Source organism: Mammaliicoccus sp. D-M19 (assembly GCF_022386695.1).
In the GTDB taxonomy this organism is placed as follows: domain Bacteria; phylum Bacillota; class Bacilli; order Staphylococcales; family Staphylococcaceae; genus Mammaliicoccus; species Mammaliicoccus sciuri.
This window is the reverse complement of the sequence record NZ_JAJNHW010000002.1, coordinates 115,344-173,014: the sequence shown is the minus strand read 5'-3', so window position 1 is coordinate 173,014 and position 57,671 is coordinate 115,344. Positions and strand designations below refer to the sequence as shown.

Below are 57,671 nucleotides of genomic sequence, written 5' to 3'. Positions count from 1 at the left end.
TTATTTTTCGTATAATTTAGCAGCTTCAACGATTTCTTTGTAGAATGCGTCAAATTCATTTAAGTCCATTTGTTGTCCAGCGTCACTTAACGCTACTGATGGATCAGGATGTACTTCTGCCATTACACCGTCAGCTCCAACTGCTAATGCAGCTTTAGCACATGGTAGCATGATGTCTTTACGACCAGTACTATGTGTAACGTCTACCATAACTGGTAGATGTGTACCTTGCTTTAAAATTGGAACTGCTGAAATATCCAATGTGTTTCTTGTAGCTTTTTCATATGTTCTAATACCACGTTCACATAAGATAATATTATTGTTACCTTGTGAATGAATATATTCTGCAGCGTAAATGAATTCTTCGATAGTTGCAGAAAGACCACGTTTTAATAAGATAGGTTTGTTTGTTTTACCTGCTTCTTTTAATAACTCAAAGTTTTGCATGTTTCTTGCACCAATTTGGAATACATCTAAGTATTCATCAGCCATTTCAAAGTGTGCAGGATTTACAATTTCACTTACGATATTTAAACCGTATTTATCTTTAGTATTTTTAAGAATTTTTAATCCTTCTTCACCTAAACCTTGGAAGTCATAAGGAGAAGTACGTGGTTTAAATGCGCCACCTCTAATGAATTTTTCGCCTCTATCAGCTAATTCTTTCGCAACAGTATCAACTTGTTCTTGTGATTCTACAGAACATGGCCCGAATACGAATGATTTTTTATTATTACCAATAATTGCACCATTGTCAAATTGTACAATAGTATCTTCTGGTTTTAATTTACGAGAAACATATAAATGTTTTTCATTTTCAGATTTTTGTAAGTCAGTAGAAGCTTTAAAGATCTCTTTAAATAATTGCTTAATAGTATTGTCGTTATATGGTCCTTGGTTATTATCAATTAAATGATTTAACATTTCTTTTTCACGTTGTGGATCATATACTTGAGTACCTTGTTTACGTTTTTCTTCACCAATTTTTTTAGCTAAAGTACCACGCTCTTGTAATAAAGCTAAAATTTCATCATTAATACCTTCAATTCTTTTTCTTAAATTCTCTAATTCATTTGACATCCTTTTCACCTCATGTAAACAATTTAACTCACATACTTTAAAGCGATAAAATATATAAGTAATTAGATGTTAGTATAACAATTAAAATGATCTGATTCAACCCCAACATCTCAAAAATATTAAAGTTTATTACTAATCAGACTAATAAAGTATATTTTAATTTATAATGGTGTTCATTACAATATAAAAAACTACCGAAAAGTTATGTTATAACTTTTCGGTAGTACAAATAATATGCGTTATACATCACTTATTTATTATTTTTTATCGAAAGTTTTTTTCTCTACAACTGTTTTTGGACCTTTTAAGTCTTCATTTTCTACTTCAGATTTAATCGCACCTTTTTGTGCTTTTAATTCTTCATCGCCTACATCGTCAGCTGTTACAACGCCTTTGTTAGCTTTCTTTTCAGCTTGTTTAGATTTTACTTCTTCTGCTTTTTTCTTAGTTTCTGTTTTCTTTTCTGAAGCTTTTGTTTTAACTTCTTCTTTTTTATCTGTAGCTTTAGCTTTTACTTCTTCCGCTTTTTGACTAGCTTCTTCTTTTTTATCAGCAGCTTTAGATTTCACTTCTTCTGCTTTTTCGCTCGCTTGTGCTTTTTTATCTTCAACTTTAGTTTTGACTTCTTCTTTCTTTTCTTCAGCTTGTGTTTTGATTTCTTCAGCTTTAGATTGAGCTTGAACTTTTAAGTCGTCAGTTTTAGTTTTAACGTCATCGATAATTTTGTTTGATTTCTCACTTAAATCATCTTGTAGTTCTTTCCCTGATTTAGGTGCTAGTAATAAACCAACAATTCCGCCTACTACTGTACCTAATACTACACCAAATACAAAATCTCTACCGTTTGTATTTTTTTCATATTCAGCTTCATATGTTTCTAGACCATGTGTATATAAATCTCTATTGTATTTGTTTTCCATTTTATTTTCCCCCTAATTTTATTAAAGAAATCAGGCTGTGGCATTTTTTATATGCCTCAGCCTGAAAAGATTGTTATTTGCTTCCATGCACTTTATTTTTTCAAGCCTGCACCAATTTTATCTTCATCTAAGTTGTCACCTGATGTTGTTTTTTCATTGTAGTCTTTCGGCACTTGCGCTTCAAAATCTTTAGAAGCATTTACATTATTTTTGTACGATACATTACTTCTACGATCTCTTCTTAATTGCCATTTATCTGCAACTTCCATTGCAACATTTGACCATTGAATAACTTGAGAAATCTTATCTTCATTTTGTGAGATATTGTGTGTAATAGAGTTTGTAACTCTATCTACTGAATTATTAAGTGTTTGTACAGAATCTCCAACACCTTTAACCGCATCTACTACTGAGTTTAAGCGTAATGATTTATCTTGAATATCTTCAGTTAAACGATTAGCTTTATGAAGTAAATCTGTAGATTCACGAGTGATACCTTGTATTTGGCCTTGAATGCCATCTAAAGTTTCATTAATTCCTTTAACTGTTTTTAATAATTGCATTAAAAATAGTGCTAAGACAACACAAATAATTAAAAATGCAACCGCAGCAATTATGCCTGCTATTGGTAAAATCCAATCCATACTGAACGCCTCCTAATAATTATAAAACTATTCTTTATTCGATTTACTAATATTTAATACCCTCACTATTAAAGTATAAACATATTATATTAAATGTGATAGTGAAGTAACATAGGCTTTTTGAACTTTTTGAATATCTCCAGCACCCATAAATAGTATAACACCATTATCATGCTTTTGTAGCTGAGAAACAGATTCTTCACTAATTAAATCCGCATTAGGAATTAATGCTTTTAAATCATGTATTGTCAGCTCACCTTGTTGTTCTCGAATAGAACCAAAGATGTCACATAAATATACTTTATCAGCAAGGTTTAAACTTTCAGCAAATTCGTTTAAGAAAGTTTCTGTTCTTGAAAATGTATGTGGCTGAAATACTGCAACCACTTCATTTTCAGGATATTTTTTTCTAGCTGATTCAATTGTAGCATTTATTTCTCTCGGATGGTGTGCATAGTCATCGATTAAGATTTGATTATCGTAAAAACTTTCACTAAATCTTCTTTTTACACCACCAAAAGTTAATAATGCTTCTTTAATATTTTCAATATCAAGTTTTTCTAAATGGCAAATTGCAATAACAGCTAATGCATTTAGAACGTGGTGATCACCATACATAGGTGTTGTAAATGTACCTATGAGTTCGTTTTTAGATTTGAAGTATACATCAAATGTTGTACCTTTAGAAGACGTTTGAATATTTTCAGCATAGACATCATTGTCGTGTTCGAAACCATAAAAGTAAATTGGAACATCCGCTTTAATTTTTCTAAGTTCAGCGTCATGTCCCCAAGCAACGATTGCTTTTTTTACATTACTAGCCATCTCTTGGAATGCATTTGTTACGTCTTGTAAATCTTTAAAATAGTCTGGATGATCAAAATCAATATTTGTCATAATCGCATAATCTGGATAATAACTTAAAAAGTGTCTTCTATATTCACAAGCTTCAAAAGCAAAGTATGAGCTATCAGGTAATCCCATACCTGTTCCATCACCTATTAAGAATGATGTCTTTTGATCACCATTCATGACATGTGATAATAATCCAGTTGTCGATGTTTTACCGTGTGCACCTGTAACAGCGACTGATGTATATTGAGACATAAATTCACCTAGGAATATATGATATCTTTTTACTTCAAGTCCCATGTCGTAAGCTTTTGCTATTTCAGGGTGTGTATCTGGAAAGGCATTACCTGCTATAACAGTCATGCCTTCTTGAATATTTTCTACATCAAAAGGTAATATTTTAATGCCTTTATTTTTTAATGCTATTTCAGTAAATACTGTATTCTCTATATCAGAACCTTGTACTTTATGTCCCATGTCGTGCATGATTTGTGCAAGTGAACTCATACCTGCACCTTTTATGCCGACAAAATGAAATAATGTCATTTCATGTCACTCCTTCTATTTCTTAAATGTTAGTTTCTCTTTCTTCTATCATATCTTTAGTAATAAGTACATCTCTTGGTTTAGAGCCGTTAGGTCCTGATATATAACCTCTCTCTTCAAGATTATCAATCATTCTCGCTGCTCTATTATATCCAATTTGGAAATGTCTTTGTATAAGTGAAGTTGAAATATGACCTTCGTTTAACATAAATTCACAAACTTCATCAAATAGTGCATCAGCAGGTTGTTCATTTACCTTTTTCAACAATGTTTCTTCTTTGAATAGATAATTAGGTTTCATTTGACTACTAACATTTTCTACTGTTTCATCAATTTCATCATCTGATACAAATGCACCTTGAACTCTTATCGGTTTATTCATACCGTTACCAAGATATAACATATCACCATTACCAAGTAATTTCTCTGCTCCACCAACATCAAGAATTGTTCTAGAGTCAATAGAAGACGATACCATGAATGATATTCTTGTTGGTACGTTTGCTTTAATTAAACCTGTAATCACATTGACGGATGGTCGTTGTGTCGCAAGAATCATATGTATACCACATGCTCTAGCTTTTTGTGCAATTCTAGCAATAGATTGTTCAACTTCTTGAGGTGACATCATCATTAAATCAGCTAACTCATCTATAACTATAATGATTTTTGCCATTCTTTGCTCGTAATTTGCTTTCTTATTAAATGCAGTAATATTTCTAACATGTAATTCAGCAAAACGCTTATATCTACGTTCCATCTCTTCAACTGCCCATTTTAAACTAGCAGTTGCTGCTTTAACATCCGTAATAACTGGCGCAACTAAATGCGGCAAATTATTATATGGTGCAAGCTCTACCATTTTCGGATCAATCAGTAATAGTTTCAGCTCATCTGGATGATTTTTATAAAGTAAACTTGTTAAGATAGCATTAATACATACTGACTTACCAGAACCTGTTGCACCAGCAATGAGCGCATGAGGTGTCTTAGCAATATCCATTAATAGCGGTTCGTTATTAATTTTAAAGCCCATTGCTACAGTCAGTTTACTTTCTGCTTGTTGAAAAGGTTTAGACGTGATCATTTGGCCTAATGGAATCTTTTTAGGACTTTGATTAGGCACTTCGATACCTACTAAACTTGTACCTGGAATAGGCGCTTCAATACGAATATCTTTAGCAGCTAATGCCATCTTAATGTCATCTTGCAACGCAGTAATTCTAGATACTTTAACACCTTTTTCAACAGATAATTCAAACCTTGTAACAGTTGGCCCTTGTATCATATTGACAACATGTGCAGGCACATTAAAATGATAAAAAGCTTCATCTAGTTCTTTTTTCTTTTCCTCTAACCATTCACTATTATCTTCTTCCTCAACTAGATCATCTAATATAGATACTGGTGGAAGTACATAAGATGGTCCTTTACGTTTAACAGCTTGGTTAGACTCATTTTGTTCAGTGTTGCTTTCATTTTCTGTTTCTTGAAAGTTAGATGTTTGCGTCTTGTTGATATTTGATGAATTCTTAAATGCTTGATGTTTGCGTTTATCTGAAGGTGTCATCATCACGTTAAATGGTGAAGACTTTCTAACAGACTTAGGTTTCAAGATAGGTTCGTGAGAAGTTGTTTCTTTAGGTTCTTCAGGTTGTTGAATCGTGTCTTCAGCTTCTATTGGATTATTATTTGATTCTTCTTCTGCAATAACATTATCCGCTTCTTGTTTTTCTGTATCACTTTCCACTTCAAAATGATCAGACTCGAATAAGCTTTCATTATTATCTTCTTCATTTTCATCAAATGTTAATACATCTTCAGCATTATCGATTGTTTCTATTTCTTCATCTTCAGAATCTTCTACTTCTTCAAAATGTATATCATCTTCGACAAATTGATCAGATTGTGTAATCGATGCATCATCATCTTCTTCAAGAGAATCATGCGTCTCTATTATTTCTGATGGTTCGATAACTTCTTCATTTGAAACTTCATTATCTTCTTCAAAATGTTGTATTGCTTCAGCTTCAGTAATATTTTCGGCTCCACTAATGTCTTCTACTACATTGCTCGATTCTACTTCTTCAACCTCTGAAGCTTCCTCTTCAATTGAATCATGAGTTGAATTGTCTTCTTCATGTTCAGTCTCAACTTCTTCAATGATATCATCAACATTGTCTTGTTTAATGTCATCTTCTGTATCATCAAAATCTAAGTCTATCTCTTTAAATTCATATGTAGTTAAATCATTGACGTCTGGCTGTAACGCATTAGAATTAACCGTCTCTTCTTGAGAGTCGCTTGATTCATCTTGGGGTATGTCATTTTGTAATTCATCTTCCACGTCTTGATAATCTTTTGGATCTTTTTTAATATATGAAGCTTGTTGTTTTAAGTAATAGTCTTGGTTTTTAATTTGTGACTTTGTTTCTTCTGAATCAAGACTGTTAAGTTCTTGTTCTCTTTTTTCTCTTAAAGCTTTTTCAAATTGTTTTTTCTTTTGAAGTTTCTTCTCGCGTTCTTTTCTAATTTCAGAAACAATTTGTGAAGCATAAATATTTTCAATGTTAATCGTATTATCCGTCTTTGAATAAGTAGGGACTTCTTGTACGATTTCACTACTTTGTTTACGTTTATTTTCTTTTTCAGTATCATTATCTGATTTAGTTGAATGATCTTTCAAACCACTATTAGGAACTTCTTTTTGTTTTCTCATACCGAATATTGCTGAAGGCACTTCAGAAGCTTTAAATTTTGGTTGATGTAATGCATTCAATCTTTCTTCAAATTGATAGTCATCATTATAACGTTTACTGTTGTCGTAGCGTTGAGAAGATTGTTTACTTTTCGTATTGTAATGATGTGTTACATCCTGATCATAACTTCTTGACTTCTTAGCAGGTTCATATGCATCCACATTACGATTTCTTCTACGTCTTCTTCTATTTGTTGGAAAAGAAGCTGAGCTTTCATCATAAAATCTACTATCATGATATTTCTCTTCTCGTTGACTTGTTTCATTATCATGTTGATGGTGCTCTTCATTAGATTGTTCTTCATATTCCATTTGTATTGGAAATCTAAATTTGCCTTTAGGTCTTCTATAAATTTCTTCATTAGTTGAATCGTCATCAGGATGATGATCAAAAGACACTTGATCGCTTTTTTGCTTTTCATTTTTTTGTTCATTTTTCGATTGCCCGAATATATCATCAAACCAACTCATAGGTTCACTACCTTTCGTCTTCAAAGAATGGTGTTCCTACAGTATAACTATCATCTAGTACCATTATACCTTTTTCTTTTGGAGCACCTTCTAAATCAAGTTCTTTCATTGAACAAATCATACCACTAGAAGGAACACCACGTAATTCTGCATCTTTAATAATCATTCCACTAGGCATTACGGCTCCTACTTTAGCAACAACAACTTTTTGTTCTTGATCAATATTTGGAGCACCACATACAATTTGTAATTTTTCATTACCAACATCAACTTTACATACTGATAGTTTATCTGCATCAGGATGTTTTGATTTTTCAGATACGTATCCTACTACAAACTTAGGAGATAAATCAACGTCTAATTTATAATTAATATTACTTTTCTCTAGTAAGTCTTGAATACTATTAATGTGTTTCTCTTCAACTTTAATATTGCCATTGCCTTCTATTTGAACATATTTAGAAGCATTGAATATATTAAATCCAACAATTTTATCTTCACTTTTAATAATTGTTAAATCATTTTGATAATCATATTCTAATTCTTCAAATAAAGGTTCTAAAGTAACCATTAATACATCGCCAACACCATTTTTATTATAAAATAAATTCATTTCTCCTACTCCTTACAATCTTTTTTGATTATTTTTCATTTTTTTAAATATTTCTCTATTTTTTTCTAATCGCTCAATAACTTCTTGGTTTCTCTTACGAGAGTGATTTTTACCTAAAATAAATATTGGTTCCAAAGGTTTATCAGGTGTATAAGAGAATGATAATGATGTTATTGGCACTAAGCCATTTTGGAAGAATTGCATCGTCATTTGCGCTACAATATCATACCCAATTTCATTTTTAATATCACAAATCACCAGTACATCTTGGTGAGGTGTAGCTAATAACATTTCCCCTTCAATATTTTGATAAACATCTTTTAGGAATGTCTGATTGAGAATACGTGAAGCATCATATCCGTCATTCGTATTAATGAAATAGAATGTATTGCCTTGAACTTCATCAGACTTGTAAGTTGTTTTTCTCTTTTTAATATTGAATAACGCTTGCTCTTTAATTTGTTCTTTCGTTAAATTAAGTTCACTGAGCATAGACTCATCTATTAGTCTATAAGTATTACCTAAATCAAGCGCATAATATATATTTGTTTCAGCTGTATGTTCATCAATGACAAAAGGTGTACCTTCTTTCGTTTCTTTATGAAAACTAGTAGACCTTATGACAGGCAAGATTTCAATTTTATTAATTTCTTTATTGGATTCATCTTGCATTGCATTTATTGTTTCAGTGACGTAATAAACGATTTCGTCTATTGTTTTATTACCGTTATTTTTATATTTAGCAATAATCGGAGCTAATTTAACTGAAAGCCCTTTTTGATTATCTGTACGTTCAATTCTTAAACTTTCATTTTCCCTATCAAACTTAAAATTTGCATCTAAAGTTTTCAATCGGTCTTTTAATAAATCTCTCATTTGAAAGACATTCATACTTAACACTCCTATTTTTATACCTCCATATAGTTTACAACAAATCGCAGTTATGTAACAGTGATAAACATATTTAAATGAAGTTAAATAAAATAAAAAAGCAGGTAATTCGAAAATAAAAGAAACTTTTTTCGACCTGCTTTTTTTATATAATTTTAATTATTTAATCCATCAATAAATGCACTAATTTGTGGAATTGTTTTTCTTTCTTTACCAACGTATCTACCAAGTTCTTGACCGTTGTTATAAGCAATAAAACTTGGAATACCCATAACATCAACTTCTTGACATAAATCAATAAATTCATCACGATCAACTGATACGAATTGATATTGATTGTATTTCTCTTCAAGTCCAGGTAAATCAGGATCTATAAAATGACAATCCGGACACCAAGATGCTGTGAACATAAATATTGTGGGTTCGTTAATCAACGATTTGTATTCTTCGATTGACGTTAATTGTTTCATTTCTTTGCACTTCCTATCATTAATGTTTGTTGACCATCTTTAATTATATGATACTTCTTCAATAAATGATAAACAAATAAACTGATTACTGCAGGTAATAAGAAATGGAAGAAAGCAATTTGTAAGTATACTTCTGTCGTACTACCCATTGTTTTAATCGTCATAATTTGCCCTACAAGTCCACTTGAACCCATTCCAGCACCAGCAGCATTATTTTCCATTGGCCAAAAGACTGTCATAATTGGTGCTACAACAATACTTGCTACGACTGGTGGTATTAATATAAAGGGTTGCTTTAAATAATTTGGAATTTGAAGTTTACTTGTACCAATACCATGTGCAATAACGCCTGAAATACCATTATCCTTATAGCTTGTTACTGCAAATCCGATCATATGACAACATCCACCTATTGTAGCTGCTGCTGCCGCTGTTCCACTTAAGCCGAGCATTAACGCTAAAGCCGCACTTGAGATTGGACTACTTAGTGTAAGACCAACAATAAGACTAACGAATATCCCCATTAATAAAGGTTGTTGATCAGTACTTAATTGTATCCAATTTCCTAATGCTTTCATAAATGCATCGATAAATGGCGCTATAAACTTTGCAATAGCTGCACCTATAAATAACGTTAAAATCGGTGATAAAATAATATCTATTTTAGTTTTGCCTGAATATAATCTTCCGAGTTCACTCGCAAATACTGAAGATAAATAACTTCCTACAGCGCCACCTTGTTCATATCCATACATGCCTGTTACTGCAGTTGTAAATATAATGAGTGGTGATGCGCCTAAACCATAACTAACTGCTACCCCTACCCCAGCACCTGTTAAAGTTTGAGCTAACTTGCCTATTTCTATCATAATTGATGTATCAAAATATGTATTTAATGATTGGCCTAAAGTTTCAATAATAAGTCCAACAATTAATGTACTAAACAAACCTAAAGCCATATAACTTAAACCATCTATAATTGTTCGATTAAAAAAAGATTTTACGCGTTCCATTTATTCACACTCCTTAAATGGATTATACAATAAAAAATACACATGTCATTATTTAAATTAAAATAATAACATGTGTATTTAGAAACTTTATACTTCTATAACATTTAGAAATTTCTTCAATGCGTCTGTCTTCGGTTGAGTAAACATCTCTTCCGGTTTACCTTCTTCACCAATTAAACCATCATGAATAAAAATCATTCTATCAGAAACTTCTCTTGCAAATCTCATTTCATGTGTAACAATGACCATCGTCATACCTTCATTAGCTAAATCTTTAATAACTTTTAATACATCATTCACTAACTCTGGGTCTAATGCTGATGTCGGTTCGTCAAACAACATGACTTTAGGATTCATTGCCAATGCTCTAGCAATCGCCACACGTTGTTGTTGACCACCAGATAAAGCATGAGGTCTTTGATCTTTAACACTTTCTAATCCTACTTTTTCTAAAAGTTGAAGTGCTTCGTCATATGCTTTTTGCTTATTTACTTTTTTAACAGTAATTAAACCTTCCATAACATTTTCAATTGCTGTTTTATGTGGAAACAAGTTGTAATTTTGAAACACCATACCTGATTGTTTACGTACTTTAATTTGTGACTTCTTATTATCTGCTGTGTACGTTTCGCCATTAACAACTACAGTACCTTCAGTCGGAATTTCCAATGCATTCATCATTCTCAATAAAGTTGTCTTACCCGAACCTGATCTTCCAATTAAAGTAATCACTTCACCTTTATCTACTGAAAGATTAATCCCTTTGATGACTTCTTTATCATTAAATGATTTTTTAATATTTTGAAGTTCAATCATGAACGATACCCTCTTTCAATATAAGATTCATAGTAAGATTGAACGATTGATATGATAAAACATACGATCCAATATAATATCGCTACTAGTAAATAAATCGTTAAGAATTCATATGTTGTAGATGCTACTTCTTGCGCTTTTCTAAACATTTCTGCTACTAAAATAAACCCAAGTAAAGACGTATCTTTAATTAAGCTTAAGAATGTATTACCTAATGCAGGTACTGAAACTCTAATTGCTTGAGGTAATATAATTCTTTGTACAGTTTGTTTATAATTCATACCAATCGAGTAGGCAGCTTCAGTTTGACCTTTCGGAATAGACATAATTCCACCTCTTAAAATCTCAGATGCGTATGCACCTACATTAAGAGAAAGGCCAATTATCGCAGCTATGACAGGTGACAAAGTCAATTGATTGTCTGCATTTCCTGTTGCCAATCTACCAATCTCAGGGATTCCGTAAAAGATAATGAATAATTGAACAATCATAGGTGTACCACGAATGATTGAAACATAAAAACGTGCAATCCCTTTTAGAACTTTACTACTTGATATACGCATTAATGCTGTAACTAATGCCAAGATTAAACCAAGCACAAAAGTAACTAAAGTAATAGGAATAGAATATTTAACTAGACCCTCTAACATCGGTAGAAATGCTTGTTTGGCAGCATTTAATGCATGAAGTTGCTCATCATTTAGGCTCTGAAACATTAGCGCCAAACCATTTCTTACTTATTTTTTCTAATTCGCCATTATCTTTTAAAGTTTTTAGACCTTTATTAAAATCTTTAATCACTTTGTCATCTTCTTTTTTACTAAATGTAAATGCAGATTGACTTTGTTCTGCATCACCTTGAATTGCTTTTATTTTAGCGTTAGGTTTTTGCTTTTTATAATCTAAATATGAAATATTATCATTAAAAGTACCTTCAACACGATTTGATTGTAATAAATCCATCGCTTGGTTGAAGCCGTCTACTTTAGTAATATCTGCACCTTTAGACTTTGCAAGTTTACCATAGTTAGATGTTAAAGTTTGTGCTAATTTTTTACCTTTAACGTCGTCGAATGATTTGATGTCTTTATTATTCTCATTTACTACTAATACACCATTTGAATAAGTGTATGGATCTGAGAATTTATATTTTGCTTTTCTTTCATCGTTGATACCAACTTGGTTAGCAATCATGTCAAAACGTCCTGAATCTAACCCAGCAAACATTGAATCCCATTGTGTTTCTTTAAATTCAACTTTGTATCCCATTTCTTTAGCAACTGCTTTTGTTACTTCTACATCATATCCAGTTAACTTATCATTTTTGTCATGAAAGCTAAATGGAGAATACGTACCTTCTGTACCTACTACAATTGTTTTATCATCTTTCTTACTACTTTCTTTCTTGTCGTTGCTGTTTCCACATGCAGCTAACACAACAATTAATGCAATAATTAAAAATATACCCTTTTTCATATATACATCCCTCTATTCTTAGTATCCAAATCGGAATAAACATATTTTAGACCGAATTACAACTACTGTCAATTACTAAAATCTGGACTATTTAAATTTCAAATATTCAATCTTTTCTGAACTTAAATTTAACACGATTTCATTAAGTAATAATTTTGCACTTTCATAATCTCTTGCATCGTAAATAGCTTTACTTGTATGGATATATCTAGCACAAACACCTATTACCGCAGTTGGGATACCTGTTAGAGCTTTATGAATTTCTCCACCATCAGTACCACCTGGTGATTGGAAGTATTGATGATTAATTTCTTTTTCTTCAACCATTTCAATTAAATAATCTCTCATTCTTTCAGATAAAATCATCGTACGATCTAATATTCTAATTAATACACCTTTTCCTAAAGCACCAGATAAGCCGACATGTCCTTTCATATCATTTGCAGGTGAACAATCCACAACTAATGCTAAATCTGGTTTGATTAAATTCACACTTGCTGAAGCACCTCTTAAACCAACTTCTTCCTGAACATTTGCACCTACATATAAATCGACATCAAGCTCTTCATCTTTAACGGCTTCCAATAACTCTAATCCAACTAAACAGCCATATCTATTGTCCCATGCTTTAGCGAGTATTCTATTCTCTGTAAGTTGTTCAAAATTCGTACTTGGAACAATTGTATCACCAATTTTAATGCCCATTTCTTTTAATTGATCAATGCTTTCTGCACCAACATCTAAAAGCATATCTTCAATAGATACACCTGACTCTTTACCAGTTCTAAAATGTTTAGGGATACTGCCAACTACGCCGTTATAGTATTTACCGTCACGAGTTTTTAACTGTAGTGTTTGTGATAACCATACATCTGATGACACACCGCCAAGTGGTGTGAACTTTAACATACCCTCTTTTGTCATTTCAGTAACCATAAAGCCAATTTCATCCATATGAGCTGCTACTAATACTTTAGGAGCATTTTCTTTTTTAGATTTTTTCACACCATAAATACTGCCCATATTATCACCGATAATTTCATCAACAAATGGTGCCATTTTTTCTTTTAAATATTCACGTACTTCATTTTCAAATCCAGGTACAGCATGTAATTCTGTTAATACTTTCATTCTATTAAGTGTTTCTTGTCTAATTTGTGTCATTGTAAATCTCCTTATTGAAATATTTATCTATCATTCAGTCTTTGTGTTAAACTTAACTTAAATAGAAGGAGGCATGGTCATGCAGAACAATAAGTTACGCTTTTTCATTTTATTATTGTCCGTTTTTACTGGTATAGGTATTGTTGCTTCTATCGTATATGCTAAGCAATATAAGCCATATAGTTGTGAAGAAATCCTTAAACAAGTCAAAGCACAATTTAATAATGTTGAAGCCTCTTATATATTACATATCCCAAAGACCTACCAAAAATTCGGCATTGAAACTAAAGTTGTACATGGTGGTATTACCGTTAATAATGATGGTAAACAAGTTCACTATGAATTTATCGCCGATGCCTTTAATGGCCAAGTTATTGATATATTTGAAATTTAATAAGCTTAAAAAGATGAGTCTGAGTGATTAATTTAAACCTCAGACTCTTTTTTTAACTGAAAATTATTCAACTTCACCGTGATCTAGTGCATCGAATGATTTTTTAATAGATTCTAAACCACTTCTTAATTTTTCTTCGCTACAAGCTAAATTCATTCTGAAATGATGACTTTCTCCGAGCTCGTAGGAATGGCCGATCCCTGTTGCAAGTTTCCCTACAGATTGCAATGCTTTTTGAACATCACTTTCTATGTAACCACTTTTAGAAAAGTCTACCCAAGCTAAATATGTCGATTCAGGTTTGATAAACGATAACTGATCAGACATTTCACTTTTAATAAATTCATCTAAGATAGTCATATTCTTTTCAATATGATTATTTAATTGATCTACCCATTCACCTGCTTCATTATAGGCTACTTTAACTGCTTCAACAGCCAATGTGTTTGCAGCTGACAATCCATAATATGTTGCCAATTTACGATTGAATTGTAATGTGAAATAACGATGTTTTGTAATCATATAACTACTTGCTAAACTTGCTAAATTAAATGTTTTACCTAAACCAGTGACAACAAGAATTGGAGAATCTAAAGTCATTTCATTTGTCATTGAATAGAATCCATTTTCACTTCTCACAAAATCCATATGAATTTCATCAGAAACAATAAAGACACCATGTCTTTCACACACATCTTTCATAAATGCACATTCTTCTTTCGTCCAAACTTTACCTGTTGGATTATGAGGGCTACACAGTACTAACACTTTAACATCATCACGTACTGCCATTTCTTCAAATTGTTCTTTATCTAACTCATAACCGTTATCCGTTGCAACTAATGGAGATTCGACGGCCACTCTTTTATTACCTTCAATTAAATTTAAAAAGGCATTATATGAAGGTGTATGTATTAACACACCTTCACCTTCTTTCGTAAACTCACGTATAACTTCAGTTACAGTAAACAAAATACTCGGAACATAATATATATCATTCTTTTGGATATTTACAGAAAATCTCGTTTTGTACCAATTTTTAATCGCACTTAAGTATGCTTCTTGTTTCCACACTAAATACCCGAAATGTGCTTGATCTAATTTGTTTTTCAAATGGTTGATAATAAAATCAGGTGTCTTAATATCCATATCTGCAATCCAAAATGGTTCTAAGTTCTCATAATCATAAACTTTACGTTGTCCATCATATGCTACTGTTGCTGTTCCCCTTCTATCAATCACTTCATCAAAATTATATTTCAATTAAATCATCCCTTCTCATTTCTTCTTTAATTCCCTTCGTTTGTTCATCAAGTTTGAGCGCAAAATAATTGGCATCATGATAGAACACGAACCAATAATCTTCTTTAATATATCTTTGTAAAAGTCTCTCCTTAGCATTTATGGAATCCATTGGATAATCATCATAGGCTGTAACCCATAAAGGATTAAGATGAGCTAATGTAGGCAAGATATCAGCCATATGCACAGCTTTCATATCATTACTTTCAATTTCAATGACACTATGACCAGCACTATGACCACCAGTATGTATCATTTTAATACCTGGAACGATTTCCATCGAATCCACAAATGTTACAACTTGATGTTCAATACCTTTATAATTTTGTTCCCAATATGTAGCGCTACTTCTTATATTTGGGGCTCTCAATTCATTCCATTCAATTTGTGATGTATAAATTGTTGCATTTTTAAATACTGATTGACCATCTGTAGTTGTCAGGCCACAAGCATGATCAAAATGCATATGAGACATTAAAACTATATCAATATCATCAATGGTCAAATTAAATTGCTTTAATGAGTTACTTATATCACTTTCATAAGTTGTACCATAGTTTCTTTTTTGTTTGTCTGTTAATTTATCATTACCTATCCCAGCATCAATTATTATATTGTGTTCATCTGTTTGAACGAATATTGGATGTGTTACGAGAGGTATTTGATTAAGTTCATTAGGTGGGTATTTTTTACTCCACAACGCTTTTGGGACCACACCAAACATTGCACCACCATCCATTTGAGTAATACCACCTTGTAATGGATATAATTTAAATTCACCTATATTTAACAAGAAATTCCCCTCCAATCATTTATTATTATTTTATCACTAATTAGAGTAATGAACATCTTTGATGATTACTACAACACATTAGTTAAAAAAGACGTAAAAAAAGAAGTTAGAATCAAAAGCGATTCCAACTTCCTTATTTAAAGCTTGCTTCCATACGATAGATTCTAAAGCCTCTACTAGAGAATTTATCTTCATATTCAGTACGGATATTATCTTCAGGCTCATCTTCATGTAAATTCAAATTAATATAATTAAATGACATACCATATTGAGACATACTTTCTAAACTATACTCAAATAACCCTTGATTATCTGTTTTGAAATGTATTTGCCCATCTTTATTCAAAATGTGTTGATAAATTTCTAAAAAGCTAGAAAAAGTTAATCTTCTTTTAGCATGTCTTGTCTTAGGCCATGGATCAGAAAAATTCAAATAAATTCTTGAAACTTCATTCTCAACAAAATACTCTGTTAATAATTTAGCATCTTGATTAATCAATTTAATATTGTTTAATTCCATTTCTTTAACTTTTTCAAGAACACGGACCATAACATTTTTATCTTTTTCAATTGCTACGTAATTGATATTAGGATTCTGTTTAGCAGTCTCAGTAATAAATCTACCCATACCAGTTCCGACTTCAATATGAATGGGTTGATCTTTATCAAACCATTCTGCCATCTTATATTGATGATTAAGATCTACATCTACTATATTGGGATGATCCTTTAAGAAATCATCAGCCCAAGGTTTATTTCTCATTCTCATTCAAAGTTACTCCTTATATAAATACATTTCTTGTCATCACTTCATTTAAGAAGTGTAACCAATCATTCATATCTTTATAACGTTTTTTCTCTTCATACCACTCTACCATTGCGATAGCTTGAATTAATGTATACCACTTCATACGTTTCTTTAAATCGTGCGTATCATTAATGCCATACATACTTAGCCAATCTGACCAATCTTTCTCATCAACATAAGTATATAATATCATTCCGATATCAATAGCAGGATCAGCAATCATTGCACCTTCCCAATCTACTAAGAAAAGTTCGTCTTGATCAGATAAAAGCCAATTATTGTGATTTACATCTCCATGTATGACTGTATAGAATCTACTGTCTAATGTTGGCATGTTATCTTCTAGATATAACAATGCCTTTCTCACAGTGCGATTAGACAATACATGTCGTGACAATGAGCTGTTAATTTTATTAAATAAAATCTCTGGATGCATAGGTTTCATTTCCATACGTTTAAGCATATTTAATAATTGTTTAGAAGAATGTATTTTTTTCAGAAGTTTGGCAACACGGTTAGAATTCATTTCATCTTGGACTAACTCTCTACCATTTTTCCAATGTTGTGCAGTCACAACTTCTCCTGTTTCGATTCTTTTAGTCCAAACTAATTTTGGAACGATACCTTCAGCAGATAACGCTGTTAAGAAAGGACTTGAATTACGTTTTAGGAAGAGCTTGCGGCCATCTTGTTCTGCCATATATGCTTCACCAGATGCACCACCTGCTGAGTCTAATGTCCAACCTAACTGATAAAAATGTTCCAACCTATCCACCTCACTTTCAATTAAAGAAAAAGAAAAAGACTCAAGAATATTGTTTTTCAAGAGTCATATTTTAATCTTAAAAATTTTTGTTTTATTTTTGTAATTTTAGTGCGCTTGATATAAATTTTATTATCTTTCGGTTAAGATTTCAACCTCATAAATGAAAACTTTGGAGTATTTTGAACCTATTCATATACAATAAGTCTTATAAATTCAGTATCCACTTGAATTACTTAAGATATTAAAATTACACTAAAAAATTTTTATGATTTTGACTCTATATAATTATTAAATGCATTTTGTAATTGCTTCGTAATTTGTCCGACTTTTCCGTCACCTATTTTTTGATCATTTACTTGCACAACTGGCATTACTTCAATAGATGTACTTGAAATAATCACTTCATCAGCATCATTTAAGAAATCTAATGTAAATGATTCTTCAATAAATGGAATATTTAAATCGTCAGCTAATTCTTTTATAACACGTCTAGTAATACCATTAAGAATTAAATTATTTGCAGGATGTGTATAAATTTTGCCACCTTTTATCGCATAAACATTGCTTGAACTACCTTCAGTAACTGTTTCACCTCTATGCATGATCGCTTCAGCTGCATCATTTTGTGTAGCTTTCTCTTTTGCTAACACGTTACCTAATAAGTTCAAACTCTTAATATCACATCTTAACCATCTGATATCTTCAACTGTTATAGTTTTAACGCCATTTTCTAATTCGTCGTATGGTCTGTCATAGCTTTTAGAAAAAGCTGAGAATACAGGCTTTGTACTAGCATCAGGAAACGGGTGATTTCGAGGCGCAACACCACGTGTCACTTGAATATACACGCCACCATTTACAACATTATTCTTTGCTGCTAATTCTTTCGTCACTTCTGTTAAACCTTCAACAGAGTATGCGTCTAAATTAAGTCCAATTTCTTTGGCACTTCTAAATAATCTTTCATAGTGCTCTTTAGATGTGAATACCTTGCCTTCATATATACGTATGTATTCATATATGCCATCACCAAAGTTATAACCTCTATCAGAATAGCTAATCTTACCTTCAGATTCATCAACAAACTCATCATTTATATAAATATAATTCATTCATCATCACCCTTTACACAGACATTGTATATAGCTTCTAAATAAATTGCAGTTGCATTAAATAATTGTTTTTTCGTGATATATTCATTTTTTTGGTGCATTAAATCTTCAGATTCTTTAAACATGGCACCAAATGCCACACCTTTATCTAAGTTTCTAGCATATGTCCCCCCACCGATTGTAAATGGCTCGGACTGATCACCTGTTTGATTGCGATATGCTGATAATAGCTTTTCGATAAATGGATCGTTTTTATCTACATAATGCGGAACTTGGTGTTTATCCATTTCAATTTCGAAGCCTTTTTCTTTCACTTCTTCAGAAAAACGAGACATTGATTGGTCGAAATTAAAGCCTTCGGGATATCTTAAATTAATACCAAATTGACCACCATCTACATCTGTATAACTCATAATACCTGTATTAGTCGTCACTTCCCCCATTTCTTCCGTAGCAAACTTCATACCCATTTTTTCACCTTTTGGAGAATCAACTAAATATTCATTTGCAAATTTCACATATGAGCTCGCGTATTTATCTAAATTTAATTCATTTAAGAATTGAATAAGATATAAGCCAGCATTCACTCCTAATGTAGGATCCATACCATGAGCTGATTTACCGTGAACAACGATGTTTAAGAAACCTTCATCAATTGTCGTTTCGCCTTCAATCTCATGTTCATTTAAAAATGATTCGAATTTCTGAACAACATTCGTCATTTGTTCTTTTATAAGTAATTTAGCTTGAGCAGTATCTGGTACCATATTGAATCTTTCACCTGAGAAGAATGCTTTGAGCTCTACTTCAGGCTCATCATTATCTTCCACATATCCAGATTGAGTGATGTTGAATGTTACAATCCCTTTTTCTCCATGAATTAAAGGGAATTCTGCATCTGGTGCAAAACCTACAGAAGGCATTTCTTCTGTTTCAAAATAACGATCTGTACATTTCCAATCAGATTCTTCGTCAGTACCTACAATAATATGTATTCTTTTTTTCCATTCGACTTTCATATCTTCAAGTATCTTAACGGCATAGTATGCTGCAATTGTTGGTCCTTTGTCATCAAGTGTACCTCTTGCAATGATTGCATCTTCAGTTTCTACAGGTTCAAACGGATTAGAATCCCATCCAGCACCTGCTGGCACAACATCAACATGGCAAAGTATACCTAATAAATCATCACCTTTACCCGCTTCAATTCTACCTGCAATATTATCTATATCAACATGAGAAAATCCATCTCTTTCTCCTAACTTGTACATATAATTTAACGCTTCTTTTGGACCTGGTCCAACTGGCGCATCGTATGTACTTGCTGCATCATCTCTAACACTTTCGATGCTTAATAGCCCCTTTAAATCATTTATAATATCTTGTTCATATTCTTTAATTTTATTTCTCCACATCGAAAATCATCTCTTTCTTAACTTGAATAGTTATCTATATAATACATGATATTTTTGTAAATATGAAATAGAATTACCGATAAATTTTTAATTTTTTATACATAAAGTTATTTCCTTTTACGTACGACTAAAGTCTTATATAAAAATATTTTTTTGAATCTTATTATTTCCCGACAAGATGAAAGTTGTTAACAAAAAAACTAGGACAAATAAGTTGCCCTAGTTTTAGTCAATATTGAACATAAGGAGAAAATTATTTCTTCAAATCTTCTTCTTTAACAACTCTTAAATTGTTGTTTGCAGTTCCGCCTTCATCGTCAAATTTAGCTTCTCTTTGTTCAGTTGGATCTTCATCTTCTTTTTTTAGACGAGATTTAGCATTTGATGCATAACCTTTTGGATCTTCTTTTGCTTTTTGGAATTCATTTTTCGCTTTTTCTTTAGCTGACTCTTTATAAGAAGTTGGATCTTCTTTATATTTAGAGTACTCGTCTTGTGCTTTACCTTTTAGTTCGTTTGCTTTTTGCTTAGCATTTTCTTTGTAATTCTCTGGATCTTCTTTATATTTCCCGTATTCATTTTTTAATTTATCTCTATTTTCTTTTTTAGATAAGACAACTGCTGCTGCAGTTCCACCTAATACTACTAACGTTCTAAATAATCCTGCTTTTTTAGCCATTTGTATCCACCTCTATTTAATTAATAGTTATTATAATACCCCGAGAAAATCTTTCTAAACATTTTAAACAGATAAATTTAAAAGTTTAAAATCTTCTTCTAACAAATGCCTATACTCACCAAGTTCTAAACGTTCATCAAGTTCTAAATCAGCTATTTGAACACGTTTTAAATACGTTACTTCACAACCAATCGCATGAAACATTCTCTTAACTTGGTGGAATTTACCTTCATAAATCGTAACATAAGCTATAGACTCTTCTCCATTTTCTACAATTTCTAATTCACTTGGAGAAGATGTAAAGTCACCTAAATCTATGCCTGCTTTAAAAATATCTATTGCATCATCTGAAATGTGACCAGACACTTCAACATAATACTTTTTAGCGACTTTTTGTTTTGGACTCATAAGTTGATGCGAGAATTTACCATCGTTTGTTAGAAGTAATAAACCTTCTGTATCTTTATCTAAACGACCAACCGGAAATAAATCTAAGTGCATATATTCTGGGACAATATCAATGACTGTTTCATGTTCATCATCTTCTGTCGCTGAAACAAATCCAGCTGGCTTATTCATCATTAAATATACAACTGGTTCATAGTCTATCGGGATATCATCAAATGTTATAACATCATCTTCTGGATTAATATGCATTTCAGGTTTCTTAACGATCTCATCATTAACGGAAACAAGATTTTTCTTTAGAAACTTTTTAACTTCTTTTCTTGTTCCGATACCTGAATTTGCTAAAAATTTATCTAATCTCATCATTTACACCCACTTAATTTTGCGTCTAATTTTAGCAGTCAAATCACCTAAAAATTCATCCGCTAGACGTGAACGCATTGTTAAATAACCATATACAATTACACCTACACATCCACCGACAATTAGCGTAATCAGCGCACCTAATTTTGATGTTGGATCAATGATTAGTGACACAATAAAGAAACTTAACTCAACGAATAATACCATGATTATAGTATAGAAAGTAATTCTTAACGTATGGTAAATTGTGATATTAAATTTAAAGTCTGCATATTTATATAGGACGACACAATTTAATATAACAGCTACTAGTAATGCGATTGCCGTACCAATGACAGCACCTAATGTATGAAATACCATAATTAGTGGTAAGTTTATAACTGCTTTGATAACTAATGAAGCAATAACGATCCAAACTGTTAAAGCTTGTTTATCAATACCTTGTAACATTGAAGCTGTTACTGATAATAATGCAATTAAAATACTAACTGGTGCATACCAGAATAATATTTCTGTACCCATTGGATTATAACTATAGAACACATTATATAAAGGCTGTGCTAATACCATAATGCCAAGTGATGCTGGAACTGTTAAATATAGCAATACGCCTAATGATTTTCTAATTTGATGATGCATTGCATCAATTCTACCTGAATTATATGTGTTCGTAATAAATGGAACTAAACTCACTGCAAATCCTGCTGCAAGAGATGTTGGAATCATAACAATTTTATTAGTTGTCATGCTCAGCATTGTGAAATAAATATCTTGTAATTCACTACCTACACCTGCCATCGCTAATCCAGTATTATGTGTAAATTGGTCGATTAAGTTTATAATCGGGAAACATAAACTTACAATTACAAATGGTATACTGTATTTAATGATTTCTTTATATATTTTGATATACGAAACATCAATATCACTTGTATCTTGTTCAACTTCTGCTTTTATTAAATGTCTTCTCTTCATCCAAAAATAAAGTAAAGTCAATAATGCAATAATTGCACCGATACCTGCAGCAAATGTTGCAACTTGGTTGGCCATTAACACAGAACCGTCCATTACATTTAATACAATATAACTTCCGCCAAGTATAAATGCGATACGCGCTACTTGTTCAGTTACTTCAGATACAGCTGTTGGACCCATTGAATTAAATCCTTGGAAAATACCTCTCCATGTTGCAAGTAATGGAATAAATAATACAACAAAACTAATTGTTCTAATAACAGTTGTAATATCTTCTATACTCCAACCACCTTCTATGCCACCTTTATTCGCTAATGTTAATTGAGCAATAGTTGGTGATAAGAAATAAAGTAATAAAAATCCGATAAATCCTGATACTGTCATAACTAAAAAGCTTGACCGGTACAATTTTCTACTTACATTATAAGCACCTAATGCGTTATATTTAGATACATATTTCGCAGCTGCTAAAGGAACGCCCGCAGTTGCTATTGTTATCATGATTGTGTATGGTTGATAAGCATATGTAAATGGAGCAAGATTTTTTTCATCGCCTATAATAGCGTAAAAAGGTATTAAATAAAGAATACCAATTACTTTTGTTATTAAAATACTTGCAGTAAGCAGGAAGGTTCCCCTTACTAGCGCTTTACTTTCTGACATAATTTCATCCCTATCTAATTTACTTTTAAATTTAATAATAACAGGTTTATTTCTATTCTACTACTTTTTTAAAGACACATTATTCGTTAAAATATTATTACATCGATTTATGGAGGTAACTTATGTATCATACAATAATTATCGGCGCTGGACCTAGTGGTTTAATGGCCGCATATAGTGCAAGTTCAAATGGTAAAAACGTCTTGCTACTCGAAAAGAAAAAAGGCTTAGGACGAAAGCTCCGCATATCTGGTGGCGGTAGATGTAATGTTACGAACCGCTTACCTTATGAAGAAATTATAAAAAACATTCCTGGTAATGGAAAATTCTTATATAGTCCATTTTCAACATTCGACAATGAATCAATTATACAATTTTTTGAATCTAGATCTGTACAATTAAAAGAAGAAGATCACGGTCGAATGTTCCCTGTTTCTAATCGCGCTCAAGATGTTGTTGATGCACTAGTTGATTCCATTAAACAAAATGGTGTAGAAATACGCCAAGAAACTACAGTATCATCTATTGAAAGTGAAAATCAACAAATAACAGGCGTCACTCTACAAGATGGTACATTTATTCCTTCAAAGGCTGTTATCATCGCATCAGGTGGTTGCAGTGTGCCACATACTGGATCGACAGGAGATGGGTATAAATTCGCTGAGAATTTAGGACATTCTATAACAGAACTATTTCCAACAGAAGTACCGATCAAATCAAGTGAACCATTCATTAAAAACAAAACACTACAAGGATTAAGTTTACAAAATGTTGGACTATCCGTACTCAAAAAAAATGGTAAACCTAGAATCACACATCAAATGGACATGTTATTTACACATTTTGGTATTTCAGGACCTGCAGCATTAAGATGTAGTCAATTTGTGTATAAAGAACAAAAATCTCAAAAGAAAACAGACATACAAATGTCTATAGATGCCTTTCCAGAAATCAAAACACATGACTTAGAACAACAAATTGTAAAAAAACTAAAAGACGAACCTAATAAAGCGATTAAAAATGCACTAAAAGGACTAGTCCAAGAAAGATATTTACATTTTATCTTACAACAGTCAAGTATTGATTTAGATGTGACATACCATCACCTATCTCAACAAGCCATCCGAACATTCGTGGAAAACCTTAAATCATTTACATTCACAGTAAATGGTACACTCCCACTTGATAAAGCTTTTGTAACAGGTGGCGGTGTTAATATTAAAGAAATCGAACCCAATACAATGGCATCCAAAATATGTGCTGGGCTTTACTTCTCAGGTGAAGTACTAGATATCCATGGGTATACAGGTGGCTATAATATTACGAGCGCTCTTGTCACTGGGTATGTAGCAGGCTATAATGCCGCACAATTTAATGATTAAAATTCTATAGAATGTATATAGTTTAGTGTTTGGTATGTGGTGTACTTATTTACAAAACTGCTTGGATTTGTTACTAACGGCCTCCTTATTTACAAAACTGCTTGGAATTGTTACTAAAGGCGGCCTTATTTACAAAACTGCTTGGATCTGTTACTAACAGGGGCCTTATTTACAAAACTGCTTGGATTTGTTACTAACAGCGTCCTTATTTACAAAACTCCTTAGAATTGTTACTAACGGCGCTCTTATTTACAAAACTGCTTAGAATTGTTACTAACAGGGGCCTTATTTACAAAACTGCTTGGAATTGTCACTAACAGCGCCATTATTTACAAAACTCCTTAGAATTGTTACTAACGACGCCATTATTTACAAAACTCCTTAGAATTGTTACTAACGACGCCATTATTTACAAAACTGCTTGGATTTGTTACTAACGGAGGGCTTATTTACAAAACTACTTGGAATTGTTACTAACTTTAACCTATATTATATTCACACATTATTTAAGGCTGAGACATTTTAAATGTCTCAGCCTTATCTATTTCTTCATTAAACTCTTTTGTTTTCTAAACCATCGTCGCCCCACTCATTCATGCCGCCTTCTACGTTTACTGCATCAATGTCGTGGTCATTTAAATAATCAACTACTCGAGCACTTCTAACGCCACCTGCACAAACAATATAATATGTTTGGTCTTTAGAGAAATGATTTAATTCATTTGGAATTTCTCCCATTGGAATATGCTTAGCGCCAGGGATTACACCTAATGCTACTTCATGATCTTCTCTCACATCAACTATATTAATTGGATTATTAGATGTAATTTTGTTTGCTAATTCTGTTACTGTAATTTCTTTCATAACTAGAACACTCCTAATTGATTAATTTGCTACGATATTAACTAACTTTTGTGGAACTGCAATCACTTTACGGATTGTTTTACCTTCAATCGCTTCTTTGATTTTTTCATTATCCATTGCTACTGCTTCCATTTCATTTTTAGTTAAATCTTTAGAAATTTTGATTTTGTCTTTTAGTTTACCGTTAACTTGGATAACAATTTCTATTTCGTTATCTACTAGTAGTGACTCATCAAATGTTGGCCATTCTTCATAAGATAAAGAATCGTTATGACCAAGTTTTTGCCATAATTCTTCAGAAATGTGTGGCGCAATTGGTGATAACATTTTTACAAAACCTTCAGCATATGCTTTGCTGATTTGATCTTGTTTATAACAATCATTGATGAATACCATCATTTGACTGATTGCAGTATTGAAGTTTAGTGTATCGAAGTCTTCAGTTACTTTTTTAACTGTTTGGTTATAGACTTTATCTAGGTCTGGTGTTTCGCTTTCAACGACCTTATCCGTAATGTTCCCTTCTTCTGTAACAAATAAACGCCATACTCTATCTAAGAAACGACGTGAACCGTCTAGTCCATTTTCACTCCATGCAATTGCAGCATCTAAAGGTCCCATGAACATTTCATATAGACGTAATGTGTCAGCACCATGAGAACGTACAATATCATCAGGGTTAACGACATTACCTTTTGATTTACTCATTTTTTCATTACCTTCACCAAGAATCATACCTTGGTTAAATAATTTTTGGAAAGGCTCTTTAGTTGGAACTACACCGATATCGTATAACACTTTATGCCAGAATCTTGAATATAATAGATGAAGCACTGCATGTTCTACACCACCGATATATAAATCAACTGGTAACCAGTGTTTAAGTTTTTCAGGATCAGCTAATTGTTCATCGTTATGTGGGTCAATATATCTTAAATAATACCAACAGCTACCTGCCCATTGTGGCATCGTATTCGTTTCACGACGCCCTTTCATACCTGTCTTAGGATCTACAACATTAATAAATTCATCAATATTAGCTAATGGTGATTCTCCTGTACCTGATGGTTTAACTTGATCTGTTTCAGGTAGAATTAGTGGAAGTTCTTCTTCAGGAACTGTTGTCATTGTACCGTCTTCCCAATGTATAACTGGAATTGGTTCACCCCAATAACGTTGTCTACTAAATAACCAATCTCTTAATTTATAGCTTACTTTTTTATGACCGATACCTTTTTCTTCAAGTAATTCAATCGCTTTAGGTACTGCTTCTTCTTTTGTTAATCCATTTAATGCATCTGAATCAATCATTTTACCATCATCATCATATACAGTGATGATATCTAAATTGAATTTCTCTGCAAACTCAGCATCTCTTTCATCATGTGCTGGAACTGCCATAACAGCACCTGTTCCATAACTAATTAACACATAATCTGCAACCCAAATCGGCATTTTTTTGCCAGTGAATGGGTTTGTCGTAAATGCTCCAGTGAATACACCACTTTTATCTTTTGCTAAATCTGTTCTTTCTAAGTCAGATTTACGAGAAGCTGCTAATTTATATGCTTCAACCGCTTCTTTTTCACCTTCAGTCGTAATTAAATCTACTAAAGGATGTTCTGGTGATAGTACAGCAAAAGTTGCACCGTAAATCGTATCAGGACGAGTTGTGAATACTTCAAATGATAAATCTGTATTATCAATATTAAATTTTAATTCAGCACCTTCAGATCTACCAATCCAGTTTCTTTGCATATCTTTAATAGATTCTGGCCAATCTAATTCATCTAAATCTTCTAATAGACGATCCGCATATTCAGTGATTTTTAATACCCATTGTCTCATAGGTTTGCGAACAACTGGATGTCCTCCACGTTCTGAAACACCATCAACAATTTCTTCATTAGATAACACTGTACCTAGCGCTGGGCACCAGTTTACAGCTACTTCATCAACATATGCTAATCCTTTATTATATAATTGAATGAAAATCCATTGTGTCCATTTATAGTAATCTGGGTCAGTTGTATTCACTTCTCTATCCCAGTCATATGAGAAACCTAGCTCTTGAATTTGTCTTTTAAAAGTCGCTATATTTTTAGCTGTAAATTCTTTAGGATCATTCCCTGTATCAATAGCATACTGCTCAGCTGGTAAACCAAATGCATCCCATCCCATTGGGTGAAGTACATTATACCCTTGCATTCTTTTATATCTTGAGACGATATCTGTAGCAGTATAACCTTCAGGATGTCCTACATGTAAACCAGCGCCAGATGGATATGGAAACATATCTAAAGCGTAAAATTTCTTTTGTCCAAGATTATCGTTAGCTTTAAATGTTTTGTTAGCTGCCCAAAAATCTTGCCATTTCTTTTCGATTTGTTGATGATTATAATTCATTTGTCCGTTCCTCCTATAAAATAAAAAAAAGCCATCCCAACCATCATAACAGTTGGGACGACTTGAATAAATATGCCGCGGTACCACCCAGAATTCACAATTAAGTGCGCTTCATTTATATGGTTTAAGATTGCTTTTAATAAATAATGAATCGTTCATAAGTTCACTTAATGGATATCATCAGTTCTCAGCACCACTGACTCTCTTAAGATTCGCATTAAAGCTACTTTTCTTATATACATCCTAATATTATGCAATTTCAATATATTTTGCAAGTCTTATTTGTTAATATCATGTATCTTGCTTTGAAATACCTCTATCATAAATGTATAAGAAGTAATAACCTATTAAAATAAGTAATATCATACTGTAAAACATCATTTTCATATCAAACATATCAACTATTACGCCACCTACAACTGGCCCAAATGCTTTTCCTATTGTTGAAGATGCGTTTACAATACCTTGATATGCACCCATTCTGCCTTTAGGTGCTAATTTATTTGCAATTGCAGGTACTGCTGGCCATACAAACATTTCTCCAAATGTTAAAATAACCATCCCTACAACAAACATTGTAAATTGTTCAGCAAAGCTTGTAATCACATAACTTAAAATAAAAATCGTTAGCCCTATAAACATTTGTAATTTCAATTTCTCTTTGAATCTATTGATAAACGGTGCAATTAAAGGTTGTCCTGCTAAAATCAATATACCATTTATTGTCCAAAGGAAACTATATTGTTTCAAGGATATACCAACTGATTGTGTATAAGTCGCAATTGTCGTTTGCCACTGAACATAACCAATCCAACATAAACTAAACATAACACATAGAAGTATAAGTGCAGTAAATTTACTTTTATCTTTAACTTGCATAGCACTCGTGATGCCTTCATCATTTTTCAAATGAATATCTAAATCTATGTTGTAATATTTTAAAGCAATTATGATAAATACGACATATAGTAGTAAGTTCGCCATAAAAATATAATTAAAGCTAAAGTCCGCTACAAACCCACCTGCTGCAGCCCCAATAGAAACACCTAAGTTTTGAGCAAGATAAATTGCATTAAATGTTGTGCGTCCTCCGTTTGGCCAACTTGCAGCAGCCATTGCATAAATAGCTGGCACAATCACGCCTCCACCGAAACCAAGTATCACAAGCCAAAACGGATACCATGGCCAATCATTTAAAAAGTTTAACCCGATTAAACTTAAAATATTTAAAATAGAGGCAAAAATAATAGAACGAAACCCACCAATTTTGTCGAATAAACTTCCGCCTAATAAATTCCCGATTACACTCCCGAATGCATTAATCATTAAAACGATACCAGCTGTACTTAAACTCTTACCTAATTCTTCATTCATATATATTGTATTAAGTGGCCATAAGAAACTTGATCCTGTAATATTGATCGCCATTCCTATGATGAGCATTTTAACAATTTTCGGCATTCTCAAGGATTTCAACCTCCTCTCAAATTTTGTCAATTTTAATAGTCTAAACCTTTTTCTGCAAAAGTTCAATATTATATGTTAAAATGCTTTAGATAAGTTTGTAGAACAGGATGTGAAATATAATGACAGAACAATTCCGTTATGCATTTGATAACAAAAGATATCATACATGGAATTATCATTTAAGAAATAAATTTGGTGAGAAGATTTTTAAAATAGCATTAGATGGTGGATTTGATTGTCCAAACCGTGACGGCACAGTAGCACATGGGGGTTGTACATTTTGTTCAGCAGCCGGGAGTGGAGACTTTGCAGGTAACCGTGCAGAACCAATCCATGTACAATTTAAAGAAATTAAAGACAAAATGCATGAAAAATGGTCCGAAGGAAAATATATCGCTTATTTTCAAGCTTTTACAAATACGCATGCGCCAGTTGAAGTATTAAGAGAAAAATACGAAGCTGCTTTATCAGAAGAAAATGTAGTTGGACTATCAATTGCAACAAGACCAGACTGCCTACCAGATGATGTTGTAGAATACTTAGCAGAATTAAATGAAAGAACATATTTATGGGTAGAACTTGGATTACAAACCGTTCACCAAGAAACTTCAGATTTAATTAACCGTGCACATGATATGAAATGCTATTACGAAGGTATTGCTAAATTAAGAAAACACAATATCAATATATGTACACATATCATTAATGGTTTACCTGGTGAAGATTACAATATGATGATGGAAACAGCAAAAGAAGTCGCACAAATGGACGTTCAAGGGATTAAAATTCATTTGTTACACCTACTTAAAGGTACACCAATGGTTAAACAATACGAAAAAGGTATGCTTGAATTCATGACTCAAGATAATTATACGCAACTCGTTTGTGACCAATTAGAAATTTTACCAGAAGAAATGATCATTCATCGTATTACAGGTGATGGCCCTATCGATTTAATGGTTGGACCTATGTGGAGTGTAAATAAATGGGAAGTCCTTAATGCTATAGACAATGAACTTAAAGAACGTGGCACAATGCAAGGATCTAAATTCAAGAAAGCAGAACAAGTTCAAAAATGATTGTTCAAGGAATCTTACCATTCGCAAGAGATTTAATAGCAACACATATAACGGATAAAAGTATCGTAGTTGATGCAACATGTGGGAATGGCAACGATACACTTTTCCTTGCTAATCAAGTTCCAAACGGCGAAGTATACGCGTTTGATATACAAGAAGAAGCCATTAATAATACTAAAATCAAAACAGAAGCATATAGTAATATTCATTATTATCAAACAGGTCACGAAAATGCAGCACCTATAATAAAAGAACGTCATGAGCAAATAGACGCATCAATATTTAATTTAGGCTATTTACCAAAAGGCGATAAACATATTACAACGAATGCACCGACAACAATTAAAGCAATTGAAAGTCTATTCGAAATGACAAGTAAAAATGGCATCATCGTATTAGTCGTATATCCAGGACACCCAGAAGGACAGATAGAATCTAACGAAGTCATCAATCATGTTAGTTCAATAGATCAACAATCAGCACACGTGCTCCACTATCAATTTATAAATCAAAAAAACAATCCACCATATATAATAGCAATTGAAAAAAGATAAAAATGAGTGAAATGACAGAACGCAAACCTTGGGAATGGGTTTGCGTTTTTTATGTGATATTGGAGGTTTTTGGATATATCCGGTGGTTAAGCCACGACTTGGTCAATTTCTTGGCTTTACTCTCTACTTAAGCCACGACTTGGTCAATCTCTTGGCTTTACTCTCTACTTAAGCCACGACTTGGTTCATTTCTTGGCTTTACTCTCTACTTAAGCCACGACTTGGTCAATCTCTTGGCTTTATTCAATACTTAAGCCATGACTTGGATCATCTCTTGGCTTTATTCAGCACTTAAGCCATGACTTGGTTCATTTCTTGGCTTTACTCTCTACTTAAGCCATGACTTGGATCATCTCTTGGCTTTATTCAATACTTAAGCCATGACTTGGTTCATCTCTTGGCTTTATTCAATACTTAAGTCACGACTCGTGTGTTTACTTCACCTTTAACTCACATCTTTCACAATCTCGAGTGTTTATTCCCTCTTTAACTCACATCTTTCACAATCTAATGACAAAACGCAAACCTACTCAACAGGTTTGCGTTTTAATTAAATATTACAAGTATTAACGATTGACTCAAATTGTTTTTCAAAATGTTCTTTTCTATTTTTGATTTCTTCACAAGCGAAATCGATAATTGCATCTTTCTTGTCTTCGAAGTCTTTATTCACTTCAACAATTACAGTTCTTTCATCATTCTCTGGGCGCACTTTATTAATCCATCCTTTTTTCACAAGGTTATTGTATAATCTTGTTCGTTTGTATGGCTTAATATCTATATAACCATCCAACTCTTTCAAACTCATCGATCCGTTATTCCATAACATGATTAATGTAAGAAACTCTTCTTTTTCTATATCAAACTTTTCTTCAATTTTATAAAAAATAATATTTATATTTTTTTGGATATCATCTAATAAAATTAAGTCACTTACGTTATTTACTTTTTCTGTCATAAACTCGCCTCCAACGCTCTCTATATGGGTTATATACCCGATATAGTATCGTTTAAGCTTGTTTGCATTATATTTTATAAATTATTCAGTTTCATCATCAATAAGTAATCCTACGTAGTGAATGCGATTATTCATAAATGATATGATATATTTCATTACATTTTCGCGTTCTGGTTCATTATGTACTTCATGATTAAGTCCGTGCCAAGCTTTAAAATATAATTCGTTAGTATTGATTGTTTTACCGATTTGACGAATTGATTCTGTATCTACTATTTTATCTTCTGTACCTAGCATAAGTAATGTAGGAATTGGAGATATGTGGTGAATATTTTCCATTGTTGCTTTCATTGTTTCTAAGATAGTCTTGTACCAGTGGTAACTCACTTTATTTAACATTAAAGCATCTTTATTCGTATCATCTATTACTTCTTTGTTTCTTGTTAAGCTTTCTACTTTAATGCCCGTATCAAACTTAGCATCTTTCGCAACTGTACCGAAACTTGAAGCTAAGAAATTACGTCTTGTTGAAATATTTTGTTGAAAAGCAACTAATGGTGAAATCAATAGTACGCCTTCAACTTTTAAATCTACTTTTTCTAATAAATTAAGAAGAATAAGGCCACCTAAACCAACACCTAACGTAAATACTGGTAAGTGATATTCTTCTGCAATAGATATCCATTCAAGTACTTGTTCATGGTATTCTTCAAATTTATCAACATGTCCTCTATGTACACGGGAAGTTTGTCCTTGTCCTTTTAAGTCACCCATAATAACATGGTAACCTTCTCGTCGTAGCTTAGTGATTACGTATGCGTATCTTCCTGTATGTTCTAGCATATTATGTACAATTACTACAATTCCTTTAGCTTCTTTCTCAGTTTCCCATTTCCACATAATATATTACTCCTTTTACCTATATAGCTACTTTTTTGTTAAACTTAGTATAACAAAATTTTTCAAAAGAATGGAGAATCTTGAATGATTAAATCTTTTAAAGGTCAAAAACCACAAATCGATCAAAGCTGTTATATTGCTGAAAATGCAACTTTAATTGGTGATATTACAATCGGTCCTAAAAGCTCAGTATGGTTCAACTCAGTTATTAGAGGTGATGTTGCCCCTACAATTATAGGTGAAGGTGTTAATATCCAAGATTTGTGTTGTTTACACCAAAGCCCTAATCAACCACTTATAATAGAAAATTTTGTAACAATTGGTCATAAAGTGACATTACATTCTAGTATTATTCGCAAGCACGCGTTAATCGGAATGGATTCAACAATTCTTGACGGTGCAGAAATTGGAGAATATGCATTTATCGGTGCTGGATCACTCGTTCCACCAGGAAAGAAAATCCCACCACATACGTTAGCATTTGGTCGTCCTGCAAAAGTCATTAGAGAACTGACAGAAGATGACTATAATGAATTAAAAAGAATCAATGCATCTTATATTGAAAAAGCTGAGATTTATAAAGCAGATCAATAAATAATAAAAAGGATTGAGACGCAATGTCCCAATCCTTTTTTGTTACGCTATTTTAAATTTGCTATGCATAAACGGTAATTTTACAACGATATAAGCGATAATAATTTCATAAAACATTGAGAAGAACTTCTCAAAGAAGAAGACAACATTCTGAACTAATATTGTGCCTATATCTGCCCCACTAAAGTGGTAGTTAACGAGTAAGAAATTATCAATAATATTTAAAGCAATGATTGTAACAAAAACTGTCCATGACTTTTTAGTAATCATCGCCACTAAAATTGCTATAATACCAATCACAATTGGCTCAAAAATAAACAATTGCACGAAACTATCTAAAGGTTTCCCAAACATATAAAATGCCATATCCCTAAACATCCCGATTTCTCCTTTACAGTCATTTCTAATACATTAATTGTATCACGATAAACCAGCTATAATTATTAAGATATTTTAAAGATTCATTGCTTTCCTTAACATAAAATTAACATTAATAGCCATTAAATCTTTACATTGAATTAGCAATCAATTCATATTGTCGTGTTACTTTAAAGATGTAACATAAGACGCCTTTAAAGGAGCATGATAAAATGCATTTCTTTAAAAAAATAATTATTTCTTTGTTTATATTCACATTTCTACCACATGCAATTAGCATAGCAGCAGAACCCATTTCACCAAACTATGAGCAAGTCAATCAATCCACCCCCTAAACCATAATAAGCAATATTAAAAAAATTTAAATAATAATGAATTAAAAAAGAAACTGATTTTCCCAATCAGTTTCTTTTTTACAATATAAATACCTTTTTTATCCATTTATGTATATAATAGTATTAATAATATCTTAGAAAAGAATTATTGGAGGGATTTAATATGCTGCATTACTACAAACTTTTTTGGTTAAATGCATTTAATATTCACGGTCGATCTAGACGTAAAGAATTTTGGTATCCAATACTTGCTACAATCATTATCACTATGCTAGGTAATCTATTAATTACAGTACTACCTATTCCTGCGCTTATTACAGTTATTGTTTCTAGCATATTTAATATTGCAACATTTATTGCTTCTATTTCAGTAACTAGTAGAAGATTCCATGATTTAAATATGACAATGATATTTCCTACTATTACATATGCACTTACTTTTATTTTAGATATTTTATATAGTTTATTTAAAGATTCAGTTACAAGTACTTCTATGACTGTACTATATGCCGTCTTATTGATTATTTGTTTATTTTTAAATCTTGCAATTCTGCTTATGGCATGTAGTGAGGGAAATAAAGCTCCAAACAAATATGGAAAAAGTCCTAAATACGTTTAAGATTTAATTGTTCAAACGCATTATACAAATCCAATTAAACTACATTAATATACGTGTATATATTTTCTTATTTCGGACAAAATATTGTCAATATTATGGAACGCCTTGCGGGGGCGTTCTTTTTCGTGTCATAATTCACAATTAGTATAATTTTACATTATATTAAAAATGTAAACGCTTAACTAAATTTGTATTTCCATGATAAAATAAATTAAATGAATATATATATTTAAGGAGGACTTGCTATGCCTGTCGTAAAAGATTTTTTTATTGCATTATCTAACAACAAATTCATGAATGAATCAGCTAAGAAAATGGGTCCTGCACTAGGTGCAAACAAGGTCGTAGCGGGCGTTGATATTGATTCAACAATCGATACAGTTGAAAGATTAAATATGAAGGGAATTTCATGTACGTTAGATAATTTAGGGGAATTCGTAACATCACGTCAAGAAGCTTTAGAAGCTCAACAAAATATTGTTGAAATTATGCGAAGAAACTACAATGCTAATATTGATGCGCATGTTTCGATTAAGCTTACACAATTAGGTCTCAATATTGATAGAGAGTTTGCTTATCAAAATACGAGAGAAATTTTGTTAAAAGCTCATGAATACGGAAATACATTTGTGAACATAGATGCTGAAAAATATGAAGATTTAGTTGGTATTACGGAAATAGTTGATAAACTTAAGGGTGAATTCAAAAATGTAGGGACTGTTATTCAAGCATACTTATTTGATGCTATGAATATTATGGATAAATACGATGATGTGCGATTACGATTAGTTAAAGGTGCATATAAGGAAGCACCTCATATTGCTTATCAAACTAAAGAAGAAATTGACAAAAATTATATAGCATTGATTGAAAAAAGATTATTAACTGCTAAAGCATTCACTTCAATTGCAACACACGATCATAATGTTATTAATCATGTTAAACAATTTGTTAAAGATCATAACATCTCAAGAGATTCATTTGAATTCCAAATGTTATATGGTTTTAGAACAGATTATGCATATCAAATCGCTAATGAAGGCTATAATTTCTGTATGTACGTGCCATTTGGGGAAGATTGGTTCGGTTACTTCATGAGAAGATTAGCAGAAAGACCACAAAATATTAATTTAATGTTATTAGATATCTTTAGTGAAAAGAATAAAGGAAAAATTGCTATCGGAGCTAGTGTAATAGCTGGCTTAACCTTATTAAGTATAGGCGGAATCGCTAAAGCGAAGAAAAAATAATACATAAGAAGCCAGAACGCTTGTCCTGGCTTCTTTGTTTTTATATTTGTGTTTCAATATTTTTAAGTAAGTTTGCCATTTCAATTGCAGCTAAGGCAGCATCTCCACCTTTATTACCTGCTTTTGTTCCTGCTCTTTCAATCGCTTGTTCAATTGTTTCTGTTGTTACGATTCCAAATATTACAGGTACATCTGTTTCATCATTTACTTTAGAAATACCTTTTGCAACTTCATTACATACATAATCATAATGTGTAGTCGCCCCTCTAATTACACAGCCTAATGTTACGACCGCATCGTATTTCCCTGACTTCGCTAATTTTTTAGCTACTAAAGGAATTTCATACGCGCCTGGTACATATGCTACATGAACATTTTCTTCATCCACGTTATGTCTAATTAAAGTATCTTTAGCACCATCTAATAAACGACCTGTTATAAAATCGTTAAATCTACTCACGACGATTGCTACTTTTAATTGTGATCCATCCATTTTACCTTCAAATTTCATTTTAAAAACTCCATTCTATTTTATATTAAATGACCCATTTCATGCTTTTTAGTATTGATATATGATTCATTTGTTTCATTCGGTTCAATGACAACTGGAACTCTATTAGAAACACGTATACCTAAAACTTGTAATTGATTAAATTTATCTGGATTATTACTGATGAGTTGAATTTCTTCTATATTAAAGTATTTCAAAATCTGACTCGCTTCAGTATAATCTCTTAAATCCGCTTCGAAGCCTAAAGCTTCATTAGCTGTAATCGTGTCATAACCTTGTTCAATAAGTTCATATGCTTTAAGTTTATTGATCAGTCCTATTCCTCTACCTTCTTGAGGTAAGTACAAAATCATGCCACCATGTTCTTGAATGTATTTCATTGAATATTCAAGCTGTTCTCCACAATCGCATCTAGCACTATGGAAAATATCACCTGTCACACATTCAGAATGAATACGTACATTCATACCATCTTTAATTTCTCCTGAACTAATGACAATATATTCTTTATCATCTAATTGCGATGTAAAGCCGTACATATCAAATTCACCATATGAAGTTGGCAACTTAACTTTAGATTCAAGATGAATAATTTGATCATGACGTTTTCTATACTTTACAAGTTCATCAATCGTTATCATTAACAAACCATGTTTACGTTTAAATTGATATAAATCATCTCTACGAGCCATCGTGCCATCATCATTCATAATTTCACAAATAGCACCAGCTGGTTTCGCTCCAGAAAGTTTCGCTAAATCAACACAAGCTTCTGTATGACCTATTCTTTCAAGAACACCATTGTCTTTAGCTATTAATGGAAATACATGACCTGGTTGAACGAATGCTGTTGGTGACGTTTCATTAATTAATGCTTTAATCGTATCCGCTCTTTCAAAAGCACTTATACCTGTCGTACTTGATGCATGATCAATACTTACAGTAAATGCAGTCTTATATTTATCACCCGTTTCAGTCATCAATTTCAAACCAAATTGTTGGGCAATTTCGCTGCTTATCGGTGCACAGATTAAACCTCTTGCATGTGTAGCCATAAAATTAATCGTTTCAGCTGTTAAATACTCAGAAATTGCGACAAGGTCACCTTCATTTTCTCTATCTTCATCATCTACTACAATAATCGGTTTACCACTTTTAAGTTCTTGTATGGCATCTTCTACGTTATCAAACATGTTATAGCCTCCTAAAATCCTAGATTAAGTAATTTCTCTTCGGATAAATTTGAATGATTTTGTCCTGTTGCTTTCTGCACATATTTAAATAACAAATCCGTTTCAATATGTACACTGTCACCTTGTTTCTTATTAACAAAGATTGTTCGATCTCTCGTTTCAGGAATTAAATGAATTTCAAATTTTTGAGGATATAATTTAAAAATTGTCAAACTAACACCATCAACTGTGATAGATCCTTTATCAATCATTTGATTTAATAAATGCGCTTCTGTAGATATTTCAATAATCCATTCATCTTGTCTCTTTGAAATATGTTTAATAATGCCTTGACCATCTACATGCCCACTTACAAAATGACCACCAAATCTTCCATTTGCTAACATCGCTCTTTCAAGATTTACTTTGTCATTCATTTTCAAATGTTCTAAATAAGTTACTGAGATTGTTCCAGTAATCACTTCCACTTTAAAACAAGAACTTGCTTTCTCAGTAACGGTCAGACAAACACCATTAACAGCAACGGAATCACCTAAAGATAAATCATCCATTATTTCAGTGGCTTCAATTGTTAATGTTTTAACGCCTTGGTTTGTGCTTGTATTCTTGATTACACCAACTGTTTCAATGAGTCCTGTGAACATCTTGTCACTTCTTTCTTAATGTTATTTTAAGATCTCCACCAATGATTTCTGTTGATATAATTTGAAATAATTTACTATTGGATAAAGGAACGATATCTTGCGTTTGATAATATTGATATTTTCCTTGACCACCAATCATCTTCGGGGCTTGATAAATAATTAATTGGTCTACTAAGTCTTGTTCAATAAACTGACTTACAAGTTTAGGACCTGCTTCAACCATCACTTGAGCATATCCATCTTCATATAAATCTTTTATAATCGTTTTTAAATTTGATAAATCACTGTTCTTAACTTTAATATGCTGGTTCTCATACGTGTGAAATGATTCCGAACTCGTTACAACAATAACAGGATTATCTTCATCTTTGAATATTTCATAATCACCACCAAAGTGTGATTGCTCTGTTAAAACAATTCTAGTTGGATTACTTAAATTGGGATTACGAGTAGTTAATAATGGATTATCTTCACGAACTGTCATCCCACCTGTAATAATTGCATCATGTTGTGAGCGCAATTTTAATACATCTTGTTTAACTTCTTTAGATGTAATCCATTTACTTTCTTTGTAATCTGTCGCAACTTTACCATCTAGACTCGTAGAAATTTTCAAAGTAATAAATGGTAATTTCGTTTGTTGTTGATGAAAAAATGCCTCATATAAGTCTTCTGCTCTTTTAGAAGGCTCATGTTTTACATCTATTCCAGCTTCGTACAACATTTCATGACCACTATTTTTAAGAGAACCATCTTTGACTGCATATACAACTGATTGAATACCGTTATCGATAATCGCTTCGGCACAAGGTGGTGTTAAACCATAATGTGAACAAGGTTCTAAAGAAACATATATTGTTGCACCTTGAGCTTCTTCACCTGCCATTTTTAAAGCTTGTATTTCAGCATGTGCTTCACCCTTTTTTAAATGTGCACCAAAACCTATGATTTTATGATCTTTAACAATAACTGCACCAACAGAAGGATTCGTACCCGTCTGTCCTTGTACACGTTCAGCTAAATCAATTGCAAAATCTAAATATTGATTCATTTCTTTACCTCCTAAAAATAAAAACCACCGAAAATCACTTTTCGGTGGTTGGGAGTAAAAATGTATCACGAAATAAGCCTTTTATGAAAAAAGACTTTAACATTTTAAGTATAACGAAATAAGCGTATAGCATACGCTGTCGTCTATTCTTTCTCCCATCCAGACTATACTGTCGGCTTCAGAATGTTACTGAATCAGCCATAAATGAAAATTCACTTATGGGTCGCGGGCTATTATACCGCCGGTTGGGAATTTCACCCTGCCCCGAAAGAATATATTATTAAATTATATATCAGTAATCACTGATGACATCATTCTATACCATTTCACTAAGAATTACAAATGAAGAAGTTAAATTTATATAGTTAGTATTTGTGTGATGGTTTTAAAATGCTGATAACGACGGGCGTTGTGAACACTTTTGACTAAACTTGTTCATAACGAGGGCACTTAGTTACAAAACTCGCCTGAAATGTTACTAAGGATATCCATAGTTACAAAACTCGGCCGAAGTGTTACTATGGACGACCTTAATTACAAAACTACTCAGAAGTGTTAATACTGTATTCTTATTTGTACTTTCAGACAGAACTGCTTCTAACGACATCAGTATTTGCACTTGTTTCCAAACTTGCTAATAACGACCCCAGTATTTGCACTTTGTACCAAAACTGCTTTTAACGCCCCATCACCCTCACACATAAAAATTAGCTTGAGACATTAAACACTGTCTCAAGCTTACATTTCAACTTCCTTTATACTATTTCTTTTTAGATTTCGCCTTTTTAACTTTTTTTCTTTCTTCTAATTCAACGTATAAATCATTTACGGCTCTTACGGATTGATCGACTAATAATGAAACGCCATTTACATCAAAATTAACACCACTTGTTAATTGTCCAATCACTTTTAAATTTGGCATTGTACCGAATTTAGGACTAATAACTTCATTTGAATATGGCATCACTAGAATACCTCCAAATGGATGTGCAGCTATAATTTGCTTGTTCTCTAATCCTTTAATAAAATGCTCTTCTTCTGTCAATTCTGATAAATGTTTTTTAGGACCAGTCGCATTAATAACATAATGATAACTTGTTTCTTCTTGTTCGCCTTCATATTTAATTCTAAATTTACCGTAATATTTTCGTACATTTTCTAATCCTTCTTTAACGACAATGTCTCCATTTTCAATCCATTCGATTAATTGCTTAGCTGATGATTGAGGCATAGGATTCGCATTACGTTTAAAGTGATGTCCATACTTTTCTAAAAATGTCGTTTTATCATCGATTGTCATGGCATTCCATACAGGAATCATATGATGTTTTACTTCTTCAACAAATGATTGAAAATGCCCTACTTCATCTTCATGTCTTAAATCATATTTCATATTCGCTACATTATCTTTTTTAAATCGATAAAGCATTTTTTTCAAGTTAATATTTTGATATTCACATTCTTTCGCAAAGAGGTTTTCTATTTCTTTTAATGGTGCGATACCTTTATGCGTCTTTTTTAACTTTTCTATTGAATCTTTCGTAATATACTTCAAATTGATTTCATGTTTAATACCTCTAACTGTCGGAAATTGAGCATGTCTTGAAGCTACAGTTATTGGAAGTTGTTTATGATTTTCCATTACAAATCTAATGACATCTATTGAACTAAGTCCTGTTCCAATTATCGCAATATCATCATTTTCTTTAACATCACGTAATGCTTTAATTGTTGGATATGGTGATTCAATATACCCTTTTAATCCAGATAAATTGTACGGATCTTTATAAGGTAAAGTACCAATAGTCAAAAAGACATAGTCATACTTTTGGCATACCGCTTCATCATCTTCTATATAGCAGACATCTATTTTATATTGTCCTCTTTCATCTTTAATTTCTTCGACATAGCAACTATCAACTTTATGCTTATGTACGAATATATTATCGTGTTTATTTAATAAGTCATTTAAAATAGACTTCATATAATGGCCAAATACTAATCTTGGTAAATATTTCGCTTTACCATAGTCAAAATCATCATTTTTCTTATACCATTTCTTAAAATCTTTCGTATCATCTGGACTTAAAGACATTTGATTAGCTGGTAAGTTAATGAGTAATCGATCACTATCATTTTGAAATGGCTTACCCATACCCATATCTTCGACACTATCAAATATATCAACCGTAATTTTTTTGAATTTTTTATGTTTTGCTAATTGGTTTAATGTACTAACACCAGCAGTTCCCATTCCTATTATTGCTACTTTCAAATTGTACCCCTCCAAATCTCTCAATGCATAATATGCAAAAATCATTCAATTTTATAAATCTATTATACATGTGGAAAACATAACATGTCTTTATATATAACATTAGTCTCATTCACACTTTTTTTATTTATTCCTTTTTTTAAATAACAATAAACATAAATTACACGATTTGGGCGATTTTCATAATTATGCAACTATTGTGTTATAATAATAAACGTCATTATTATAAATTTCAAAAAAAGGAGAAGTATTATGTTATCAATCCAAGACTTAACTAAAGTTTATCGTGGCGGAAAAAAAGCCGTAGACAGCATCAATATGAAAATTGAATCTGGTGAATTTATCGCTTTTATCGGTACGAGTGGTAGCGGGAAGACAACTGCTTTAAGAATGATTAACCGCATGATAGAGCCAACTAGCGGGACAATTACGCTTGACGGGAAAGATTTAAGCAAGATGAATCCAGTTAATTTAAGAAGAAATATAGGTTATGTCATTCAACAAATTGGTTTAATGCCACATATGACGATACGTGAAAATATCGTTTTAGTACCTAAATTACTTAAATGGACTAAAGAAGAAAAAGAGAAAAAAGCTAAAGAACTTATCAAATTAGTAGACTTACCAGAATCATATTTAGATTTATACCCATCTCAATTATCTGGTGGACAACAACAACGTATTGGTGTTGTAAGAGCACTTGCAGCAGACCAAGATATCATTTTAATGGACGAACCATTTGGTGCTTTAGACCCTATTACAAGAGATACATTGCAAGACCTTGTAAAGACACTTCAACAAAAACTTGGTAAAACCATTATATTTGTAACGCACGATATGGATGAAGCGATTAAATTGGCAGATAGAATTTGTATTATGTCTCAAGGTGAAATCATTCAATTTGATTCACCAAACAATATTTTAAAAAATCCAGCTAATGATTTTGTACGCGAGTTTATCGGTCAAAACAGACTTATTCAAGATAGACCTAACATACGTGTTGTTGATGATGCAATGAAAGATCCAATTGCCATCACTTCTGAGAAGACAATAGACGAAGCTGTTTCGATTATGAGAGAGAGACGTGTAGATACGCTATTTATTACAAATGTAAAAGGTAAACTTGTCGGATATATAGATATTGAAGATTTAAACGAAGGATATCGTAAAAAATCAGACATTATCGATATTATGCATCGAGATATTTATACAGTTAAGACAGGTACGATGCTTCAAGACTCTGTTCGTACAATTTTAAAACGAAATGTGAGATTAATCCCTGTTGTTGATGAACAATATTACATAAAAGGTGTTATAACAAGAGCAAGCTTAGTAGATATTGTTTACGATTCTATATGGGGACAAACCGAGGAAACAGAAGCAACTGAAAAAAGTGATATCAAATAAGGAGTGAAAAATAGTGATTGAATTCTTACAAGTTAACGGAAACGAACTACTTCAGAAGACACTGGAACACTTCTATATTTCATTATTAGCTTTACTTTTAGCAATGATCGTAGCGATACCACTTGGCATTTTATTAACACGAACTAAAAAGTTAGCCAAAGTCGTATTATCTATTGCAAGTGTTCTACAAACCGTTCCGTCATTAGCAGTATTAGCACTTATGATTCCTTTCTTAGGTGTTGGTAAATTACCTGCCATTTTAGCATTATTTATTTATATCTTATTACCGATTTTAAACAACACATATATCGGCATTAATAATGTTGATAAAAATGTTAAAGCAGCTGGACTAAGTATGGGTATGACAAAATTCCAAGAAATGTTCATGATTGAATTACCACTTGCAATATCAGTCATTATGAGTGGCGTTCGTTTATCAAGTGTTTATGCAATCAGTTGGGCAACATTAGCAAGTTTCATTGGTGCTGGTGGTTTAGGTGACTTTATCTTTAATGGTTTGAACTTATACCAACCTGATTTAATTATTGGCGGTGCCATAAGTGTTACATTAATCGCGCTTATTATGGACTTTGTACTTTCTAAAGTTGAACTATGGGTTACACCTAAAGGGTTAAAAGTTTCAAGATAAGGAGGAAATATAAACATGAATAGATATTTTAAATTGTTATTGCCTATCATGGCTTTATCTGTCATTTTATCTGGATGTTCATTACCTTTTCTTGGCGCTTCAGGTGATGAAAACTCAATAAAAATAGGTATGCAAAATACAAGTGAATCACAAATTATGGGACATATTGATAAATTGATGATAGAACATGAAGCTAAAAAAGATAACGTAAAAGAAAATAATATACAGCTTATCAATAATTTAGGATCATCAACTGTTACATTTAATGCTCAAAATAGTGGAGATGTTAACATTTCAAGTGCTAGATATACGGGAACTGATTTAACAGGTGCATTGGGTAAAGATCCTATCACTGATCCTAAAAAAGCTTTAAAAGTAGTGAGAGATGCATTCGATAAAGATTATGACCAAAAATGGTATGGTTCATATGGTTTTGAAAACACTTATGCCATGATGGTTACGAAAGAAACAGCTAAGAAATACAATCTGAAAAAAGTTTCAGACATGAAAAAAGTATCAAATAAATTAGAAGCTGGCGTTGACTCATCTTGGATGAAACGTCCTGGAGATGGATACCCAGCATTTAAAGAAAAATATGGTTTCGATTTTAAACGTACTCGTCCAATGCAAATTGGCCTTGTATATGATGCGTTAAACACAGGTAAAATGGACGTTGTATTAGGTTATACAACAGACGGAAGAATTGCGAGCTATGATTTAGTTGTGCTTGAAGATGACTTGAATTTCTTCCCTCCTTACGATGCAAGTCCATTAGTTACAAAATCTTTAATTAAAGAAAAACCTTACGTTGATCGCGCAATGAATAAATTAAGAGGAAAAATCTCTACAGAACAAATGCAAAAATTAAACTACGAAGCAGATAATAACCTTAAAGAACCTGCTGTAGTAGCTGAGGAATTCCTTAAAAAGCACAATTATTTTGACGATGAAAAGGATGGTGAGAAATAGTGGTTGATAATCATGTATGGTCACAATTAGTCGATTATTACGCAACAAATGGTGGATATATATTTCAACTTTTCCTAACTCATTTACTTATTTCTGTTTATGGTGTGTTATTTGCGGTTATAATAGGTATACCAGTAGGCATTTTCATTGCTAGATATTCTAAATTATCTGGCTTTGTCATTTCGCTAGCTAATATTATTCAAACAATCCCAGCACTTGCCCTACTTGCGATATTAATGCTTGTGATGGGACTTGGTTCAAACACTGTTGTAATGACAGTATTCTTATACGCGTTGTTACCGATTATCAAAAATACGTATACGGGTATTAATAACGTAAGTTCAAGTATTAAAGATGCTGGTAAAGGTATGGGTATGACATCACGTCAAATCTTAACGATGGTTGAACTTCCCCTTTCGTTATCAGTAATGATTGGTGGTATAAGAATCGCATTCGTTATTGCAATTGGTGTTACTGCAATCGGATCATTTATTGGATCGTCTACACTTGGTGATATCATTATTAGAGGTACAAACGCTACTGATGGTACATCACTTATTTTAGCCGGTGCAATCCCTACCGCTTTACTAGCAGTACTAAGTGATTTAATATTAGGCTTTATTGAAAAGAAATTAGACCCAACAAAGAGAAAGCAAAAAGGTCCACAACCTCAAACACTTTCGGAGTGATATTAAATGAAATTTATATTAAAAGTAATTGTATCAACTATTGTTATTTTAATACTTTCACCTAAGAAAAAACTTAAATAATTTACATTAATAACTTATGTAATTATATAATTTTTTGCTATTATGAATTGCATAGTGTTAGTATAGTTAAAACAAAGGAGGAAGTAATATGAAATATAGAATACTTGGAAGTTTATTTTTATCATCAACACTTATTTTAGCAGCATGTGGGAATGGATCAGACAGTTCAGATTCTGATACAAAATCAGAAAAGAAAGATGACACTAAAAGTTCTAGTCAAGTCGTAAAAGACTTACAAAGCAATGCTAAAGATGTTAAAAGCTATCACACTGATAACAAAATCGAAGTTTCTGCTAAAGGCGAAGATAGTCAAACTGTAGAAGTTGGCATGGATGTTGATGAAAAAGAAACAGCAAAATTAGATATGGACCAAGCTGGTCAGAAAATGTCAATTTATGTACAAGGCGATAAAATGATTGCTAAAGTAGATGACCAATGGGTAGACTTATCTTCTCAAGTAGAAAATATGAATATCGATAGTTCTCTAGATCAATTAAATTATGAAAAATACGCTAAAACTTTAAGTGCTTTTAAAGATGCGAAAGCTAAGAAAGTTGACGATGGATATGAACTTACATATGACATCAAAAACAAAGAAGATTTCACTAAATTAGCAAACGCCTCAGGTAACAAAGATCAACTAGAGCAATTTGAATCACAAGTTGATAAAGTTAAAGGTAACGCTATATTGAAAGTAAATAAAGATAATCAAATTGATTCATACAAATTAAATGCTAAATTAACTAAAGATGACGAAACTGCTGATATGAAGACAAACGTCACTTATAATAAGTTAAACGAAATTGATGAAATTAAGATTCCAGATGAAGCAAAAGACGCTAAAAAGATAGAAGACTTACAAGGCGGATCATCTAGCTCATCAAGCAGTAGTTCATCTAACAGTTCAGATAAAGCATCATAATTAGTAAAGACTCGAGGTAAATGCCTCGAGTCTTTTTTGATTTGGACAGGTGCCTTGTGAACACTTCTCGCCAAACTTGTTCATAACGGGGGTGTTAGTTACAAAAGTCAGCCGAAGTGTTACTATGGATGGCCTTAATTACAAAACTCGACTGAAATGTAACTATGGACGGCTATAATTACAAAACTCAGCCGAAATGTTACTATGGAAAGCCTTAATTACAAAACTCGACTGAAGTGTTACTAACACACTCAGTATTTACACTTCTCACCAAATCTGCTTATAACGACACCAGTATTTGCACTTCTTGCCAAAACTGCTTTTAACGACACCAGTATTTACACTTCTCACCAAATCTGCTTATAACGACACCAGTATTTGCACTTCTTACTAAAACTGCTTATAACAGTCTTCCATTACGACTACTTCTATACTCATTTCACAAAAAAGACTCGAAACATGTGTCTCGAGTCTTCTTAATCACTATTTTTCTTCTTGTTTATCTAATTTTTCATCTAATGCTTTGATTGAAAGTGACTTATCTGTATCTTGGTATTTATATACGATATAGTACTTTCCTTCTGTTTTAAGTTCATTATAGAAATCTGCTATTATACGTGCATTACTTTGTGCCCATTTGATATCTGTTGCGTATTGATGTATGCCAGGTTTCTCTGGGTTCCATCTCATACTATATAATGTATTTTGTTCTGGGTTTGATAAATAATGATCATGTATAAATTTCGCGCCACCTGATATGGCTTTTTGAGGTGTATCCCAGCCTCTTTTTTTAGCGTAATTTGCGCCTGTTCCGATAGGATCACTGTCTAAAGCACCGACACCATAAAAGTTATAATACTTTTTACCATCTGATTCTTCTTTAGATTTAGTTACTTTCCCTTTGTCGGTTAACATGACACCATTTGCTAATTCACTTTTGTTATTACCTGTTTCTAAAATAGCGTGAGAAATTAAATACACTTCATTGACATGCTCTTTCTTAGCAGCATTTAAAAATTCTGTTGTATAATTTTCTAATACTTCTTGTTTTCTTAACATATGATGAATTCGTTTTTCTTCAATTCCTTGATACTCTGATAAGTTCAAGAATTGATATACTTGTTTTTTATCATTTAAGATTTTTTCTACATCCATCACTTCATAAATTTCGCTTCGTGTTGCATTTTTCCAATTGCCTGACTCTGTTGCTACTTGCATTTTCGTATCATTTTTATATTGTTTATTTACTGCTTTACTTAAAGTTAATGGGACTTCTACATTATCTTCTTGTTTATCTACTTCATAAAATTTTAAATGATCTGAAATCAAATAATAAAACAGGCCAACAATAACTAACAAGACTATTGATAATATGACTAAATTTTTAATGGTTTCTAGCCTGGCATTTTTCATCGTTTCACCTCTAAATTTGTAAACCACCATCAATTATAATTTATTACCTAATTTTTACAATTGTATTAAAGTTTACTCTTTATATTCTATAGGATAAGGACTTATTATTCAAAAATAAGAATGTTACGTTTTAATTACTATTATATTTCAACAAAAAAAGCAAACATGCTTTGAAAGTATGTTTGCTTATTTATAAGTTGAATAATTCATAAATATAAATGACATTGCCGCTGATCTATTCTTATAGTTATAGTGGCTTAAATTGATTGTACCCTCTTCTTCGCCATTTCTATAATTCATAAATCTGTTTACGTTGTTAATCATTACAAAATCTGCGTTATCTCTTATCGTATTCAAGTCATTATTTCTTGCAAAAAAGTGTTCTAAATTTAGATGTTCGTAATCCATATGATGAGCCTCCTAATCTTTGCCCCAATAAAACATATGTCCATATATATATCCAAATATACACGTTTGAAGTGAAAATGTAAATCATTTCAATCTATGTTTTTATAAGTTATTTTTAAAGATAAAGTCTTTATTTTTTAAAATAATCTCATGAATTGTGGTATATTTTAAAGTTTGCTCTATTTTATGGTATATTGTTAATTTTTAATGTACTTCTTAATTATTTACAATACGTTTATCCGGAAATAACCGTGTGCATGCTCACCAAAGAGGACAACATGAAACAACACAAATTTGAACATTACTATAACCAATATAAAAATATGATTCATTATTTACTACAACGATATCAAATCAAATATGGTTACGAAGATTATTATCAACTATTATTAATTAAACTATGGACTGAAATAGAGCGTTATGATTTTTCAAAGACCGCTTCACTAGATAAATATTTATATACTAAATTAAAATATTACCTCATTGACTGTATAAGAAAACAAAGTAAAGATTCATATCGTATATTACCCACTTCAAATCATGAAATGTTAGATCAAAGCTTCATTCAAACTCATCAATTTGAAACGTTTAGTATGTTAGAAATTTTATCACAAGATGAACTCATGTGGTTAAAACTAACATTACAAGGTTTCTCAACCCAAGAAATTGCGATATATTTAAATAAAAGTGAATCCTCCATTAAGTATTATCGTAAAAATGCGCGACGTAAATTGAAATCACATTTTTTAATTTAATTACAAATATTTCTTCAAAAATTACAATATTTTTTCGCAAAATTCAAGTAACATGTTATATAGGAGGTGCGACATATGACTTTGATCAATCCTAATATGACATTACTGAAATACTCTGATGATTCAGCTTATAGATTCCAAATTGAATATTTAAATCAATCAACTGTTTATACCAATCACTCTATCCCCTATCTTATTAATGACGCACTAAAAATTGAAGGGGCAAGTTTAAAATCAAGAGAACATTACGCTAAATATGTCTTAAACATTTCTAAACTTCTTCCCATTCTCATCTATGCCTCTGAAGATTTCGTATTATTTCCAACAAGCGCAAAATCTAACTATAATTATATGCTCATTAACAGCAAACACATTGTTCATATCGACGCATACAAACATTACACTAAATTGTTATTAATTAATCAGCAAACTAAAGTCATATATCATGAATATCCTATAATCAGTAGGAAACTCGGTGAATCATTAAGACTCATTCAGTTTCAAAAGCATCATCTTTACAGTCAAAATCCTTCTGTAAATATTAAAAAAGTCGTTACGCACTAATTGCGTAACGGCTTTATTTGTCATTCTATATTAACTTGCTACTTACACCTGATAACAATGCTTGGTATGCACTATTAAAGAATGTCAGCAGTACTTCATCTCTTCTAATGATACTTTCTAAATCTTCTTCATAGATTAAAAAGCTTCCATCTTTACCATTATATTCAGCATATGATGGCTCTACTTGTTTCAAGTTGATTTTATCTTGTTTAAAAGGATTAATCTTTATAATATAATAAGGAGACTCTCTATATTTATCTCCAAAGTAATAACAAAGTGATACAGTATACTCATCATTACCTTCTACATAAAAAATAGATGTTACATCAAATTTATCCCAAAACAAACCTGTTTTGACATCTTTAATATTTCTCGAATGTAAAAATTGATAATGATCATATTGAGCTTGCTGCATTAATCTTAATGCATGATATGCAGTCTTTGGATTAAAGATTCTTTCTTTATCGTCTTTATCTAGCGTTTTTTCATATGGAATATTATATGGATTCGTATTGATTGTGATATCAATGCCGTTATCATGCAATGTATCAAATATAAATTGATAATATTCTTGAATCGTACGTCCTGATTTGACGATCATAGTTTCTTCTTTTTCATCAATTTTAACGACTATTAACTGATCAATTAAATCTAAGTTAATTTCAAATGTATGATTGTCCTTTTTTAATTCGCCTGTAGATAACCCAACTTGATTAACTGTTAACATGACGTGCTTATATAACGGTTCAGGTGTATTCACAGCTAAACAACATTTCCCCATAATTTGAACAATATATCTTATTGTTGCACGTGTATCACGCCATTCATCAAAATATAACAAGCTCATCTACAACACCCCCTAGTCAGTAATCTATGAAAATTCTTTAAATCTTCTAGCAATTAGCAAACGCCTTGTAAAGAATGCATTTACCCATTTGATACCTTTATAACCTATATAAAATAGTACAATACCTAAGACAAGATATAAGGCTTGTAATGTTATTGCTTCACCAATTGGTTTTGTAAAATATAAAGTAAATGTCCCCAATATCAACAAAGCAGCTGTTATTAAAATGCCTGCCATTAAGACATTTCCAAATAATAAGCCACCTAACGTAATCACTTTATACAAACTACTTGGTGGTGTTGCTTTATCAATAATTTCTTTTTCAACAAATTCATTCACAAATTTACTTGGTTTACCATATTCATCGATTAAATTTTTATCTGCATGATGGTTTAATTTTTCATGTGCTAAATTTTTTTCTTTTTTATTTATAAACCAAAGCTTTTTATAAACAATGGATTTATATTGTTCGTTATTCATTACACACCTCTAAAATTCATTAATATTTTAATTATAACATTAATCAAACTATACGTTGATTATTTTTCAAAATTGCTATATTGAAGGAGTGACAATGATGTTTAATTTTACTCTCAACCATATTTCATACGAAAATAAATGGATTTATCATAATGAAGACGCATCGATTATATATGTCACAAACGGTTATATCAATATTTTTTATCATACATCGAATTACGTAATGACATTGAATAAAGGATTTTTGTGCATTGTACCATTTGATGAATATAGTTTTATTTATGCAATTAATGGTCAAATATGTATACTTAATATTAATAAATTAATGGTATATACATTAGCTTCAAATATCTATGATTATTTCTTACTCAAAAATTTCTTTCCCATTATTCAAACATACAAATTTGATAAAGTAAGTGATCACTTAAACATTCTTAACATACTTGCACCATATCATAAAGAACATTTAACGACGACCATTTCAAAGAGTATCATTACGTTATTAGATGATATTAAACAGCCACCCTATTCTAAAATTCCTATTAACGATTCTTATGTAAGTCATCACCATCACAATCAATATGGGCAATGTCATTTGTTTGAAGCTACTGTTGCACTTATATTCAATACAAATCAATCTATTTCAGACATAGCTATAGAATATGGTTTTTATGACCAAGCTCACTTTACAAAGGTCTTTAAAAATCACCGAAACATGACGCCGCTTCATTTTAGAAAAAGATACAATGTATATTCACATTATAAATAGCGATTGATAATTTCTCCTGCCTCTAAATTCTTCGCTAAAATATTTAATGAATCAAAATTCAAATCTTCTGTAATTTCATGCGTTATAACGATTACATCCATTCCAGCTTCTATTGCAGCTTGTGCACCATTCGTCGTATCTTCAATTGCTAAACACTTATCTGGTTCTACATTAAGATCATGTGCTGCTTGAATATATAATTCTGGATTGGGTTTAACAAACGCAACATCTTCACGCCCTTTTATAACATCGACATATTGATCCAATTCTAATCTTTGTACGTTAGGCATAATATGCGCTTTATAACTACTAGTTGCTATACCCATTTTTTTCTGGTTTTCACGACCATAATCTATTAATTCTTTGACCACTGGTTTTATAGGTAAAGATTTCGTACCTTCATAATGATCTTCAAACATCTCTTCTAAAGCTTTTTTCGAACCTAATGCATTTAATATTTTATCATTTAATTCTTCTGATACTGATCCGATAGAAGCTTTATATTCATCTAAACTTATCTTTTCGTTATTCTTTTGATCAATATGTTTATTTAGAGTATTAAATAAATTAATTTCTGTATCTATTATCGTACCATCAAAATCAAATATTATTGCATCGTACATGTTTAAACACTCCATTCTAAAAAATAAGAGACTAGGACTATTCTTAATCCCGGTCTCTTATTTTGATTATAAATCTTCTGATTTAAGTGTCAATTCTAAACGATCGATAATGTTCTCTAATTGAATTAAACTCAGTGATTTTTCCAGTGCAATGCGTTCTCTATTTGTCGCTAAATATTGCACGATTTCATGTAATGGAATAATGGATCCTTTTTGTGACCCGTTCTCTTCAATTATAAATAAACCATCTGACTCATTTAATTTTAATTCATCTTGTTTAGCATTAGATAAATCATTCTTGAAATATACTGAACCATGCGGAAAATCATGATACTTTCTCTCTTCTAAAGAAATAACAGCATCGTGTATATTCTCTTGATTTAATCCTGTGTAAAATTGATTAATAATTTGTGTACGATTATCGTTATCGTTGAATAATTTTAGGTTTGTTAACATAGTCATTCACCTCATCCCGTTGCTTATATTTTAACATTTTAAACTGAATATTTAGAGTATTTTATTATTACATTTTCAAGTCATTTATTACATAATTTTTTCGGTTTTCACGAAAGGTTCAAAAATTACGTCGTTTCCATATTGTAATTTATTCCAAAAAATAATAACGTTAAATAGAAGTTATACATTAATTGAAATAGAGGTTGAGTACATGAACAAAAGTTTTAATCCATTGAGACGTTTACATTTTTATGCAGCTTTCTTTATCACACCTTTATTATTAACACTCTCACTTACAGGTATTGGTTATTTATTTTATACAAATGTAGAAAATAATATTTACCATGATGAATTTTTTAAAGATAGCACTACGAAAGGTCATCAATCATTAGATGATGCTATTCAAGAAATTAGAGATGTATATAAAGGATACGACATTCAAAAAATTAGTATTATGGATGAGCCATACAATAACAGAGTTACAATCGGGAATGAAGATGGAGATTCACGCTATATTTTCTTGGATGAACATAACCAAAGAGTTGCAAACCAAAACGCTAAATATACATATTCCAACGTATTAAGAGAAACACATAGTTCTTTATTTGTTGGTGGTAGTTTTGTAAATTATTTAGTTGAGCTAGCCGCATGTTGGACAATTTTTATGATTATATCAGGTATTTATTTAACTTTTAAATCAAAAGCATTGAAAGCAACTAAAAAGAAATCATCATTCTTATTTAATAGAAGATTACACGCAATCATAGGACTTATTATTGCTATCCCTATTTTTATAATCGTATTAACTGGTCTGCCTTGGTCAGCATTTATGGGTAAACAAATTAACCAATTTGCCGAAGATCATCCAAAGCTCGGTTATTCAGCGTTAAAAGCTAACCCACCAGAATCAGAAGATAATGAATTACCTTGGGCAACGCGTACTAAGGAGAAACCTTCATCTAAAAAAGATCCACATGCAGAACATCATGGTTCTACCAGTAATGTAATTGGTACAGATGGACAACAAAGTTTAGAAAATATTATCGCAGATGCTGAAGAAAATGGCATTAAAAAGCCATTCTCTATCGTTTACCCTACTGATGAAAAAGGTGTATTTACCGTTTCGAAAAGTAGTAATACAGGCGTTACAGGATTAGATGTTCCACCTAAAGAGGAAACGACAGCATATTTCGATCAATACTCAGGTAAACTTTTAGATAAAGTAGATTATGATGATTATGGTATTATCGGTAAATGGTTCAGTTTCGGTATACCTTTACATGAAGGTCACCTATTTGGAACTGCAAATAAAATCATTAACCTATTAGTTTGTTTAGCCTTTATTGGCGGCATTACATTTGGTTTCTTATCATGGATGAAACGAAAGAAATCCAACTCATTTAGCGCACCAATAAGAACTAGTAATCAAGTTCCAATTGGACTCATTGTATTCTTAGTTATATTAGGAATCGCAATGCCATTATTCGGATTATCGCTAATTCCAGTCGCTATTATAGAATTCTTCTTATGGAAACGACATAAAAAATTAAATACATTATAAATTAATAAGCATATCACGCAACTGAAATTAAATTCAGATAACACGTGATATGCTTATTTTTACAAATATTTAAATGCATTCATATATTCATTAAACTTAGCTATTAGCTTCGTCATAATCATTACAAACTGCTTCAAGTAAGTGTCTTAAATCATAATCATCCATATCATCAGGCACTCTTACTTTTATAAGATGATTTTTATCAGTAATAACATGAAAATAATGATGGTCATTCTCATATCCTTTTCCTAGTATTTGCATGAATAACATCCCCTTAGATATTTATCAAACACTCATATACTAATAATATCATACTTATTTAATTTATTTTAATATTTTAATTTCATAATAAATTGATTACAAGTTGGGCTCAGGATGAACATAAGAAGAATATGCGCCTGCTTCTTTTAATTGTTGTTCAACTAAATCACAAATATCATGGGCTTCATCTAGGGTTAAATCTTTATCGACAATGATCGTTACATCAAGAAAGACACTATTACCATGATAACGCCCTTTTATAGACGGTACGTCTAATACGCCCTCTATATTTTCAATTTCTTCTATATAATTATTTAAATCTTTTTCATGAAAACCATCACTCAACGTGAATATCGATTCTTTAAAAATCGTAAAACCAGTATAAACAATAATAAAGCCTAGAATGACAGCAAGTATAATATCAATTATAGGTAGACCAAACTGTGTAAATATAAGACCAATACCAGTACCGATGCTGACTAACGCATCAGACAGATTGTCTTTTGCTGCTGATTTTAATGATGTACTTTTAGTTTTAATCGCTAACTTCCAATTAAATAAATATACTAAAATCATTATAATACCACTTATAAAACTGACCCATATTGTCAGTGTGCTAGGTTCACTATAGTCACCTTGAAGTAATTTAGGAATGTTGCTAGAAATAACTTCTATCCCAACAAACATAATGATAAAAGATACAATCAAAGTTGTAATATTTTCAGTCTTCATATGTCCGTAAGGGTGATTTTTATCAGCAGGTTTGATTGAAATCTTCAAACCTATAAGTACTGCCACAGAAACAAATATATCTGTTAAGTTGTTTAAACTATCCGCCTTTAATGCAGATGAATTATAAGTTGTACCAACTACAAATTTCAAAATAGAAAGAATAATATAAGTAACCAAACTTATATATGCGCCACGTTGTGCAATTCTCAAATTATTTGCCATTTCCAACACTCCAATTTTTTCACTGAAATATGATTATATAACAAAATTTGAGACAAGTTAATGAATTAGTTATCGTAAAATAATATAAATTAATTCGCATATTTATGTTTTAGGTATACCTATATTTCAAATACATATTCTCTTATAATATATTATTAATATATCTAAAAATTTTCAATATATGTTCTTATGATATTTGTTACTATGGACGCCCTTAGTTACACTTCGCCCGACTTTTCTAACGCCTAAAAATCATTTTTCTTAGCAAACTAAAAACCCAGCAAAGTTAGATAACTTCGCTGGGTTTGATGAACTTTATTCTTATAAAATGCTTAATCCGCTTGCTTTAATATCTTTAGCAAATCCTTGAACTGTATCAACAGATAATTCATTAATATCTCTTCCGATATTTGGTACTTTTGCTACCACATCTTTAGGACAAGTAATGATATCTACGCCGATTTCGTCTGCTTGAATAACATTAAATAATTCACGGCAACTTGCCCATAATAATTTAACGCCCTCTTTACTATGACAAACTTTTTCTGCTTCTTTCATTAATGGTAGTGGATCTACACCTGTATCAGCAATTCTACCTGCGAATACAGAAACATATGTTTCAACACCTGGTTTAATTGCTTCTACTATTTCTTTAACTTGTTCAATTGTATAAACAGCAGTGACATTAACTTTAACATCATTTTCTGATAATTTTTTAATTAAAGGAATCATTGATTCACCTTTTGTATTTACAACAGGAATTTTGACAAATACGTTTTCACCATATTGTTTTAAAATTTCTGCTTCTTTAGCCATTGTTTCTATATCATCTGCAAATACTTCAAATGAAATCGAAGCATCTGGTATTGCTTTAACCACATCTTCAGCAAATGTTTTATAATCCGTTACACCTGCTTTTTTCATTAAACTTGGATTTGTTGTAAAACCATCAACTTCTTTATTCTGATAGGCTTGTTTCATTTCTTCAATGTCCGCACCATCAGCAAAAACTTGTACTTTAAGATTACTCATGAATTTCATTCCTTTCTACTTGTTGTGCATTTATCGTACCATAATTTGCAATCGCTTACTAAACTATTTGATTAAAACAACAATATCCAAGTTATTTTAAATGTATTTTGAAGTGCTTTATGGCATAATAAGAATTAATAATAATCAAATAATATTTTTTAAGTAATATAAATATAATTGCTTAGGTGGTGTATTTTGATGGCTGATAATATAGAAACAATAAAGCATTTCAAACTTTATACGACTGGTTCATTTTTAGGTGACGAAGCAGTCATCAATAATAGCCCTACGAGCCGAGTTGAGCGGTACTATATTTTTTCCTATTATTTAGAAATTAACGATTTCAAAATACTCATTAACACAGGCTTTTCAGAACATGTTAAACCAAGTACTGATTTAAAAACTTTAAAATTATTTCGCAGACAAGACTATAAAGTGTATGAAACTTTACCAAGCCAATTATTAAAAGACCATATACACCCAGATGAAATTGATTATTGTATTATCACAAACTTTTCAAGCCATCATCTCGGTTATTTAAACGCATTTAAAAATGCAACTATCATAACCTCAAGTGAAGCTTATCATGATTTTATTACACAACAAGTTTCCAACAACAACCTTCAATTAAGCTTTCATGTTATGCCAAATAACTTTAAAGAACGCATTGAATTTGTAGAAGATTTTGTACAAACTGAACATCCTATTTTGGGTAAAGGATATAAAGTCTTTAATCAAGATGCATTAGTTAGTTTTGATTTGCCAGGAGCCATGCCAGGTCAATTCGGCTTAATGATGACATTCTCTAATTTAATGATTTTTATGTGTAGCGATGCCGCATGGTGCCGTTCAAATATTCAAAAGAATGACCTTCCTACTAAAAGATTGTTGCGCAAAGCATACAACGGCGAACTTTTCATTGAAACCCATTTAAAGCTTATTGATTTAAAAGAAAATGCGAATACCTCTCTTTTCATCA

59 protein-coding genes and 1 riboswitch (1 of these 60 only partly in view) are annotated in these 57,671 nt (G+C 31.6%); of the genes, 17 read left to right on the top strand and 42 right to left on the bottom strand.

Annotated elements, in window-relative coordinates:
- From LQ675_RS06435 to LQ675_RS06375, 13 genes are all read right to left on the bottom strand, one after another.
- Positions 1–1,080 (bottom strand): bifunctional 3-deoxy-7-phosphoheptulonate synthase/chorismate mutase, encoded by a 1,080-nt coding sequence (locus tag LQ675_RS06435; RefSeq protein WP_048539568.1) that lies wholly within the window; start codon positions 1,078–1,080, stop codon positions 1–3.
- A 257-nt stretch (positions 1,081–1,337) separates the two neighbouring features.
- The gene (locus tag LQ675_RS06430) at positions 1,338–2,000 is read right to left on the bottom strand and encodes a YtxH domain-containing protein (RefSeq protein WP_239727224.1); all 663 of its coding nucleotides are present in this window, start codon (positions 1,998–2,000) and stop codon (positions 1,338–1,340) included.
- Between the two features lie 92 nt (positions 2,001–2,092).
- Entirely contained in the window at positions 2,093–2,644 is a 552-nt protein-coding gene (locus tag LQ675_RS06425) for a DUF948 domain-containing protein (protein ID WP_048539566.1), read from the bottom strand.
- An 84-nt stretch (positions 2,645–2,728) separates the two neighbouring features.
- The gene (gene murC / locus LQ675_RS06420; protein ID WP_048539565.1) at positions 2,729–4,042 is read right to left on the bottom strand and encodes a UDP-N-acetylmuramate--L-alanine ligase; all 1,314 of its coding nucleotides are present in this window, start codon (positions 4,040–4,042) and stop codon (positions 2,729–2,731) included.
- 22 nt (positions 4,043–4,064) lie between these two features.
- Positions 4,065–7,271: a DNA translocase FtsK gene (locus LQ675_RS06415; RefSeq protein WP_142398880.1), complete on the bottom strand. Its 3,207-nt coding sequence runs from the start codon at positions 7,269–7,271 to the stop codon at positions 4,065–4,067.
- 7 nt (positions 7,272–7,278) lie between these two features.
- Complete coding sequence (ytpR, locus tag LQ675_RS06410; protein ID WP_075578035.1) at positions 7,279–7,884, bottom strand: YtpR family tRNA-binding protein; 606 nt, start codon at positions 7,882–7,884, stop codon at positions 7,279–7,281.
- A 12-nt stretch (positions 7,885–7,896) separates the two neighbouring features.
- Positions 7,897–8,775 carry a DUF1444 domain-containing protein gene (locus LQ675_RS06405; protein WP_025905281.1) on the bottom strand — a complete coding sequence of 293 codons (879 nt, stop codon included), beginning with the start codon at positions 8,773–8,775 and terminating at the stop codon, positions 7,897–7,899.
- Between the two features lie 155 nt (positions 8,776–8,930).
- Complete coding sequence (locus tag LQ675_RS06400) at positions 8,931–9,245, bottom strand: thioredoxin family protein (RefSeq protein ID WP_037588574.1); 315 nt, start codon at positions 9,243–9,245, stop codon at positions 8,931–8,933.
- Positions 9,242–10,258, bottom strand: coding sequence for a PTS sugar transporter subunit IIC (locus LQ675_RS06395; protein WP_048539562.1), 1,017 nt, complete (start codon positions 10,256–10,258; stop codon positions 9,242–9,244). The genes LQ675_RS06400 and LQ675_RS06395 overlap by 4 nt, the downstream gene beginning before the upstream one ends.
- 87 nt (positions 10,259–10,345) lie before the next feature.
- Positions 10,346–11,074, bottom strand: a complete 729-nt coding sequence (locus tag LQ675_RS06390) for an amino acid ABC transporter ATP-binding protein (protein WP_048539561.1) — start codon at positions 11,072–11,074, stop codon at positions 10,346–10,348.
- Positions 11,071–11,790: an amino acid ABC transporter permease gene (locus tag LQ675_RS06385; protein WP_048539560.1), complete on the bottom strand. Its 720-nt coding sequence runs from the start codon at positions 11,788–11,790 to the stop codon at positions 11,071–11,073. Before LQ675_RS06385 ends, LQ675_RS06390 begins: the two co-directional genes overlap by 4 nt.
- Positions 11,771–12,550, bottom strand: a complete 780-nt coding sequence (locus tag LQ675_RS06380; protein ID WP_048539559.1) for an amino acid ABC transporter substrate-binding protein — start codon at positions 12,548–12,550, stop codon at positions 11,771–11,773. Before LQ675_RS06380 ends, LQ675_RS06385 begins: the two co-directional genes overlap by 20 nt.
- Positions 12,551–12,637: 87 nt before the next feature.
- Positions 12,638–13,714, bottom strand: a complete 1,077-nt coding sequence (locus LQ675_RS06375; protein WP_048539558.1) for a M42 family metallopeptidase — start codon at positions 13,712–13,714, stop codon at positions 12,638–12,640.
- A gap of 79 nt (positions 13,715–13,793) precedes the next feature.
- On the opposite strand from LQ675_RS06375, the gene LQ675_RS06370 reads away from it, so the two are divergent.
- Positions 13,794–14,108: a hypothetical protein gene (locus tag LQ675_RS06370; RefSeq protein ID WP_058592016.1), complete on the top strand. Its 315-nt coding sequence runs from the start codon at positions 13,794–13,796 to the stop codon at positions 14,106–14,108.
- A 63-nt stretch (positions 14,109–14,171) separates the two neighbouring features.
- On the opposite strand, the gene LQ675_RS06365 is transcribed toward LQ675_RS06370, so the two are convergent.
- From LQ675_RS06365 to LQ675_RS06325, 9 genes are all read right to left on the bottom strand, one after another.
- A complete protein-coding gene (locus LQ675_RS06365; RefSeq protein WP_048539556.1) occupies positions 14,172–15,371 on the bottom strand; it encodes a MalY/PatB family protein in 1,200 nt (399 codons plus the stop codon).
- Positions 15,361–16,203, bottom strand: coding sequence for a YtnP family quorum-quenching lactonase (locus LQ675_RS06360; protein ID WP_239727222.1), 843 nt, complete (start codon positions 16,201–16,203; stop codon positions 15,361–15,363). The genes LQ675_RS06365 and LQ675_RS06360 overlap by 11 nt, the downstream gene beginning before the upstream one ends.
- Positions 16,204–16,336: 133 nt before the next feature.
- Positions 16,337–16,972, bottom strand: a complete 636-nt coding sequence (gene trmB / locus LQ675_RS06355) for a tRNA (guanosine(46)-N7)-methyltransferase TrmB (RefSeq protein ID WP_048539555.1) — start codon at positions 16,970–16,972, stop codon at positions 16,337–16,339.
- Positions 16,973–16,985: 13 nt separating this feature from the next.
- Complete coding sequence (locus LQ675_RS06350) at positions 16,986–17,777, bottom strand: phosphotransferase family protein (protein WP_025905270.1); 792 nt, start codon at positions 17,775–17,777, stop codon at positions 16,986–16,988.
- A gap of 263 nt (positions 17,778–18,040) precedes the next feature.
- Positions 18,041–18,889 carry a D-amino-acid transaminase gene (dat, locus tag LQ675_RS06345; protein WP_048539554.1) on the bottom strand — a complete coding sequence of 283 codons (849 nt, stop codon included), beginning with the start codon at positions 18,887–18,889 and terminating at the stop codon, positions 18,041–18,043.
- A complete protein-coding gene (pepV, locus tag LQ675_RS06340) occupies positions 18,886–20,304 on the bottom strand; it encodes a dipeptidase PepV (protein ID WP_107610372.1) in 1,419 nt (472 codons plus the stop codon). Before pepV ends, dat begins: the two co-directional genes overlap by 4 nt.
- Before the next feature lie 253 nt (positions 20,305–20,557).
- On the bottom strand, positions 20,558–20,983 hold the full coding sequence (locus LQ675_RS06335; protein WP_239727219.1) for a YtxH domain-containing protein: 426 nt from the start codon (positions 20,981–20,983) through the stop codon (positions 20,558–20,560).
- A 63-nt stretch (positions 20,984–21,046) separates the two neighbouring features.
- Complete coding sequence (locus tag LQ675_RS06330) at positions 21,047–21,754, bottom strand: pseudouridine synthase (RefSeq protein WP_239727463.1); 708 nt, start codon at positions 21,752–21,754, stop codon at positions 21,047–21,049.
- Positions 21,755–21,757: 3 nt separating this feature from the next.
- A complete protein-coding gene (locus LQ675_RS06325) occupies positions 21,758–23,392 on the bottom strand; it encodes a putative polysaccharide biosynthesis protein (RefSeq protein ID WP_239727217.1) in 1,635 nt (544 codons plus the stop codon).
- Between the two features lie 122 nt (positions 23,393–23,514).
- Between LQ675_RS06325 and LQ675_RS06320 the strand changes: the two genes are divergently transcribed.
- Positions 23,515–24,774 carry a BaiN/RdsA family NAD(P)/FAD-dependent oxidoreductase gene (locus LQ675_RS06320; protein WP_048539550.1) on the top strand — a complete coding sequence of 420 codons (1,260 nt, stop codon included), beginning with the start codon at positions 23,515–23,517 and terminating at the stop codon, positions 24,772–24,774.
- Between the two features lie 552 nt (positions 24,775–25,326).
- Here the strand turns inward: LQ675_RS06320 and LQ675_RS06315 are convergent.
- From LQ675_RS06315 to LQ675_RS06305, 3 genes are all read right to left on the bottom strand, one after another.
- Positions 25,327–25,638, bottom strand: coding sequence for a rhodanese-like domain-containing protein (locus LQ675_RS06315; protein WP_048539549.1), 312 nt, complete (start codon positions 25,636–25,638; stop codon positions 25,327–25,329).
- 21 nt (positions 25,639–25,659) lie between these two features.
- A complete protein-coding gene (leuS, locus tag LQ675_RS06310; RefSeq protein ID WP_075578041.1) occupies positions 25,660–28,044 on the bottom strand; it encodes a leucine--tRNA ligase in 2,385 nt (794 codons plus the stop codon).
- Between the two features lie 291 nt (positions 28,045–28,335).
- The gene (locus LQ675_RS06305; RefSeq protein WP_048539547.1) at positions 28,336–29,511 is read right to left on the bottom strand and encodes an MDR family MFS transporter; all 1,176 of its coding nucleotides are present in this window, start codon (positions 29,509–29,511) and stop codon (positions 28,336–28,338) included.
- 119 nt (positions 29,512–29,630) lie between these two features.
- Here LQ675_RS06305 and mnmL point away from each other — a divergent pair, with 119 nt between their 5' ends.
- Both mnmL and mnmM read left to right on the top strand, forming a co-directional pair.
- The gene (gene mnmL / locus LQ675_RS06300; protein WP_048539546.1) at positions 29,631–30,590 is read left to right on the top strand and encodes a tRNA modification radical SAM protein MnmL/YtqA; all 960 of its coding nucleotides are present in this window, start codon (positions 29,631–29,633) and stop codon (positions 30,588–30,590) included.
- Positions 30,587–31,144, top strand: a complete 558-nt coding sequence (gene mnmM / locus LQ675_RS06295) for a tRNA 5-(aminomethyl)-2-thiouridylate-methyltransferase MnmM (RefSeq protein WP_048539545.1) — start codon at positions 30,587–30,589, stop codon at positions 31,142–31,144. Before mnmL ends, mnmM begins: the two co-directional genes overlap by 4 nt.
- Before the next feature lie 550 nt (positions 31,145–31,694).
- Here the strand turns inward: mnmM and LQ675_RS06290 are convergent.
- Both LQ675_RS06290 and LQ675_RS06285 read right to left on the bottom strand, forming a co-directional pair.
- Complete coding sequence (locus LQ675_RS06290; protein WP_152291576.1) at positions 31,695–32,102, bottom strand: transcriptional regulator, SarA/Rot family; 408 nt, start codon at positions 32,100–32,102, stop codon at positions 31,695–31,697.
- An 81-nt stretch (positions 32,103–32,183) separates the two neighbouring features.
- Entirely contained in the window at positions 32,184–33,002 is an 819-nt protein-coding gene (locus LQ675_RS06285) for an alpha/beta fold hydrolase (RefSeq protein WP_025905248.1), read from the bottom strand.
- 84 nt (positions 33,003–33,086) lie between these two features.
- On the opposite strand from LQ675_RS06285, the gene LQ675_RS06280 reads away from it, so the two are divergent.
- Positions 33,087–33,596 (top strand): gamma carbonic anhydrase, encoded by a 510-nt coding sequence (locus LQ675_RS06280; protein WP_048539543.1) that lies wholly within the window; start codon positions 33,087–33,089, stop codon positions 33,594–33,596.
- 42 nt (positions 33,597–33,638) lie between these two features.
- Here the strand turns inward: LQ675_RS06280 and LQ675_RS06275 are convergent, their stop codons facing one another.
- Positions 33,639–33,974: a hypothetical protein gene (locus LQ675_RS06275; protein ID WP_239727215.1), complete on the bottom strand. Its 336-nt coding sequence runs from the start codon at positions 33,972–33,974 to the stop codon at positions 33,639–33,641.
- A 498-nt stretch (positions 33,975–34,472) separates the two neighbouring features.
- Between LQ675_RS06275 and LQ675_RS06270 the strand changes: the two genes are divergently transcribed.
- Positions 34,473–34,928, top strand: coding sequence for a DUF805 domain-containing protein (locus LQ675_RS06270; protein WP_048539541.1), 456 nt, complete (start codon positions 34,473–34,475; stop codon positions 34,926–34,928).
- 245 nt (positions 34,929–35,173) lie between these two features.
- Positions 35,174–36,178, top strand: a complete 1,005-nt coding sequence (locus LQ675_RS06265; RefSeq protein WP_048539540.1) for a proline dehydrogenase family protein — start codon at positions 35,174–35,176, stop codon at positions 36,176–36,178.
- Positions 36,179–36,218: 40 nt separating this feature from the next.
- Here the strand turns inward: LQ675_RS06265 and ribH are convergent, their stop codons facing one another.
- From ribH to LQ675_RS06240, 5 genes are all read right to left on the bottom strand, one after another.
- A complete protein-coding gene (gene ribH / locus LQ675_RS06260) occupies positions 36,219–36,689 on the bottom strand; it encodes a 6,7-dimethyl-8-ribityllumazine synthase (protein ID WP_058592006.1) in 471 nt (156 codons plus the stop codon).
- Positions 36,690–36,709: 20 nt separating this feature from the next.
- On the bottom strand, positions 36,710–37,882 hold the full coding sequence (locus LQ675_RS06255) for a bifunctional 3,4-dihydroxy-2-butanone-4-phosphate synthase/GTP cyclohydrolase II (RefSeq protein WP_048539538.1): 1,173 nt from the start codon (positions 37,880–37,882) through the stop codon (positions 36,710–36,712).
- Between the two features lie 11 nt (positions 37,883–37,893).
- Positions 37,894–38,526, bottom strand: a complete 633-nt coding sequence (locus LQ675_RS06250) for a riboflavin synthase (RefSeq protein ID WP_107610371.1) — start codon at positions 38,524–38,526, stop codon at positions 37,894–37,896.
- A 4-nt stretch (positions 38,527–38,530) separates the two neighbouring features.
- A complete protein-coding gene (ribD, locus tag LQ675_RS06245) occupies positions 38,531–39,577 on the bottom strand; it encodes a bifunctional diaminohydroxyphosphoribosylaminopyrimidine deaminase/5-amino-6-(5-phosphoribosylamino)uracil reductase RibD (protein WP_152291574.1) in 1,047 nt (348 codons plus the stop codon).
- Positions 39,578–39,720: 143 nt separating this feature from the next.
- Positions 39,721–39,853: riboswitch (FMN riboswitch) on the bottom strand.
- Positions 39,854–40,337: 484 nt separating this feature from the next.
- Entirely contained in the window at positions 40,338–41,852 is a 1,515-nt protein-coding gene (locus LQ675_RS06240) for an FAD/NAD(P)-binding protein (RefSeq protein WP_048539535.1), read from the bottom strand.
- Between the two features lie 252 nt (positions 41,853–42,104).
- Between LQ675_RS06240 and LQ675_RS06235 the strand changes: the two genes are divergently transcribed.
- The 5 genes from LQ675_RS06235 to LQ675_RS06215 all read left to right on the top strand — a co-directional run bounded on the left by LQ675_RS06235 (position 42,105) and on the right by LQ675_RS06215 (position 46,569).
- Positions 42,105–43,259, top strand: coding sequence for a betaine/proline/choline family ABC transporter ATP-binding protein (locus LQ675_RS06235; RefSeq protein ID WP_048539534.1), 1,155 nt, complete (start codon positions 42,105–42,107; stop codon positions 43,257–43,259).
- Between the two features lie 13 nt (positions 43,260–43,272).
- Positions 43,273–43,908, top strand: coding sequence for an ABC transporter permease (locus LQ675_RS06230; RefSeq protein WP_025905237.1), 636 nt, complete (start codon positions 43,273–43,275; stop codon positions 43,906–43,908).
- Between the two features lie 15 nt (positions 43,909–43,923).
- The gene (locus LQ675_RS06225) at positions 43,924–44,877 is read left to right on the top strand and encodes an osmoprotectant ABC transporter substrate-binding protein (RefSeq protein ID WP_239727213.1); all 954 of its coding nucleotides are present in this window, start codon (positions 43,924–43,926) and stop codon (positions 44,875–44,877) included.
- Positions 44,877–45,566, top strand: a complete 690-nt coding sequence (locus LQ675_RS06220; RefSeq protein WP_048539532.1) for an ABC transporter permease — start codon at positions 44,877–44,879, stop codon at positions 45,564–45,566. The genes LQ675_RS06225 and LQ675_RS06220 overlap by 1 nt, the downstream gene beginning before the upstream one ends.
- A 169-nt stretch (positions 45,567–45,735) precedes the next feature.
- Positions 45,736–46,569 carry a DUF6612 family protein gene (locus LQ675_RS06215; protein WP_048539531.1) on the top strand — a complete coding sequence of 278 codons (834 nt, stop codon included), beginning with the start codon at positions 45,736–45,738 and terminating at the stop codon, positions 46,567–46,569.
- Between the two features lie 483 nt (positions 46,570–47,052).
- On the opposite strand, the gene sagB is transcribed toward LQ675_RS06215, so the two are convergent.
- Both sagB and LQ675_RS06205 read right to left on the bottom strand, forming a co-directional pair.
- On the bottom strand, positions 47,053–47,982 hold the full coding sequence (gene sagB, locus LQ675_RS06210) for a peptidoglycan release complex glucosaminidase SagB (RefSeq protein WP_239727446.1): 930 nt from the start codon (positions 47,980–47,982) through the stop codon (positions 47,053–47,055).
- Between the two features lie 186 nt (positions 47,983–48,168).
- Positions 48,169–48,390: a hypothetical protein gene (locus tag LQ675_RS06205; RefSeq protein WP_025905232.1), complete on the bottom strand. Its 222-nt coding sequence runs from the start codon at positions 48,388–48,390 to the stop codon at positions 48,169–48,171.
- A 278-nt stretch (positions 48,391–48,668) separates the two neighbouring features.
- On the opposite strand from LQ675_RS06205, the gene LQ675_RS06200 reads away from it, so the two are divergent.
- Both LQ675_RS06200 and LQ675_RS06195 read left to right on the top strand, forming a co-directional pair.
- The gene (locus tag LQ675_RS06200) at positions 48,669–49,145 is read left to right on the top strand and encodes a sigma-70 family RNA polymerase sigma factor (RefSeq protein ID WP_048539529.1); all 477 of its coding nucleotides are present in this window, start codon (positions 48,669–48,671) and stop codon (positions 49,143–49,145) included.
- Between the two features lie 75 nt (positions 49,146–49,220).
- Complete coding sequence (locus LQ675_RS06195) at positions 49,221–49,709, top strand: competence protein ComK (protein WP_239371996.1); 489 nt, start codon at positions 49,221–49,223, stop codon at positions 49,707–49,709.
- A 25-nt stretch (positions 49,710–49,734) separates the two neighbouring features.
- Here the strand turns inward: LQ675_RS06195 and LQ675_RS06190 are convergent, their stop codons facing one another.
- Both LQ675_RS06190 and LQ675_RS06185 read right to left on the bottom strand, forming a co-directional pair.
- Positions 49,735–50,556 (bottom strand): DUF5996 family protein, encoded by an 822-nt coding sequence (locus LQ675_RS06190; protein WP_075578047.1) that lies wholly within the window; start codon positions 50,554–50,556, stop codon positions 49,735–49,737.
- Between the two features lie 24 nt (positions 50,557–50,580).
- The gene (locus LQ675_RS06185) at positions 50,581–51,036 is read right to left on the bottom strand and encodes a hypothetical protein (protein ID WP_152291569.1); all 456 of its coding nucleotides are present in this window, start codon (positions 51,034–51,036) and stop codon (positions 50,581–50,583) included.
- 97 nt (positions 51,037–51,133) lie between these two features.
- Here LQ675_RS06185 and LQ675_RS06180 point away from each other — a divergent pair, with 97 nt between their 5' ends.
- Complete coding sequence (locus LQ675_RS06180) at positions 51,134–51,805, top strand: helix-turn-helix domain-containing protein (protein WP_048539526.1); 672 nt, start codon at positions 51,134–51,136, stop codon at positions 51,803–51,805.
- Here the strand turns inward: LQ675_RS06180 and LQ675_RS06175 are convergent.
- The gene (locus tag LQ675_RS06175; protein ID WP_048539525.1) at positions 51,796–52,428 is read right to left on the bottom strand and encodes an HAD family hydrolase; all 633 of its coding nucleotides are present in this window, start codon (positions 52,426–52,428) and stop codon (positions 51,796–51,798) included. The two genes, LQ675_RS06180 and LQ675_RS06175, sit on opposite strands and share 10 nt — an antisense overlap.
- 66 nt (positions 52,429–52,494) lie before the next feature.
- Positions 52,495–52,884 (bottom strand): hypothetical protein, encoded by a 390-nt coding sequence (locus tag LQ675_RS06170; protein ID WP_048539524.1) that lies wholly within the window; start codon positions 52,882–52,884, stop codon positions 52,495–52,497.
- Between the two features lie 211 nt (positions 52,885–53,095).
- Here LQ675_RS06170 and LQ675_RS06165 point away from each other — a divergent pair, with 211 nt between their 5' ends.
- Positions 53,096–54,445 (top strand): PepSY-associated TM helix domain-containing protein, encoded by a 1,350-nt coding sequence (locus tag LQ675_RS06165; protein WP_048539523.1) that lies wholly within the window; start codon positions 53,096–53,098, stop codon positions 54,443–54,445.
- Positions 54,446–54,541: 96 nt separating this feature from the next.
- Here LQ675_RS06165 and LQ675_RS06160 read toward each other — a convergent pair whose 3' ends face one another.
- From LQ675_RS06160 to LQ675_RS06150, 3 genes are all read right to left on the bottom strand, one after another.
- Entirely contained in the window at positions 54,542–54,706 is a 165-nt protein-coding gene (locus LQ675_RS06160) for a hypothetical protein (RefSeq protein WP_167401694.1), read from the bottom strand.
- A 96-nt stretch (positions 54,707–54,802) separates the two neighbouring features.
- Positions 54,803–55,666, bottom strand: a complete 864-nt coding sequence (locus LQ675_RS06155; RefSeq protein WP_164960879.1) for a cation diffusion facilitator family transporter — start codon at positions 55,664–55,666, stop codon at positions 54,803–54,805.
- 315 nt (positions 55,667–55,981) lie between these two features.
- Complete coding sequence (locus tag LQ675_RS06150; RefSeq protein ID WP_048539521.1) at positions 55,982–56,692, bottom strand: transaldolase; 711 nt, start codon at positions 56,690–56,692, stop codon at positions 55,982–55,984.
- Between the two features lie 198 nt (positions 56,693–56,890).
- On the opposite strand from LQ675_RS06150, the gene LQ675_RS06145 reads away from it, so the two are divergent.
- Positions 56,891–57,671, top strand: the 5' portion of a protein-coding gene (locus tag LQ675_RS06145; protein ID WP_048539520.1) for an MBL fold metallo-hydrolase. Its footprint extends 68 nt past the window's final position; the window shows 781 of its 849 coding nt (coding positions 1–781); the start codon lies at positions 56,891–56,893; its stop codon lies beyond the right edge, outside the window.

Excerpts from the sequence above, each read along its gene's own strand:
- LQ675_RS06435 (WP_048539568.1), bottom strand. The coding sequence starts at position 1,080 with ATGTCAAATGAATTAGAGAATTTAAGAAAAAGAATTGAAGGTATTAAT.
- LQ675_RS06430 (WP_239727224.1), bottom strand. The coding sequence starts at position 2,000 with ATGGAAAACAAATACAATAGAGATTTATATACACATGGTCTAGAAACA.
- LQ675_RS06425 (WP_048539566.1), bottom strand. The coding sequence starts at position 2,644 with ATGGATTGGATTTTACCAATAGCAGGCATAATTGCTGCGGTTGCATTT.
- murC (WP_048539565.1), bottom strand. The coding sequence starts at position 4,042 with ATGACATTATTTCATTTTGTCGGCATAAAAGGTGCAGGTATGAGTTCA.
- LQ675_RS06415 (WP_142398880.1), bottom strand. The coding sequence starts at position 7,271 with ATGAGTTGGTTTGATGATATATTCGGGCAATCGAAAAATGAACAAAAA.
- ytpR (WP_075578035.1), bottom strand. The coding sequence starts at position 7,884 with ATGAATTTATTTTATAATAAAAATGGTGTTGGCGATGTATTAATGGTT.
- LQ675_RS06405 (WP_025905281.1), bottom strand. The coding sequence starts at position 8,775 with ATGAATGTCTTTCAAATGAGAGATTTATTAAAAGACCGATTGAAAACT.
- LQ675_RS06400 (WP_037588574.1), bottom strand. The coding sequence starts at position 9,245 with ATGAAACAATTAACGTCAATCGAAGAATACAAATCGTTGATTAACGAA.
- LQ675_RS06395 (WP_048539562.1), bottom strand. The coding sequence starts at position 10,258 with ATGGAACGCGTAAAATCTTTTTTTAATCGAACAATTATAGATGGTTTA.
- LQ675_RS06390 (WP_048539561.1), bottom strand. The coding sequence starts at position 11,074 with ATGATTGAACTTCAAAATATTAAAAAATCATTTAATGATAAAGAAGTC.
- LQ675_RS06385 (WP_048539560.1), bottom strand. The coding sequence starts at position 11,790 with ATGTTTCAGAGCCTAAATGATGAGCAACTTCATGCATTAAATGCTGCC.
- LQ675_RS06380 (WP_048539559.1), bottom strand. The coding sequence starts at position 12,550 with ATGAAAAAGGGTATATTTTTAATTATTGCATTAATTGTTGTGTTAGCT.
- LQ675_RS06375 (WP_048539558.1), bottom strand. The coding sequence starts at position 13,714 with ATGACACAAATTAGACAAGAAACACTTAATAGAATGAAAGTATTAACA.
- LQ675_RS06370 (WP_058592016.1), top strand. The coding sequence starts at position 13,794 with ATGCAGAACAATAAGTTACGCTTTTTCATTTTATTATTGTCCGTTTTT.
- trmB (WP_048539555.1), bottom strand. The coding sequence starts at position 16,972 with ATGAGAATGAGAAATAAACCTTGGGCTGATGATTTCTTAAAGGATCAT.
- dat (WP_048539554.1), bottom strand. The coding sequence starts at position 18,889 with ATGAATTATATTTATATAAATGATGAGTTTGTTGATGAATCTGAAGGT.
- pepV (WP_107610372.1), bottom strand. The coding sequence starts at position 20,304 with ATGTGGAGAAATAAAATTAAAGAATATGAACAAGATATTATAAATGAT.
- LQ675_RS06335 (WP_239727219.1), bottom strand. The coding sequence starts at position 20,983 with ATGGCTAAAAAAGCAGGATTATTTAGAACGTTAGTAGTATTAGGTGGA.
- LQ675_RS06330 (WP_239727463.1), bottom strand. The coding sequence starts at position 21,754 with ATGAGATTAGATAAATTTTTAGCAAATTCAGGTATCGGAACAAGAAAA.
- LQ675_RS06325 (WP_239727217.1), bottom strand. The coding sequence starts at position 23,392 with ATGTCAGAAAGTAAAGCGCTAGTAAGGGGAACCTTCCTGCTTACTGCA.
- LQ675_RS06320 (WP_048539550.1), top strand. The coding sequence starts at position 23,515 with ATGTATCATACAATAATTATCGGCGCTGGACCTAGTGGTTTAATGGCC.
- LQ675_RS06315 (WP_048539549.1), bottom strand. The coding sequence starts at position 25,638 with ATGAAAGAAATTACAGTAACAGAATTAGCAAACAAAATTACATCTAAT.
- leuS (WP_075578041.1), bottom strand. The coding sequence starts at position 28,044 with ATGAATTATAATCATCAACAAATCGAAAAGAAATGGCAAGATTTTTGG.
- mnmL (WP_048539546.1), top strand. The coding sequence starts at position 29,631 with ATGACAGAACAATTCCGTTATGCATTTGATAACAAAAGATATCATACA.
- mnmM (WP_048539545.1), top strand. The coding sequence starts at position 30,587 with ATGATTGTTCAAGGAATCTTACCATTCGCAAGAGATTTAATAGCAACA.
- LQ675_RS06290 (WP_152291576.1), bottom strand. The coding sequence starts at position 32,102 with ATGACAGAAAAAGTAAATAACGTAAGTGACTTAATTTTATTAGATGAT.
- LQ675_RS06285 (WP_025905248.1), bottom strand. The coding sequence starts at position 33,002 with ATGTGGAAATGGGAAACTGAGAAAGAAGCTAAAGGAATTGTAGTAATT.
- LQ675_RS06280 (WP_048539543.1), top strand. The coding sequence starts at position 33,087 with ATGATTAAATCTTTTAAAGGTCAAAAACCACAAATCGATCAAAGCTGT.
- LQ675_RS06275 (WP_239727215.1), bottom strand. The coding sequence starts at position 33,974 with ATGTTTAGGGATATGGCATTTTATATGTTTGGGAAACCTTTAGATAGT.
- LQ675_RS06270 (WP_048539541.1), top strand. The coding sequence starts at position 34,473 with ATGCTGCATTACTACAAACTTTTTTGGTTAAATGCATTTAATATTCAC.
- LQ675_RS06265 (WP_048539540.1), top strand. The coding sequence starts at position 35,174 with ATGCCTGTCGTAAAAGATTTTTTTATTGCATTATCTAACAACAAATTC.
- ribH (WP_058592006.1), bottom strand. The coding sequence starts at position 36,689 with ATGAAATTTGAAGGTAAAATGGATGGATCACAATTAAAAGTAGCAATC.
- LQ675_RS06255 (WP_048539538.1), bottom strand. The coding sequence starts at position 37,882 with ATGTTTGATAACGTAGAAGATGCCATACAAGAACTTAAAAGTGGTAAA.
- LQ675_RS06250 (WP_107610371.1), bottom strand. The coding sequence starts at position 38,526 with ATGTTCACAGGACTCATTGAAACAGTTGGTGTAATCAAGAATACAAGC.
- ribD (WP_152291574.1), bottom strand. The coding sequence starts at position 39,577 with ATGAATCAATATTTAGATTTTGCAATTGATTTAGCTGAACGTGTACAA.
- LQ675_RS06235 (WP_048539534.1), top strand. The coding sequence starts at position 42,105 with ATGTTATCAATCCAAGACTTAACTAAAGTTTATCGTGGCGGAAAAAAA.
- LQ675_RS06225 (WP_239727213.1), top strand. The coding sequence starts at position 43,924 with ATGAATAGATATTTTAAATTGTTATTGCCTATCATGGCTTTATCTGTC.
- LQ675_RS06215 (WP_048539531.1), top strand. The coding sequence starts at position 45,736 with ATGAAATATAGAATACTTGGAAGTTTATTTTTATCATCAACACTTATT.
- sagB (WP_239727446.1), bottom strand. The coding sequence starts at position 47,982 with ATGAAAAATGCCAGGCTAGAAACCATTAAAAATTTAGTCATATTATCA.
- LQ675_RS06205 (WP_025905232.1), bottom strand. The coding sequence starts at position 48,390 with ATGGATTACGAACATCTAAATTTAGAACACTTTTTTGCAAGAAATAAT.
- LQ675_RS06200 (WP_048539529.1), top strand. The coding sequence starts at position 48,669 with ATGAAACAACACAAATTTGAACATTACTATAACCAATATAAAAATATG.
- LQ675_RS06195 (WP_239371996.1), top strand. The coding sequence starts at position 49,221 with ATGACTTTGATCAATCCTAATATGACATTACTGAAATACTCTGATGAT.
- LQ675_RS06190 (WP_075578047.1), bottom strand. The coding sequence starts at position 50,556 with ATGAGCTTGTTATATTTTGATGAATGGCGTGATACACGTGCAACAATA.
- LQ675_RS06185 (WP_152291569.1), bottom strand. The coding sequence starts at position 51,036 with ATGAATAACGAACAATATAAATCCATTGTTTATAAAAAGCTTTGGTTT.
- LQ675_RS06180 (WP_048539526.1), top strand. The coding sequence starts at position 51,134 with ATGTTTAATTTTACTCTCAACCATATTTCATACGAAAATAAATGGATT.
- LQ675_RS06175 (WP_048539525.1), bottom strand. The coding sequence starts at position 52,428 with ATGTACGATGCAATAATATTTGATTTTGATGGTACGATAATAGATACA.
- LQ675_RS06170 (WP_048539524.1), bottom strand. The coding sequence starts at position 52,884 with ATGTTAACAAACCTAAAATTATTCAACGATAACGATAATCGTACACAA.
- LQ675_RS06165 (WP_048539523.1), top strand. The coding sequence starts at position 53,096 with ATGAACAAAAGTTTTAATCCATTGAGACGTTTACATTTTTATGCAGCT.
- LQ675_RS06160 (WP_167401694.1), bottom strand. The coding sequence starts at position 54,706 with ATGCAAATACTAGGAAAAGGATATGAGAATGACCATCATTATTTTCAT.
- LQ675_RS06150 (WP_048539521.1), bottom strand. The coding sequence starts at position 56,692 with ATGAGTAATCTTAAAGTACAAGTTTTTGCTGATGGTGCGGACATTGAA.